General features: G+C 41.7%; 43 protein-coding genes. 2 read left to right on the top strand and 41 right to left on the bottom strand.

Going from position 1 to position 48,191, the window contains the following annotated elements; translation table 11 throughout:
* Positions 1 to 92: 92 nt before the first annotated feature.
* The 38 genes from PHQ42_00565 to PHQ42_00380 all read right to left on the bottom strand — a co-directional run bounded on the left by PHQ42_00565 (position 93) and on the right by PHQ42_00380 (position 43,276).
* Positions 93 to 2,054, bottom strand: coding sequence for an HlyD family efflux transporter periplasmic adaptor subunit (locus PHQ42_00565; GenBank protein ID MDD5071220.1), 1,962 nt, complete (start codon positions 2,052 to 2,054; stop codon positions 93 to 95).
* 5 nt (positions 2,055 to 2,059) lie between these two features.
* Positions 2,060 to 2,464 carry a response regulator gene (locus PHQ42_00560; protein MDD5071219.1) on the bottom strand — a complete coding sequence of 135 codons (405 nt, stop codon included), beginning with the start codon at positions 2,462 to 2,464 and terminating at the stop codon, positions 2,060 to 2,062.
* Between the two features lie 84 nt (positions 2,465 to 2,548).
* Complete coding sequence (locus tag PHQ42_00555) at positions 2,549 to 3,253, bottom strand: hypothetical protein (GenBank protein MDD5071218.1); 705 nt, start codon at positions 3,251 to 3,253, stop codon at positions 2,549 to 2,551.
* Complete coding sequence (locus PHQ42_00550) at positions 3,254 to 4,453, bottom strand: ABC transporter permease (protein ID MDD5071217.1); 1,200 nt, start codon at positions 4,451 to 4,453, stop codon at positions 3,254 to 3,256.
* A gap of 1 nt (position 4,454) precedes the next feature.
* Positions 4,455 to 5,804, bottom strand: coding sequence for an ABC transporter ATP-binding protein (locus PHQ42_00545; GenBank protein ID MDD5071216.1), 1,350 nt, complete (start codon positions 5,802 to 5,804; stop codon positions 4,455 to 4,457).
* Between the two features lie 44 nt (positions 5,805 to 5,848).
* Complete coding sequence (locus tag PHQ42_00540; protein ID MDD5071215.1) at positions 5,849 to 10,081, bottom strand: fibronectin type III domain-containing protein; 4,233 nt, start codon at positions 10,079 to 10,081, stop codon at positions 5,849 to 5,851.
* Positions 10,082 to 10,281: 200 nt separating this feature from the next.
* Positions 10,282 to 11,751 carry a hypothetical protein gene (locus PHQ42_00535; GenBank protein MDD5071214.1) on the bottom strand — a complete coding sequence of 490 codons (1,470 nt, stop codon included), beginning with the start codon at positions 11,749 to 11,751 and terminating at the stop codon, positions 10,282 to 10,284.
* A 140-nt stretch (positions 11,752 to 11,891) separates the two neighbouring features.
* The gene (locus PHQ42_00530; GenBank protein MDD5071213.1) at positions 11,892 to 12,566 is read right to left on the bottom strand and encodes a hypothetical protein; all 675 of its coding nucleotides are present in this window, start codon (positions 12,564 to 12,566) and stop codon (positions 11,892 to 11,894) included.
* A gap of 58 nt (positions 12,567 to 12,624) precedes the next feature.
* Positions 12,625 to 13,599, bottom strand: a complete 975-nt coding sequence (rfbB, locus tag PHQ42_00525) for a dTDP-glucose 4,6-dehydratase (protein MDD5071212.1) — start codon at positions 13,597 to 13,599, stop codon at positions 12,625 to 12,627.
* A 144-nt stretch (positions 13,600 to 13,743) separates the two neighbouring features.
* Entirely contained in the window at positions 13,744 to 14,154 is a 411-nt protein-coding gene (locus PHQ42_00520) for an HIT family protein (protein ID MDD5071211.1), read from the bottom strand.
* A 76-nt stretch (positions 14,155 to 14,230) separates the two neighbouring features.
* Positions 14,231 to 15,967 carry an ATP-binding protein gene (locus tag PHQ42_00515; GenBank protein MDD5071210.1) on the bottom strand — a complete coding sequence of 579 codons (1,737 nt, stop codon included), beginning with the start codon at positions 15,965 to 15,967 and terminating at the stop codon, positions 14,231 to 14,233.
* Between the two features lie 62 nt (positions 15,968 to 16,029).
* Positions 16,030 to 16,482 carry a dTDP-4-dehydrorhamnose 3,5-epimerase family protein gene (locus PHQ42_00510; protein MDD5071209.1) on the bottom strand — a complete coding sequence of 151 codons (453 nt, stop codon included), beginning with the start codon at positions 16,480 to 16,482 and terminating at the stop codon, positions 16,030 to 16,032.
* Between the two features lie 11 nt (positions 16,483 to 16,493).
* Positions 16,494 to 17,480 carry a PfkB family carbohydrate kinase gene (locus tag PHQ42_00505; protein ID MDD5071208.1) on the bottom strand — a complete coding sequence of 329 codons (987 nt, stop codon included), beginning with the start codon at positions 17,478 to 17,480 and terminating at the stop codon, positions 16,494 to 16,496.
* A 162-nt stretch (positions 17,481 to 17,642) separates the two neighbouring features.
* Positions 17,643 to 18,182 carry a rod shape-determining protein MreD gene (mreD, locus tag PHQ42_00500; protein MDD5071207.1) on the bottom strand — a complete coding sequence of 180 codons (540 nt, stop codon included), beginning with the start codon at positions 18,180 to 18,182 and terminating at the stop codon, positions 17,643 to 17,645.
* 8 nt (positions 18,183 to 18,190) lie between these two features.
* The gene (gene mreC / locus PHQ42_00495; protein MDD5071206.1) at positions 18,191 to 19,039 is read right to left on the bottom strand and encodes a rod shape-determining protein MreC; all 849 of its coding nucleotides are present in this window, start codon (positions 19,037 to 19,039) and stop codon (positions 18,191 to 18,193) included.
* A 75-nt stretch (positions 19,040 to 19,114) separates the two neighbouring features.
* Complete coding sequence (locus tag PHQ42_00490) at positions 19,115 to 19,372, bottom strand: hypothetical protein (protein MDD5071205.1); 258 nt, start codon at positions 19,370 to 19,372, stop codon at positions 19,115 to 19,117.
* Positions 19,373 to 19,547: 175 nt separating this feature from the next.
* A complete protein-coding gene (locus PHQ42_00485) occupies positions 19,548 to 20,591 on the bottom strand; it encodes a rod shape-determining protein (GenBank protein MDD5071204.1) in 1,044 nt (347 codons plus the stop codon).
* Positions 20,592 to 20,676: 85 nt separating this feature from the next.
* Positions 20,677 to 21,930 carry a His/Gly/Thr/Pro-type tRNA ligase C-terminal domain-containing protein gene (locus PHQ42_00480; protein ID MDD5071203.1) on the bottom strand — a complete coding sequence of 418 codons (1,254 nt, stop codon included), beginning with the start codon at positions 21,928 to 21,930 and terminating at the stop codon, positions 20,677 to 20,679.
* Between the two features lie 316 nt (positions 21,931 to 22,246).
* A complete protein-coding gene (locus PHQ42_00475; protein MDD5071202.1) occupies positions 22,247 to 22,426 on the bottom strand; it encodes a hypothetical protein in 180 nt (59 codons plus the stop codon).
* A gap of 69 nt (positions 22,427 to 22,495) precedes the next feature.
* Positions 22,496 to 23,077: a Holliday junction branch migration protein RuvA gene (gene ruvA, locus PHQ42_00470; protein MDD5071201.1), complete on the bottom strand. Its 582-nt coding sequence runs from the start codon at positions 23,075 to 23,077 to the stop codon at positions 22,496 to 22,498.
* Positions 23,078 to 23,144: 67 nt separating this feature from the next.
* On the bottom strand, positions 23,145 to 24,089 hold the full coding sequence (locus tag PHQ42_00465) for an NGG1p interacting factor NIF3 (GenBank protein ID MDD5071200.1): 945 nt from the start codon (positions 24,087 to 24,089) through the stop codon (positions 23,145 to 23,147).
* Positions 24,090 to 24,246: 157 nt separating this feature from the next.
* The gene (locus PHQ42_00460; protein MDD5071199.1) at positions 24,247 to 25,065 is read right to left on the bottom strand and encodes a TPM domain-containing protein; all 819 of its coding nucleotides are present in this window, start codon (positions 25,063 to 25,065) and stop codon (positions 24,247 to 24,249) included.
* Between the two features lie 192 nt (positions 25,066 to 25,257).
* Positions 25,258 to 25,812: a LemA family protein gene (locus tag PHQ42_00455; GenBank protein MDD5071198.1), complete on the bottom strand. Its 555-nt coding sequence runs from the start codon at positions 25,810 to 25,812 to the stop codon at positions 25,258 to 25,260.
* A 116-nt stretch (positions 25,813 to 25,928) separates the two neighbouring features.
* Positions 25,929 to 27,005: a tRNA 4-thiouridine(8) synthase ThiI gene (locus PHQ42_00450; GenBank protein MDD5071197.1), complete on the bottom strand. Its 1,077-nt coding sequence runs from the start codon at positions 27,003 to 27,005 to the stop codon at positions 25,929 to 25,931.
* Positions 27,006 to 27,008: 3 nt separating this feature from the next.
* Positions 27,009 to 28,094, bottom strand: a complete 1,086-nt coding sequence (locus PHQ42_00445; protein ID MDD5071196.1) for a hypothetical protein — start codon at positions 28,092 to 28,094, stop codon at positions 27,009 to 27,011.
* Positions 28,069 to 28,326 carry a DUF3850 domain-containing protein gene (locus PHQ42_00440; protein MDD5071195.1) on the bottom strand — a complete coding sequence of 86 codons (258 nt, stop codon included), beginning with the start codon at positions 28,324 to 28,326 and terminating at the stop codon, positions 28,069 to 28,071. The genes PHQ42_00445 and PHQ42_00440 overlap by 26 nt, the downstream gene beginning before the upstream one ends.
* Before the next feature lie 47 nt (positions 28,327 to 28,373).
* The gene (gene ileS, locus PHQ42_00435) at positions 28,374 to 31,367 is read right to left on the bottom strand and encodes an isoleucine--tRNA ligase (GenBank protein MDD5071194.1); all 2,994 of its coding nucleotides are present in this window, start codon (positions 31,365 to 31,367) and stop codon (positions 28,374 to 28,376) included.
* A 450-nt stretch (positions 31,368 to 31,817) separates the two neighbouring features.
* Positions 31,818 to 32,390 (bottom strand): Maf family protein, encoded by a 573-nt coding sequence (locus PHQ42_00430; protein MDD5071193.1) that lies wholly within the window; start codon positions 32,388 to 32,390, stop codon positions 31,818 to 31,820.
* A gap of 46 nt (positions 32,391 to 32,436) precedes the next feature.
* Positions 32,437 to 32,769, bottom strand: coding sequence for a tRNA-binding protein (locus PHQ42_00425; GenBank protein ID MDD5071192.1), 333 nt, complete (start codon positions 32,767 to 32,769; stop codon positions 32,437 to 32,439).
* The gene (locus tag PHQ42_00420; protein MDD5071191.1) at positions 32,766 to 33,293 is read right to left on the bottom strand and encodes an AAA family ATPase; all 528 of its coding nucleotides are present in this window, start codon (positions 33,291 to 33,293) and stop codon (positions 32,766 to 32,768) included. Before PHQ42_00420 ends, PHQ42_00425 begins: the two co-directional genes overlap by 4 nt.
* A 131-nt stretch (positions 33,294 to 33,424) precedes the next feature.
* Positions 33,425 to 36,358, bottom strand: a complete 2,934-nt coding sequence (gene secA, locus PHQ42_00415) for a preprotein translocase subunit SecA (protein ID MDD5071190.1) — start codon at positions 36,356 to 36,358, stop codon at positions 33,425 to 33,427.
* Positions 36,359 to 36,543: 185 nt separating this feature from the next.
* On the bottom strand, positions 36,544 to 37,752 hold the full coding sequence (locus PHQ42_00410) for a ParB/RepB/Spo0J family partition protein (GenBank protein MDD5071189.1): 1,209 nt from the start codon (positions 37,750 to 37,752) through the stop codon (positions 36,544 to 36,546).
* Positions 37,753 to 37,952: 200 nt separating this feature from the next.
* Positions 37,953 to 38,273, bottom strand: a complete 321-nt coding sequence (gene raiA / locus PHQ42_00405) for a ribosome-associated translation inhibitor RaiA (GenBank protein MDD5071188.1) — start codon at positions 38,271 to 38,273, stop codon at positions 37,953 to 37,955.
* A gap of 130 nt (positions 38,274 to 38,403) precedes the next feature.
* Positions 38,404 to 39,567: an RIP metalloprotease RseP gene (rseP, locus tag PHQ42_00400; protein MDD5071187.1), complete on the bottom strand. Its 1,164-nt coding sequence runs from the start codon at positions 39,565 to 39,567 to the stop codon at positions 38,404 to 38,406.
* Positions 39,568 to 39,661: 94 nt separating this feature from the next.
* Complete coding sequence (gene frr, locus PHQ42_00395) at positions 39,662 to 40,216, bottom strand: ribosome recycling factor (GenBank protein ID MDD5071186.1); 555 nt, start codon at positions 40,214 to 40,216, stop codon at positions 39,662 to 39,664.
* 36 nt (positions 40,217 to 40,252) lie between these two features.
* A complete protein-coding gene (locus PHQ42_00390) occupies positions 40,253 to 40,885 on the bottom strand; it encodes a type II secretion system protein (protein MDD5071185.1) in 633 nt (210 codons plus the stop codon).
* A 100-nt stretch (positions 40,886 to 40,985) separates the two neighbouring features.
* On the bottom strand, positions 40,986 to 42,059 hold the full coding sequence (locus PHQ42_00385; protein MDD5071184.1) for a hypothetical protein: 1,074 nt from the start codon (positions 42,057 to 42,059) through the stop codon (positions 40,986 to 40,988).
* Between the two features lie 119 nt (positions 42,060 to 42,178).
* Positions 42,179 to 43,276 carry a hypothetical protein gene (locus PHQ42_00380; protein ID MDD5071183.1) on the bottom strand — a complete coding sequence of 366 codons (1,098 nt, stop codon included), beginning with the start codon at positions 43,274 to 43,276 and terminating at the stop codon, positions 42,179 to 42,181.
* 111 nt (positions 43,277 to 43,387) lie between these two features.
* Here PHQ42_00380 and PHQ42_00375 point away from each other — a divergent pair, with 111 nt between their 5' ends.
* Complete coding sequence (locus PHQ42_00375; GenBank protein ID MDD5071182.1) at positions 43,388 to 44,752, top strand: sugar transferase; 1,365 nt, start codon at positions 43,388 to 43,390, stop codon at positions 44,750 to 44,752.
* An 80-nt stretch (positions 44,753 to 44,832) separates the two neighbouring features.
* Here PHQ42_00375 and PHQ42_00370 read toward each other — a convergent pair whose 3' ends face one another.
* Genes PHQ42_00370 through PHQ42_00360 form a run of 3 tightly spaced genes read right to left on the bottom strand, consistent with a single transcriptional unit; the run spans position 44,833 to position 47,228 of the window.
* Complete coding sequence (locus tag PHQ42_00370) at positions 44,833 to 45,870, bottom strand: N-acetylneuraminate synthase family protein (GenBank protein MDD5071181.1); 1,038 nt, start codon at positions 45,868 to 45,870, stop codon at positions 44,833 to 44,835.
* A 5-nt stretch (positions 45,871 to 45,875) separates the two neighbouring features.
* On the bottom strand, positions 45,876 to 46,391 hold the full coding sequence (locus tag PHQ42_00365; GenBank protein MDD5071180.1) for an HAD hydrolase family protein: 516 nt from the start codon (positions 46,389 to 46,391) through the stop codon (positions 45,876 to 45,878).
* Positions 46,392 to 46,412: 21 nt separating this feature from the next.
* A complete protein-coding gene (locus PHQ42_00360; protein MDD5071179.1) occupies positions 46,413 to 47,228 on the bottom strand; it encodes an SDR family oxidoreductase in 816 nt (271 codons plus the stop codon).
* Between the two features lie 365 nt (positions 47,229 to 47,593).
* Between PHQ42_00360 and PHQ42_00355 the strand changes: the two genes are divergently transcribed.
* On the top strand, positions 47,594 to 48,191 hold a 598-nt coding region (locus PHQ42_00355), incomplete at its 3' end, for a hypothetical protein (GenBank protein MDD5071178.1).

Below are 48,191 nucleotides of genomic sequence, written 5' to 3'. Positions count from 1 at the left end.
TCATCTGTCCAGTATTCTTTTTTTAGATCTTTTGCCTGAATCAATGGAACTGACATTTTTTTATATTCCTTGTTAAAAATTACCGTTAAATTTTATTTTACGTTTTTTATAAAAGTTATAACCTGATCGCCCTCTTTAACTCCGGACAAAACTTCAACCATGCCTCCGTCGCCCCGCAGACCGATTTTTACCGGCTCCTCAACGACTGTTTTGTCAACCAAAATCCTTACGTATCTTTCACCGTTATTTTTTTCTATTACCGCCCGGGACGGCATGATTAAAACGTTTTCCCGGGACGCGGTGGTAATAATAACATTGGCGGTCATGCCGGGCTTTATATAGGCTAATTTTTCTTTGTCTTTCCCCGCAAACTCCGCTTCAAAATCCTCGCCCTCCATATTTAAGCCGTTTTGCCCGAAAACAAATTGAATTTTAAGTTTGTAATAAATTATATCCTGGATAACGGTTTCCGCCGGCTCTATGGAATAAACTTTCCCGAAGATTTTCACTTCATCCCCAAAAGCGTCTAAAGTAATCTCGGCCGAATTGTCCTTTTTTACTTTGGCAATATCAGCCTCGGAAATATCAACTTCAATTTCAAAGTTGTTTTCACCCAAAATAGCTATGGCCGGTTTGGCCGCCGCTGCCTGTTCTCCGACTTTATAATCAATTTTCACTACTGTGCCGTCAATCGGCGCTTTTATTAAACTGTCTTCAATCTGTTTTTTTGCCAACGCCAAAACGGCTTCGGCTTGCTTGACCTGGGCTTGATATAAGGATATATCCTGGGTCCGAGCCGGAGATTTAATGTTTTCCAGTTGGGCTTTGGCCACCAGCCAGGCCTCCTGGCTGGTATCGGCTTTTGACTGGGCGGCCGCCACCTTTTGTTCTCCGGCCAGCCGAACCGAGGCTAAGGTATTTTTGGCCGATTTTATAGCGTTGGCCAAATCCGTTTTGGCTTTAGCCAGATTATCCTCGGCTTCCGCCACCCCTGTCTGGTAAGCTAAAATTGCGTCTTCTAAATTATGTTGGGCGGTCTGGACAGCGGAAATTGCCGTGCTGATAGCCGTAATCTGGGCGCTGATGGAAGTCTTGTAAGCGTCAAGGTCGGTCTGGGTGAAAGCCGAAGACACAACGCTGTTTTCCAGAGCTTTATAACAATAATCCAGAGCCTCAAAAATTTTATTTAAAGCGGTAAGAGAGTTTAAGCTTACGGCAATCGCCTCTGAATTTGTTCCGCCCGCCTTAGCCGTTGACAGGCTACTGTTAGCTGCTGCCAGCAATCCCGAAGCGTCCGCATAGGCGCTTTTGGTGCTGGATAAATAACTGGCATTTTTAGCTTTAAGCGGCTCTTCGGCATCACTGTCATTTAAAATCGTATTAATGCTGTCAAGAGCGGTATTGGCTATTACCAATTTATTGTCAACGGTTGTCAGGGCTACGCTTCTTTTATTGTTGATTGACTGCTGGTAAGTGCTCTTGGCATTGGCTAAATCAGTTTCTGCCAAAGACAAGGCCTGCTCATAGGAAGTAATGTCTTCGGCCTTATCAGACTCCAAATCGGCCAAATTTTTTTCCGCCTGGGAAATATCCTCCGCCACGGTTTTTTTCACTTTATCCAGCTCGTCCAAACTGGCCAAATAAGTCGCCTTAGCTTGGTTAACCTGGGCCTGGGAAACGGCGATTTCCACGGAAGTGGCGCCGGACAGCAATTTATTCAAATTGGCGTTAGCCACTTCCAAATTGGCCAGGGCCTCCTGTTCTTTTATGGAAAAAGAGCTGTAATCCAATTCTGCCAGAACTTGATCTTGTTTTACCTTGTCGCCTATTTGGACCAATATTTTCCCGATTTTCCCGCTTTGCAAAAAACTCAACTCAATTCTCTGGGAAGCCTTGACCGCGCCCACTTCGCTTACTGTTTGGACCAATTTCCCCCTTTCAACCGCCACGGTTGTATATTCAATTTCTTTTTTTCTGCCCGCAATAAAAAATACGGACAAAGCCGCAATTATCAATAAAAATATTATTATTGCTTTTTTCCAAAATTTTTTCATAATAATTAAGGCTCTTGCTTAATTTTTTCTACATTGGCAATAATTTTTTTAACTTTATCAACAAATTCATCAATATTGAAATCGCTTTTTATAAAATAATATTTTGCTCCCAATTTCAGACTCAAATTCTGGCTATACTGATCGCTTAGGTTGGTAAAGATGAATATCGGCAAACAAGAGGTTTCTTCGTCCGCTTTTATGGCTTTTATTATGTCGAAACCGTCAATAGCCGGCAAAATCAAGTCCAAAATAATAAAATCTGGCTTGATTTTCTTTATTTCCGCAAACAAACCCCCGATTTCCATGTTGCCGCTATTAGCTTCAACCTGAAAGCCCTCCAAGCTGAATTTTGCCTGCAAACTGGACAAAATATTAACATCATCCTCAATTATAAATATTTTTTTAGCCATATTGGTATTATAACATAGAATAAAATAAAAGAAAAACAGGCCCTCCTCCCTGCTTTTTTATAGGGGGTTTCCGGAAAAAAATATTTAACTGGATAAAATTTTTTCCAAGTATTTTTTCGCTTCCAATTGCCTTTTGAAGGAATTTTCCAGCTCAAGCGCGCAAAATCTGGCCAAATATTTTTTATATTTTTTAACATAATCCAATTCAGATAAATTTTTTAGCCAATGGCTGTTATAATATTTTACCTTTTTTCCGTTCTCAATTTCAAAAAATGGTTTTTTGCCCATGGCCGATATGTGGCAGAAGCCAATTTTATATTTTTTCAAAATTTTTGGGAACTTTTTATGATTCTCCAATTTCTGAATATGGTTATAATCATGCCAATGGCTTACGTCCAGACAAAAGCCGGCAAAAACATCCAATAAACAAAAATCGTCATCTGAAAAATCAATATGGTTTTCCAAATAAATTTTTTTCAAATACCCCTTGCTTTCGGCTAAAAAATTTTTGTTCACCTTGTCAAAATGAGTATTGAAAAATTTTGTTTTATATTTTTTCATTAAATAAGAAAACTCCCATTTTTTAAAATCATGCCTGGCATGAACAACGGGGATTCTCTTTAAGCCAGTTTTTTCCAACAATTTATAAAGTTCTTTTCGTTCTTTAATTTCCAGGCAGGTCGGAAAAAGCGCAATTTCTTTTAAACACAATTCATCAATTTCTTTAACTTTGGCCCGCCAGTCCGATTTATAAGTTGTTGTTAATCCTAAGAGTATTTTTGGTTTCATTTATTTATAGCGCAAAGCCGTTAAGGGATTTAGCTTGCCGGCTTTATTGGAAGGATAGACTCCGGTTATGAACCCGATCAAAGTTGAAAAAACTATAATCACCGCGATAAACCAGGGCGGGTTATAAAACAAATCCAGGGACTGCCCGCCAAAAATCCTGGCTAAAATATTAATTCCTATGTTGGCGGCTTTACTGGCCAAATAACCCACTATAATCCCTCCCACGCCCCCCAAAAAACCCATTATGGCCGACTCCATTAAGAACAATAGCCTAATATCTCTCCCCGTGACTCCGATTGCCCGCATAATGCCGATTTCATTGATCCTTTCCAGCAAAGTAATCGTCATAGTGTTAAACATGCCGATAGCCGAAACAACCAGGGCAACCAACCCGAACAAGGCTAAAATAATCTGAATAATTCTAAATATCTTATTGGCTTGGTCAATTGTGTCCGACAAAGAAGAAACCAAAAATCCTTTATCAATAATTTCATCCCTTACTCCGGCTATATGTTCGTTAGCCGAAACCTTGACTTTTAGTTCATTATACTGGCTGATTCCCAAATCGCTTATTGTCCGCCTGGGTATAAAAATATAATTAGCGCTTTCGTTTTCAATAACCCCGACAATTTTATATTCTTCCTCCCTCTTCGCCACCTCAACCTCTTCAAAGCCTTCCTCCGACAACTTCGGCACAAATAGAACCAGGGAAATATTCTCGCCGATAACCTGCTCCGAATCCAAATTGAACAATCGCGCTCCAGCCGTGGAAATAACCGCTTCATATCTGTTGTCGGATTCAAACATCTCTCCCTTATCCGCCCTAAGGCCGCTCAAACGAAAAAATGACGGGTCAACCGCTTCAACCAGGCCGTCGCCGGTGAGATCATTGGCCGCTAGCTGGCCGGTCAGATGGATGGAAACGCTCACTTCTTCCACCTCTTTAATCCGAGAAATTTCTTCAACGTCTTTGTCGGTCAAGGTGATTAATCTCTCCGCCCCCGGGCTTACATCTAGGCTCAACAAGGAATCAGCGGTAGTGATTCTGCTTAAAATAGTTTTTTGCAAACCATAGCCCAGGGAAACCAAAAACAAAACCGTGCCGATGCCGACGCTTACGCCCAAAACGGTTAAAAAAGTCCTTAAAGGCCTGTTTTTAAACATTCTGATTGATAATGAAATTAAGTCCAAAATCCCCATATTATTTATATTTTCCTAAAATCAATAATTCTAATCTTCTAGCGATTTTTTTCGTAACCCTCTTGTCTATCCCCGCTCCGCCCTCTTTCAAGGGCAAATCTATTTTTTTGAAAAATCCTTCCTTGTCTATTTTGCTGGTTACTCTCATTTTTATCGCGCCGTCCATTATTTTCAGAGAAAGCGGATCAGACACTTTAAGGCGAAAACTATCCAAGAGATAGCCTCTTATTTGTTCTATGTCCGCATTCTGCCAGGATCTTTTGCCGGAAGAAATTTCCCTGTCCATCTTTTCCAAAATGCTTATTTCCTTCATTATATCTTTCACTTGATCGGAAACGCGCCGAGCCGACCTTTTGTCCATGCCCAATCCCCCTTTTTCAATTTCTTCGTCAAGGTATTTGAAAAATGAATCTTCTATGCTTCGCATTCCGGCAATCAGCAAATTTTCAACTTTTTTCTCAATCGCCCCGACTTCTTCTCCGCTCATTTCCAGCAAAACCTCGGAAACGATCTGCTTGGCTTTAAACGGTATTAATAAGCTTCCCGCCGCTCCGGAAATGCCGGAGAAGGTCCTGGCCAGCATCTCCAATTCTTTGGAAATAGGAGCTTCGGCTTCTTTATCTTCCGGCCTGGCGGCAATTTTTTTCCTTTCTTCGTTAACCCTTGTGTCCACAATCGCCCCATCTTTTACATAAAATACCCGATGGGCAATATTTAAAAAGGCGGGATTATGGGTCACCAAAATAACGGTTTTTTTGCTTCTTTCGTTAAGGTCGGCCAAGAGGGACATGACGTCTTGGGCCGCTTTTGAATCCAGATTTCCAAGAGGCTCGTCAGCCAGCAATATTTCCGGATTATTTACCAGAGCCCGGCTTATGGCCACCCTCTGCTGCTGCCCGCCGGAAAGCTCGTTAGGAAATTTATCCGCCTGTTCTTTTACCCCAAAATGGCCTAAAAGCTCTAAGGCCTTTTTCTCCCTTTCTTTTTTATCCGCGCCGACAGCCATCTGCGGTAAAATAACATTTTCCAAAACATTTAAGGAATCAACCAAATAATAAGCTTGGAAAATCATCCCCGTCCTTTTTTGATGAAATTCTTCCGTTTCTCTGCAATTAAGTTTTGCGATGTTTTTGCCGCCGACATAAATATCCCCGGTGATGTTTGTTTCCAGGCCGGCGATTGAATAAAGCAAAGTTGACTTCCCGCAGCCGGACGGCCCAAAAAAAATAACAAACTCGCCCGGGTAAATTTCCAAATTAATCTTCTTCAAAGCTCTTACTTCGTTCGGCTTGCCCGAAAAATAAGTAACATTTAAATCTTTTATTTTTATCAGCGCGTTTGTTTGTCCCATATATTATTGAATAACGGCGGCTTTTTTATTTTTTGATATTTGGCTTACTTTTTCATTTTTCCAACCCAGCCGAAAACGTCTTCCACATTTTTCATAATAACTTGGAAAACCGATTCGCTCTGACGGGGAGTAAGAATAGTGTAAATTTTAGACATGGAAACGTTGCCGCCCGAATCAATGCTCTCCACCCGGAAAGAATAAATTTTGCCCGGTTCAAATTTAGTAATAACCGCCACGTGCTTCTTGGAATAGTTAGCGTCCAGATTGGTGGCCTCCGCCATTGCTTCTTCCGGGGAAGCGATGCCGGCCTGATAATAAACTCTGGTGGTGGACGGCTCATTGGTAAGCCAGGAAATAATGGTCTGGATTTTTATGTCTTTGCCTGGGGAAATGGCCGAACTGGTCTGGACCTGGTAAATAATCGGAGGCAGGTCGTCTTCGGAGGTGGAAAAAGAATCTATGGTTTTGCTGGTGGCGTTTTTGTCTATATCAACGCTCAAAAGCTCCACCCGATAAATAACCCCGGGTTCAAAATCGTCAACGTTCACTTCGTGAATGGTGGTAATGGCTTTGTCATATTTAGTGCGAGCTTCTTCCCGGACCAGCGTATTATTCCGGTAAGGGGTATATCTGACCGTGGAATCCGCCTCCACATTAGTCACCCATTTAAACGCGGCTTCGGTGGTGGAAATGTTTTGGATAGCGTAATTGCCGATTTCCAGAACTTCTTTGGCGGTGCGGAAGGTGAAATTTCCGGATCTGGCTTCCGGCCCGATCGGACCCTGGCTTCTTAACTGGTAATGGTAAATGGTATCCGGCCGCAAATCGTAAATTGCCACTATATGATCCCTGATTCTTTCCGTTGAATTGCCGATTACCTGCAAATAGGGATCGGCGGAAGCGGCTTTGTATTCGCCCTCCGGCGCAATCGCCACCAGCGAATTGGCTTCCTTGTCTGTTTGCCAAATGACGGTGGCGGTCTTGGCTGTAGTTAACACGCGGGGTTCTCCGGACAAAACAGGGGCCGGAATCGTTCTGGCTAATTCCTCTATGGAGCTTTGCTGGAGCATCAAAGTTGATTCCAGAGATCCGATTGAGACTTTTGAAACTGTCTGCTTAATAACATCCATCGCCTTATTAACCGCCTGCGAAGCCAATTCTAACAAACTCTCGGCTTTCCCGGTTTCTTCCTGCTCCGAGAGCTCCCCGGTCAATTTCTCCACATCTTGAAAGCTTACCTCTCCCGTTTGCTGGCTTAATTCATCGGCCAAAGACAAAGTAATAAAAGTGGCGCCGGTTCCTCGAGCCAAGTTGCCGGCTGAATCAGCCGAAGTAACCCGGTAATAATAAGTGGTTTGCGGAGAAAGCCAATTGAGTTTAACCCTATGCGACATTGCGCTGCCGCGTTGCCCTTGGGTATAGCCATAGCCATAAGATCCCCCGTACTCCACGAAGCTATCGGAATTTTCGTCGGTTTTCCAGGTAACTATGGCTGAATCGGAAGTTATGTCTGAAACACTGACATCGCTGATGGCCGGAGCGGTAGTATCGCCGCCGGAACTGGGCACAGTGACATAAACAATGCCTCCGCCCGGGCTGGTGGTTTCCACGCTGTCTTCTCCGGCCTGTCTGGCTATCTCTTCTCTCGCCGCTACCGCGCTCTCTTCTGATAATGTTTCCAGGGTGGTGAAGTTGTATTCAGCGCTGGAGGTGGCGTTATCGTTAGCGTCGGTTGACGTCACTTTATAATAATAAACCGTATCGGCGGTTAAATCGGACAGAACCACAGCATGGCTGGTATTTAAACTGGAGGAAGTCTCGGAGAGGGTATAATTGCCGGAAACCGTACCGTAATCAACCTGCGAATCGGAAGCTTCATTGGTTGTCCAGCTGATAACCGCCGAAGTGTCCGCCACCGGGCTGGCGGTCGGACCGGCGGTAATGTTCGGCGCGGTTGAATCAAGGGAAGTCGTGAATGAATAATATTGAACTATTCCGCTGACAATATTTTTATCTTGAGCCACTCCGGATTTAACGTAATAATAATATTTTGTTCCTTCAGTCAATTCAGAAATAGTAACTGAATGAGAAGTTACTTCCGCGGTTGTTCCCGTTTCCGTGGAGCCGGACATGTCCGAGTTAGCTGAATACACGACATAAGAATTACTGCTAATATCCGTTATCCAGTCAATCCTGGCCGTATTATTGCCTGTTTCAACGGCTGAAACATTGGAAATAACCGGTCCGGAAAGGGTTGTAAATGAATATCCGTCCACTCCCAAAGTGCTGGAAGCCATATTACCGTATACATCGGTTGACTTAACTTTATAATAATAAGTTGCGCCCGAAGAAAGGCCGGATAAAGTAACGCTATGCTCTCCGACGCCAGCCGCGGTATCCAACATTGAAGTCACGCCAACATAGGGAGCTCCGGAAAAATCGCCGCCGGAAGAAGTGATATATTCCACCCGGGAATCAGCCAACTCGTCCGTATCCCAAGTAATCGTGGCTGACTGGGTAGTGACGCCGGAAGAGGCAACGCTGGAAATAACCGGCGGAGTCGTTTCTACGCCGCCGCCGCCTTCAGTCCCGTCCTGAACTCCGTTAGCCGTCCCGGTAACCACAGAAGAATATCCGGAAGTATTACTATTAGCATCAATGGTCACAATTTTATAATAATGAACACTATCCTCTACTAATTCAAAATCGGCGTAATAATTTTCGGTTCTATCAGTAATAGCGCTTTCTAGGGTATAAGTAGAACCGTCTGTGGAATGGTAAACCTGATATGAACTAAAACTATGAGTAGGTTCGGAAACGACTCCCCAGGCGATAAATAAGCCGTAAGTTGGGGTATCCAGGGCCAAATTGGAAATATCCTGCACCATGGAATTGAGGGGCGTAGGGGGAGTAGTCGCATTAACCGCGCTTACATTGCCATAAGCGTCTTTGAACTCCGCATAAACCGTATCCGGATCCGTAGCCAGAGATATAGTGGATTCCGCGCTGTAATTTTCCCAGCTGGCGCCGGAAAAACCGCTATCAAGGGAAATTCTCATCTGCATACTTGAATCATCCGTGGCGGATAACGCCAGAGTTGCCGGAGTAGATGTGGCATAAATATTCAAACTGGCAGAAGCCGGCGCGGTTGTATCCAAAATCCCGGAGCTGGAAGTTGAGCTAGCCGTAGCATTCGCCAACTCATTATCATTTATTATGACCTTAATTTGAAACTCGGCGCTATAAACATCGGAAATAGTGGTAGAAGCAACCCAGGTAGCCGTATAGGTAAGAAAGCTATCTTCCAAAACTTTATTATCAATATCCCCGTCGCCATCAGTATCGGTCACCTCTCCGTTTTCCGGCGCGTCGCCAAAGTCTATGGAAGTGGTGGCGATTGAGGTCCAAGACGAGCCGGCGTTCAGGGAGTATTGGAAAGTGGGGGTAACATAATTTTTGGTAACTGTTCCCGAAGTGGCGTCAGTATCCTTGATCTCATAACTAATATCAACTACGCCGTCACTTCCCTGAACGGCTGTAACATTTTGGATGCTAGGCGGGGCATTAACCACATAACTTATAGTAACATCGGATAAAGTGGGATTGTTAATGCCGTCGTCGGATATAAAGAAAACTTTGTATTGGAACCACTGGTCGTCGCTAGTGTCCGCATGAGTAGAATTGATTGTTTCTCCGCCCGCCGGGTCAGTATAATAATCGTCGGCGCCGGTCGGCCCCAGCCAAGCGCCCCAGTCGCTGCCGTTAGGCGAGGTCCTTAATTGAAATTTAATGTCCGAACTCCCGGGCAAAGTTTCTGTCCAAGCAATGCCGGCTAAAACATTGGCTGCATCGCCGGAATCATAAGCCGAAGAAATCAAATTGCCCAAAACATTTGTGTAACCCCAGGTAACATCATTCAAAAACGGCCAGGAAGCGTCATCATCGGAGGTTAAAATAGCTTGATACTGCAAATAACGTTTAGTGCCGATATCATTTGTTGGCACGCCATTAGAAACGGTTATCCAGCTCGTCCAGGTTTCGTCCGGAACTGCCACATTGCCGGCCCTTGCCTGCATAACAATAGAAGTGTTGGCCGGCTTAGTTTCGCTCCAAGAAAGCATATTGGTCGGAATTTCCGAACCGGCGTCATAAACCGCGGAAGTGGTGGTGCCGGTCGTAGCCGCTTTGGCTTGATTGGCAAAATAAAAAAAGCCAAAAACAACCGCTATTATAACCGGAAAAATAATAGTTATTTTTGGCTTAAAAAAATTTAGCATGGGATATTGTATCTATATAATATATTATCTCTCATCAAAATAATATATTATCTCTCATCAAAACTTTTACCTAACAGCAATTTCTCGGATAGAGCCTGCCTGCCGGTAGGCAGGGACTGCTACTTAAAATTCCGGCGATACAGCAGACCCTAACGGAGACTGCTGCCGGGCAAAAAAAGATAATGCCGTAATTATATTTTCTAATATAAACATCTATATGAATACCCAAAAGCGTTTGGATTCCCACCGCCACAATCATAGCCAGGGAAAATATAATCTCCGCATGTATATCCGCTCCAAAGAGCATAATATAGATTATTATATAAACTCGGTTTGCATATAACGGCTACTCCAACACCTTGCGCATTGCCTTCGGGGCAAAGAGGGCCTGCTTGGGATAAATACATTGTCCGACAATTACCGCTTCCGTCGCAATATTGACAAGTACTGTTGCAGCCGCTTGGTTGGGTGTCTATTGCCCTATTAACACATGATCCGTCAACGCATGTCCTGCAGGTAACGCATGTCCCGTCACTATCTTCGGTGACGGCCACACACTCTCCGTCAACACAGTCATAACAATTATCGGAACAACCTTCGGTTGTATCATCCGCAGATCTGTTGGTGCAGGTGCCTACACTTCCCTCTAAATTGCATGCTTTACACACGCCTTCGCATACTCCATCGCAACAAACACCGTCTACGCAAAAACCCGAATCACATTCTAGAGCCGAAGAACAGGTTATACCATTGGGTTTAGCTATGCCCACACTGCCATCAAGATAATAAGTACTGCTCGTAGCATGCGTTTGCCAATCCTCGTCCGAAGTCTGGGACCAAATTTCTGAAGTGGTGAGGGATAGGGATAATTCTCCGGGAGTGCTGGTGGAAACATTGTCTTTGGAAAAATATTTAGTCCAGCCGGTTTGATCAGAATGAGTAGCCGAATCAGAACTTACGCCTCCGGACCAGTCGGTCTGGATAAAGCCGTAGGAAGCGGCTCGGGTTTTAAAGACTTCGGGGAAGAGAAAAGAAGATATCAGGCCGGTGATAACAGTCGTGATAATTATAATAGTCAGGGCGGTTAAAGAGAAAACCGTGGCTTTTTTCTGTTTGAATTTGGAGAATTCAAAGAGTTCTTTTTCCAGGTCGGCCAGGGAAGCGGAGTCAAGTTTTTCTCCGGCCTTTAATCTGGCGATATTTCTTTTTATTATCCTGTATTTTTCTTCCATTTTTTCGTCTTCGGTCCTGCTAAGAATCTCGTCAAGCCTGGAAAACGCCTCTTCTTTCACGGCGCTAAAGCCTTCCTCCGAATTTTCAAAAAGCAATATCAGATAAAAAAGAATTTTTAAATAAAATCTTATAAAAAATTGTTTCCCCGTTTTTTTGTTTTTCTTGCTTAAATATTTAAATTTGGCGCGGTAATACTCCCTTTTTAAAATAATACTTACCAAGGGAATTGAGACGTTTTTTTTGTAAGAAACAAACACGGCCAAGCCGATAACTACCGCCAAGCACACCGCCAAGCTAAAAAAAGCCGGCAGAAAAAACCAGCCGATAACCGACAAAGACAGGCCGACCAAGGCCAAAACGGCAAAAACAAAGAAAATATTATCGGACAAATAACTGAAAAATTTCATTATTTTTCCTTTTTCTTCGTAGGGAGCCATAAATACATAAAAATTAAAAATTATTAGGAAAATTATTATAATTTTTTTCCACATTTCTATAATATTATAACATAATCATCCATAAAAAGTAAATAAAAAAACCGCCTAATTTTAAAGTGGCTTTTTATCTTCTTCAATTATTATAAAGCCCTTTCCCAGCACCTCACTTCCGGGAAAAAACTGATGGTGGAAATCCATTTTTCAAACAAGGGCTCGTCTTTTACGCCAAGCCATATTCCCTCTTCCCGATAAGCGGATATTTCATAAATATTTTTATTAACCAACGTATAAGCGAAAGTTTTGCCTTTCAAATTGTAAGCGTCATTCCCGTCAATAAAAAATTTATGGTAATCGCCGATATCGGCGGAAACTGATTTGCCCGATTCCTTAATCCAGGCAACAATAGCGCTTGTCCCTTCCTCGGAATAAGTCCTAATCCTAAAAATCGTTTCTCCAACCGCAAACTCCAGCAAATCCTCATTCTTCGGCTGATTCTCCTCGTGGCTGGGAAATTTAATAATTTCATCTATATTTCGGGTAAGATTTTCCAAGGGGTACCTAAAACGCCAGCCCACGCGATTGTTGATAAATTCGCCCCAGCCGGCTATTTCTTCCGGCGTAGTGGTGGCGCCCCTTAATGTCCCATAATCCGCCGGCGCCATTCGGATATCAAGTGTTTTGGTTTTGGCCAAATCATTAATTTCTTTCTTTATCCGGCCAAAAAACTCTTCCCCTTTATCAGCAAAAAAATAGAACCCGCCGATAATGACCGCGATTAACGCCGCAATCAAAAAAATAACCCTTATATTTCTCATATTTGCTTTTGTTTTAAATAAAAAAACACATCATGCTATACGCGATATGCGATATGTGTTACAAATTGCGCGATTTCAATTTTTTCCACCACTTTTCATTATTTTTATACCAAGCGATCGTTTCCTTTAGGCCGTCCTCAAAATTAATTTTCGGCTCCCAGCCCAATTCAGTTTTGGCTTTGGAAAAATCAACTCCGTATCGTAAATCATGCCCGGGGCGATCAGTTACATATTCTATCATATTTTCATCTCTGCCCATGGCCTTTAAAATTTTTTTTGTTAATTCTAAATTACTTAATTCATTGTTGCCGCCCAAACAATAAGTCTCGCCGATTCTGCCTTTTTTTATAATTACGTCCACGCCGGCATTGTGATCGTTAACGTGAATCCAATCTCGAACATTTTTTCCTTCGCCATAAACCGGCACTTTTTTATTTTCCGTCAAATTAGTAATAAATAAGGGAATAAATTTTTCCGGAAATTGGCAAGGGCCATAATTATTGGAACAATTGGAAATTGTAATAGGAAGCTTGTGGGTGTGCCAATAAGCCCGGACCAGGTGGTCGGAAGCGGCTTTGGAAGCGCTATAAGGACTTCTTGGATCATAAGGCGTATTTTCGTTAAATTTATTGTCATTAAAACTCAAAGCGCCAAAGACTTCATCAGTAGAAATATGATGGAAACGAATATTATTATTGTTTTTAGCCGCATCTAAAAGAATACGCGTACCTTCAACATTAGTTTTTATAAAATCTTCGCTAGATATTATAGAGCGATCAACATGCGACTCGGCCGCAAAATGCACAATAACATCTATATCTTTTACCAATTCGTTAACCAATTTAACATCGCAAATATTTCCCTTAATAAATTCATAATTAGGGTTATTCTCCACGTCTTTTAAATTTTCTAGATTGCCCGCGTATGTCAAAAGATCCAGATTGACAATTTTATCCTCCGGATATTTTTTAAACCAATAATGGATAAAGTTGGAACCGATGAAGCCGGCCCCGCCGGTTATTAATAATTTCATAAATTAGTTATAAAGTTATAAAGTCAAAAGTCCATAAAGTTAAACTGTGGAATCTTTGGGATTCTTGGGATTTTAAAAAAATTCTATCTTAATAATCCTAAGAATCCTATAAGGAGATATGCGTTATGCGTTATGCGTTATGCGTTATGCCTGCCTATCGGCAGACAGGCGTTTCACGATTTCCTCCGCTTCCCCTTCCGCATACTTCCCCTGGGGCCAAAGTTTTAAACCGTCTCCCGGCTTTCTCGGGATAATATGAAAATGCAAATGCGGAATAATTTGTCCGGCAACCGGATCGTTGTTTTCCATTACATTATAGCCTTCCGCTCCCAAACCATCTTTCATGGCTTTTCCCACTTTCTTAATGGCCGCCATCACTTCGGCTGATTCCCCTTCCGGAATTTCTTCTATATTGGCATAGTGTTTTTTCGGCACGATTAAAGTATGGCCGGGATTGACCGGCGCAATGTCCAAAAATGCTAACGTATCTTTATCTTCATAAACTTTATAGCAGGGAATTTCACCGGAAATAATTTTGCAAAAAATGCAATCCATAGATTGATAATTAGTAATTTCCGCCAAAGGCGGGTAGCCCCTGGCTGAAGTTAATTAAGGATTGGTAATCGAAAATTTAAAATTCCGTTAAGCCTCTTCCGTTATTTCCGTTTTTATTCGCATTTTTGCGCTTTCCGATTATTAGAGGATCCAAGGGCAATTCCACATAAAAAGTCGTGCCTTTGTCTGTTTCGCTGGCAAACCAAATTTTGCCTTCATGATAATCAACGATATTTTTCGCCACGAACAAGCCCAGGCCGTTGCCTTCCGGCTGAAAACTTAGGGCATTGGCCCCGCGAAAAAATTTGGTAAAAACCTGTTTTTGCGATTCTTTGGATATGCCAATGCCGGTATCCTTCACCTCTATCAAAATTTTGCCGTCTTTGAAGCGGCAATCAACGCTTACTTCCCCGCCCTTATCCATATAGGTAACGGCATTCTCTACCAAACCGGCCAACACCAACTTCATTTTATAAGAATCAAGCTTAACTTCCGGCAAATTTTCTTCTATTTTCAGATTGAATTTAATGCCCTTTTCTCCGGCTAACTCCTGATAACGCTTGCTTGCCTCCCTTACCAATTCGCCCAAATCGGTTTTGTTAAACTGGTAATGGTATTTACCTTCCTCAATGGAAAAAATTTCCAATAAATCATCCACCATTTTTATCAATTTTTCATTGTAATCAACGCATTGCCCCAAAACTTTTTTCTGCTTCGCCTCTAACTTCCCGAAATTGCCGCGGATAAGCAAGTCAAAAGCCCATTTGATGGCGGAAAGCGGGGTTCTCAACTGGTGCCCGGCGATCATAACAAATTCCGATTTCATTTTGTCAACAAATTTTTCCCGGGAAATATCATGAATTATCTTCGCGGTTCCGATCAATTTGCTTTCTTCATCCGCAATGGTGATTGTATAAATTTTTAAAACATCCTCGCTTCGGCCGGCCGGTTTCATCTCTCCTCTCTTCCCATACTTATCTTTAAAAATCTCCAATAAATTAATTTTATTCTTGCTTATATTTTTTACTTTTTTACCCAAAATTTCTTTGGCCTTAAAATCAAGCAATTTTTCCGCTTTCGCGTTAACCGCCTCTATGATTCCTCCCTTGTTGACAAAAACCAGGCCATCGGACAAATTGGAAATAATCGCCCTGCCTTTATCCCGTTCGGCAATAATTTCCCTCTCCTTTTTTCTCAAAGAATTGGCAATCAGCCCGGCAAACATCCCCGTGATATAAAAACTCAAAATAATGGCAATCAGATTGGTGACAACTGCGGAATAATTAAAAGCCAAAGCGTATTCATAGGCCAAATTATAGCGGGAAAAGAAAGGAATAACTTCAAAGTACTGGGCAAGTATCAAGCCGCCGTAAAAAATACTGGCAAGGCTGGAGATAAATAAAACTCCGACGATTGAATAAAAAAAAGCCGAAGCGATAATGTTGTAAAAAAAATAAAGAAAAGAAATGCTGGTTAAGCCGCCGGCATAAAAAATTATTAATAAATAAAAAATATAATCAATGGTCAAATTGAAAAAACTGATGATTTTGACGCCGGCAAAAGAAATTTTTTCCGGGTTGCGGAAATATAAAAAATAAATTAAATTCAGGCCATAAGAACAAATCGCCATGGACGCCATAAGCACCAAAGGAAAATTAGTGTTGGGCGAATCTACAATTTTTTCGGAAAAACCGCTGGAAATTTTTGAGGCTACGCCAATCAAAACAATGCCGCTCGTATAAAGCCAGCGTCCTTTTACCAGAAGCCGGTTAACTTCAATCAGCCTTAATTTTTCTCTGACAAATTTATCCATAAAACGATATGAAATGCGCGCCCGCCTGCCCCGCCTACCGGACAGGCAGGCGGCGAGGCAGGTTATATAATTTTATAGGGCGAGTCTTGTCTATCCTCCCATCTAATCTCGTCAACTTCTTCTTTTTTCTCCTCGCCTTTGTATAATTTATCCGGTAAATTAATGCTCATCCCTTCTTCGGCGGAAACGCATTTATAGCCATGCGCCACTCCCGGGGGCACAATCACTAAAACAGGATTTGACGCCCCAACCTCCAATCTCATGCTTTCGCCCTTGGTCTTGGAATTCTCCCGCCTGTCCCAAAGATAAAGTTCAAAACTACCCGGCCCGACAAAAACGAACCGGTCGGATTGACGAACATGCTCATGCGGTCCGCGCGTTACACCCGGCTTAGTCAAGCTAATATAGCTCATCGCCGGCAAAAAACCATCTTCATCCTGCCGAAAAATTTCCGCCAGCCAGCCTCGTTCGTCCTCAAATTTTTTTAATTTTTTTATAATGACACCTTCTATCATATTCTTAATTCTTAAATCTTAATTCTTAAATCTTTTTTCTTGAGCAGCCCATTCTGCGCTCCCTGCTCGGCAATAACCGAAGCCGTATTTCTTATGCCCAAATGCATAGCCTTGGCAATATCGCCTTTATAAAGTTCTAACCCGGCCACGAATGAAGAATTGAAAGCATCGCCTACGCCGGTGGTGTCAACCCGCTTTTTTTCTTTTAAGATGTTTTGGTGGTAAAATTTTCTTCCGTCATAGGCGTCCGCGCCGTGTTTGCCGTTAGTTATGACCACAATTTCCGGACCCCAGGCTTTTATGATTTTTAATAATTCTTTTATATTATTTAAAAACTTATGGGGTTTGTTTTTATATCCGGGGTCGGACACAACCAATTCTATGGCCTCGTCTTTATTGACAAAAAAAACATCGGTTTTGGCTATAAATTTCTTCAATTTTTTTATGCCTCCATGAAGCTGGGCATGCCCCGGGTTCCAGGCGGTTTTCAATCCCTTGACCGAGAATGATTTAGCCAAAACTTCCTCCCATTTCCCCGACAAAGAAGTTATAAAAGCCCATTTGGAATTCCTCAAACTTCTTAATTCTAACTTCTTAATTCTTAATTCCGAGTTCGCTGCCCGGTCGGAAAAAACGATTTTCTCCGGGTTGATCAGGATAAAAGAAAAGCCGGTTTCAATGCCTTTTACTTTTTGCGCTAATCTCGTATCTACCTTATGCTTCTTCAAATTAGCCAAAACCCTCTGGCCCCTTTCATCATCGCCAACAGCGATTAAGCTCGCCACCCGAAATCCCAGCCCAGCGAAGTTAACCGCTCCGTTGGCCGCCCCGCCGCCGAAAGTGGAGTAAGATTTATCAATTTTCATTTTGGCGCCATATTCAAAGGCCAGCAATTTCTGCCTTAAAATATCCCTTTTGTTGTCCATTAAAATTCCTTCATGGGTGTAAAAAGTTATATCCTCGGTGGCTCCGCCAATAGTGATCATGTCGTATTTCATAGCAATTGTTTGATTTTTGCCTATTTATCAATGTGTTAATTAATAAAAATTGACAAAATTTTTTAATACTTATTATAAATTTATCACCAGATAGGATAAAGGCTTATAATATAATTTTAACACATTCCTGCGGGAGTATAAAGCGTTATTGCGATGATTGAATTATAAATGCCCGGAGGGCCTCTCTAAAAATACCGGCTTTAATCTTTTGCTGGCGAAACTAACAATATAAAAAAGTAAAAATACGGACAGTAAATTAAAAAATAATTGGTAAACCAAAGCAGACCAAAAATCTCCGGCCCTCAAAAAATTTATTTTTATCTCCGGAAAACTAAATAAATAAACCAAAAAATAAAAAAGAAGACTGTAAAAAAGAGTGGAAAAAAAAGTTAAAGCCATAAAAGAATAAAGAGAGCGGTCGGTAAAAAAATTAGCCAAAAGAAAATTGGCCAGCAGGACTGTGAAAAACAAGGAAATCAAATAAACGCCGAAAGGAGAAAAAGAATAAGCATCAAGCAAAAACCCGGCGCCGGCCGCCCAGCCCAAAGAAAGCCTAAAACCGCTAAGCATAAGGATGAAAATCAGAAAAATTAAAATTAAATTAAGGTTACTCATTCCCAAAGGCAGGGCGGCGACAAAAGATACCTGAATAACGGCTAAAACATATACCAAAATTAAATTAAGAAAAATCTTTAAATACATATTTTTCTTTAAAATTTCATTCCTTGCGGCCGCAAAATGGAAATTATTGTGAGTTCGTTTAGATTTACCAAGGGCTCAATCGTCGCTTTTTGCCAGATCTCGTTGCTGGTTCTATCCACTTGAACCACCCTGCCTATTATCAACCCGGCCGGAATATCCTCCTCTAAACCGGAAGTCACTACCGTATCGCCAACTTTTATCTTCTCAGCCTGGGGAATAAAATCCATTTTTATGGTGAGGCCCAATTCTCCCTCCGCAATGCCGATAGTTTTGTTTGCGCCGCCTTGCCCATTCTCCCCTTCCTGAATAGCCGCGGCCAGTTTACAATTGCCGCTGGTGATAAAGTAAATTTTTGCCGTATTGCCTTTTACCTCCGCTATTTTGCCAACAACAATTCCCTGGCTGTTTACCGCGGCTAAATTAACCGTTAAAGAATCCGCGGCTCCCTTATCAATAATTATGCTCTGTTCTCCCCCTATTGAATCAACAAACATGCCTCGGGAAACAACATTGGCCAAGACATAATTATACTCTTTTTTCGTGGAAAATTTTAAATACTGGCGCAATTTTTCATTTTCTTCTTCAATTGATTTAAGCCTGGAGTTTTCCGCCTTAATCTGATTCATTTCGGCTTGAATATCTTTCAAGACGGCCGATAATTCTTCCCTATCCGACCGTTCGCTCAATGCCAGCCGCAAGGAAAAGCTTGTAGAATAAATCCGGCTGGCAAACGGGCTTATTGACCTTATAATTATATCCTCCAAAGGAGATAAAATTTTGATAAAGTGCAAAAAAATAAGCAGCCCAATAACTGCCGCCAATATAAAAATATTATTTTTTGATTTCATTCTTAACATATGCTAAATAATATCAGCCAAAAGCTGACCAGCCTCTGGCTGGCGCGACAATCTTTGGCAGGAAATAATATAAAATTATCTTTTCCATTCTTCCACTTCGGGATGAAAATCAACCTGGTACTCGGGTATCCCCAAGGAAATGCCATATTGTTTCGCTTGGTCGTATTCTTTCTGACTATTCCTATCTATACGAAAAATTTTATTTCGAAAAATTATATAATGATAAATTTTATTTTTAAAATCTGCATACCAAGCATGTTTAGACTCCAGCGATCGGCTAAGTTTTTTTGCGATTTTTTCTACCTCGTTTTGTCCAATCTCAACCGTAAGCAAAGTCCATTTTTTCAGCCACGGAGTTTGATGCTTAATTGCAACTTCTTCAATTTTAGTTTCTATAATCTCAATCTTTTTAAGAATGTCTTTATTCTCAAGGCTTTCCTCAATAATTACGCCAAAAAAAATTATTTCCCATAATTTGTATATTTGTACAAAATTTGTAATTTGTAATCTATAATTCCTCGCTTGAAGGTAAAACTATCTTGTCTAACAATTCCCGGTCATTAAGAAGAATCCCTGTTCCCCTGACCACGCAGGTTAAAGGGTCGTCGGCCACCCTTACCGGAATTTTTGTATTTTGCGCGATTTCTTTATCAAGCCCCCGCAGCAAAGCCCCGCCGCCGGTTAAAAATATTCCGTGTTCATAAATATCGGAAACCAATTCCGGCGGGGTAGTTTCCAGGGTTATTTTTATATTGTCAATAATCTGTTTTATTGTCCGGCTCATCGCTTCCCTGACCTGGGCGTCGCTTATTGTTACCGCCTTTGGCAAACCATTTATCAAATCCCTGCCTCTTACTTCTATTTCCAAAGGACTTTTTAGGGAAACGGCTGAACCGATCTTGACTTTTACTTCCTCGGCCAACTGCTCCCCGACTAAAATATTAAATTCCTCCCTGATATATTCAATGATATTATTATCAAGCTCGTTTCCGGCCAGCCGCAAAGACTTCCAGGTTACCACTCCGCCCAAGGAAATAACGGCGATCTCGGTCGTGCCTCCCCCAATGTCAACCACCATCGTCGCGATTGATTCAACTACCGGCAGCCGGGCGCCAATGGCCGCCGCCATTGATTCTTCCACTAAAAAAACTTGGCGAGCGCCGGCTGATTTGGCCGCATCTTCCACGGCTTTTCTTTCCACTTCCGTAATGTCCAAAGGGATGCCTATTACCACCCTCGGGCGGGGGACCAAAACGAAACTCTCGCCATGGGCTTTATCAATGAAATATTTAAGCATCTTTTCCGTCACCTCGAAATCGGAAATCACCCCGTCTACTAGGGGTTTTATGGCCTGAATATGCGCCGGGGTTTTCCCGATCATTTTTTTCGCTTCTTCGCCAACCGCCAAAACCTCGTCCGTCCTCATATTAACGGCCACTACCGACGGTTCATTTATAACTATGCCTTTGTCATTGGAATAAACCAAGGTATTTTTTGTGCCCAAGTCAATACCCAAATCCTTGCTGAATTTTCCTAAAATTTTATTAAACATAATTTCGCGTAACTCATAACGCGTATCGCATAACGCTTATGCATTGTGCGATACGAGATATGAGATATGCGTTATACGTTACACGTTACGCGTTATGTGTTATGTATTTTGCAATTTCACTAATCTTTACTAACTCCACTTCCTCTTCACCACGTCTCTTCACTTCCACGCTATCTTTTTCTAAAGTTTTCTCGCTCACGACTAACCGATACGGGCAGCCAATTAAATCTGCGTCCGCAAATTTTTGTCCGGCGCTAACGTCCTCCCGGTCATCATACAGAACTTCAGCCCCGGCTTTTTCCAAATCTTCATACAATTTTTCCGCTTCCTTTTTAATTTTTGCTTCTTTGCTTCTCACTTCAATCAGATGAACCAGGAACGGGGCAATTTCTTCCGGCCAAATTATGCCTTTCTCGTCATGGCAGACTTCCACGATCGTCCCCATTAAACGGCTCGGGCCAATCCCATAACAACCCATAACCACATCTTGTTTTTTCCCTTTTTCATCCATATAAGAAAAACCGAAAGGCCTGGAAAAACGAGTGTCTAATTTAAAAATATTCCCCACTTCAACCGCTTTTTCTTCCCGGAAATCTTTTTTCCCGCATTTTGGGCAGACTTTTTGCTCTTCAATAATTTCTTTGTTTACGGCAACCTTGCATTTTTCGCAAAGATAAATAGTATCTTCTCCGGTTTTGGCCAAAGTTTGGAATTCGTGGGAATACTTGGAAAAAGTCCCGCCCGAAGCGTAAGTCAAATAAGTAAGCCTGCCTAATCCGCAACGGGCAAGTATTTTAAAATAGCTTTCAATCGCTATTTCATAAAATTTATCTAAATCTTTTTCGTCCGTATGAAAAGAATACAAATCTTTCATGGAAAATTCCCGGCCTCTTATTAAACCCGCTTTGGGCCGAAGTTCGTTCCTGAATTTGGTCTGAATCTGATAAACAGCCGCGGGCAGGTCTTTATAGGAAAAAACAAATTTCTTTGCCAAAGGCGTTACGACTTCTTCGTGCGTCGCTCCCAGGCCGTATTCTTTTTTGTCTCCTCCGGCTAATTTAAATAGAGCGTCAAAATTTTCCCAGCGGTTGGTTGTCGTCCAGCTTTCTTTCGGGATTAAGGCCGGCATTAAAATTTCCTGCCCGCCAATCGCATTCATCTCCTCCCGGATGATCCGAAAAATTTTTTCGTGCACGCGCAAACCCAAAGGCAAAAAAGAATAAACCCCGGCCGCCAGCTTGTCTATAAAGCCAGCCCGAATCAATTCTTTGGCGTTAAAACTAGTTTCATCTTTTGGCAATTCCTTTACGGTTTTAGTAAAAAGTTTTGATTGAAGCATATAATTGTATGTGTATAAAATTTTTATACAGGCCTATTTTAAAGCTATTTATATGTAATTATTTTATCTTAAAAACCTCTTCTTGTCAAAATAAGACCTAGGCTGTTTTTGTTTCTTTTTTAGAAACACAGTCTAGGTCTTTTAAGCTCCAACTCTCTTGCTTCACTTCGCATGATTATCTCCGTTTTACCCCTGTCCGTTATTGTTTTCAGCGTCCTTCTCGCCTTCCCCGCTTTCTAATGTCTCAATAATTAAAGTGAGAAGCTTCTTGCCCTGCTTCGGCAATACGCCAAGGGTGGGCGGAGAATCATGGCCGTTAAAGGGCCTCGATTTTTGAAGGGTCTCCGGCATTATTCTCATCCTCCTTTCCGTCATCCTCCTCTTGCGGAAGGATGCAACCGACGTTGGTTAAATTGCGAAAAATCGCTCCGATGCCGCAACCGCAAGCCGACAAAGAGAAAAAAACGGCCAAAAAAACTAAAATTAACTTTTTCATTTTTCTCTCCCCTTCTAAAAAGAACTGTCCGTTTATATAAAAATCTAAAACCTAAAAGCTAACAGCTTATTATCTTCCCATTTTTTTCAGCGCCTGCCTTATTCTTTCGCCGCTGTCTTTAATTTTCCCATCCACCTGCCTTAAAGCTTCCCGCGCCTGTTGCATAGAATATCCCAGGGCCATTAAAGCGTCTATCTCTTCTCCGCTTACCGCCGCTCCGTCACCCGCTTTTGTTTTGCCGGCATAAGACAAGTGGTCAATCTTTTCCCTTAATTCTAAAACAACTCTTTCCGCGGTTTTCCGGCCAATGCCGGAAACTTTGGTTAAAAGGGATGGATCCCCGCGGGAAATGGATTCCTTTATGTTAGCCACGCTGGCAGTAGCCAAAACCCCCAAAGCCGACTTGGGTCCAATTCCGGAAATGGATAGCAATAATTCAAAAAATTCTAGTTCTTCCGAAGTTTTGAATCCGTATAAATCCAAAGCGTCTTCCCGCACATACTGATGGGTATACAATTCTACCTCTTTGCCAATTTCCACCTTAAGCAAAGCGGCCGAGTTTAGAAAAACTTTATAGCCGACATTGCCAACCTCCACAATCGCAAAATTCTGCCCCTTGCCTAAAACTTTTCCTTTTAAATATGAAATCATTTTAAAAATTAATAATGAATAATGAAAAATTAATAATTAACTTTTTTTACTTCTTACTTCTCACTTCTTACTTTCTTTTTACTCTAATCAGTCCGGAAACCGGCACTACTTTTATGCCTTTCTTTTCCAGTTCGTCTAAAAATAAATTAAGGCCCAAGGAATCAGAAGCCATATGCCCGGCAATCACGACATTGATATGGACTTTCTCTGCTTCTTTTCTGTGTTCTTCACTCATATGCATGCCAATAACCGTGCCGATTCCGTATTGGGACATTTTTTCGTAAATATCTTTGGAGCCGGAAGTGCCGCCGGTAAATTCGGTCACTACCACCTTGCCGCACCTGTCTTCCGGATTGCCCACGAACAGCTTTGGCCCGGCTTTTCGGTTAACCGCCTCCTTAAACTCCGGAATTTCTTTTAAAATTTTTAAAATGTCTTCAACAAACTCCGGTTTTCTCTTTTTTAATAATTTTTCCAAATAGTTCGCGCCCAAATTATCGCAAGGCGTATGGACGCACATAAAATTAAGGCCCAAAACTTTGGCTATATCAACGCTGCGGTTATGATTAGCCGAAGATACGCCGCGTCCGACTTCGGAAATTCGGGGTTTTATAACTGATTCGGCAATATTAATCGGCACGCCGTATCCGGCCAAAACTTCAGCCTGCAAATCCATTACCCCGTGCAAATCCGCCAAAGCCGGCCCTTCCGGATGATGGGCAATTACCAAATCAATATCGCCCATTTTATCGGCGAGGAGCAGCTCTTCTCCCTCCATATCAATTCCGACCAGAATTTTTTTTATTTCTTTTTTCCCGCCGGAAAATAAAATTCGGGAATCGCTATAAGGATTGGTTAATTTTTCCTTATCAAACTCTTCCTTTTCTTCTTTGCTCATTTTTTCGTATTTAACCTTTAGTCTGGCTAAATTTTCTTTGACTCTTTTCTCGCCGCGAAGGTCAGCCTTGATGCCCATCTTCACCGCTAAATCGTAAATTTGTTGAATAGTCATATGCTTTAGACAACTAGACAGCTAGTAAATAGACAGCTAGAAGTTTGATTATTTTTTTCAAATCCTATAAATTATACACAAATATTCACCCTGTGTCAACTTAAGCTAAACATTCGCAATTCGTAGATTAGCATTTATTTGTAGATTCGCATAATATCTACCATCTTCCGCTGGCTCCGCCACCGCCGGAAAACCCGCCGCCGAAACCGCCGAATCCTCCCCCGCCAAATCCGCCTCTGCCGCCGCGTCCGCCGCCAATCCACCAGGGAATCGTGCCGCCGGCTTTATGTTTGGCATAATTTTTGGAAACAATAAAATCAAACAACAAGCCAAAAGGAATTAAAATCGCGATAGACGCTAGACCAAAAAACAAAAATCCTTTAATTAAACCGATAACAATCCCTATGATCCCGCCAATAACTCCGCCTACCCACCAGGATTTGCTCCGGCCCAGGATACTGGCCATCCATATCATGGCAAAAAGGCCCAGCCAAAAAATAGTTTCCCAATCAAAGCTTCCGGAAGATTCTCTCGCTTGGCTTTCCGGAATATATTCTCCCTGGGTCGCCGCGATTACTTTATCAATCGCCTGATCTATGCCTTCATAATATTTTTCCTCCCGAAAAGCCGGCTTCATTATACCGTCAATAATCCAAAAACTCTGGGCGTCGGTCAGAGCTCCCTCCAAACCATACCCCACTTCAATCCGCATCTGCCTGTCTTCTTTGGCCACTAAAACTAAAATGCCGTTGTCGTTTTTGGCTTTGCCGATTTTCCAGTCTTCAAAAAGCCGGACCGCGAAATTTTCAATCGTGTCTCCATCTAAACTTGGGATTATCACTACCGCGATTTCATTGCTGGTCTGGCTTTCAAAATTCACCAATTTAACTTCCAAACTTTGCTTTTCGCTCTCGCTCATCATTCCCGCGTAATCATTGACAAAACCGCTCGGCGTTCCCGGATTATAATAAGCCAAAGCCGGGATTGCCGCAAAGGATAACAATAGCAATAAGACAAATGTTGTTTTTTTAAATAATCTAAACATCTAAGATAAGAATTCCTAATTTCTAATTCACCTAATTTCTAATAAAATGCTTAATGCTCAAAATTCTAATTCAAAATTTGGCATTAGACATTTGAAATTTTATTAGAAATTAGAAATTGCAATTTAGAAATTTACAGCTGGCGCTGTTTCCGAGCCTTCAACTGACTCAAAATAAGTCTTTTGGCTAAACCCGAACATAGAGGCAAACCATCTCGCCGGCACTCTTTTAACCATGACGTTAAAATCGCGGGCCATATCATTGTACCTCTTGCGCTCCACGCTAATCCGGTTTTCCGTGCCTTCCAATTGCACCATCAAAGTCTGGACGTTCTCGGCTGATTTCAACTCCGGATAATTTTCCATAATAACCAGCAACCTGCCCAAGGCGCTTTCCACCTGGGTGGCGGCTTCAGCTTTCTCGCTCACGGAAGAAGCTCCGGAATAGCGAGTTCTGGCTTCAGCTAATTGCCCAAAAATTTCCTGTTCCTGCGCCATCATGCCTTTGACCGATTCCACCAAATTCGGAATTAAATCAAAACGGCGTTGATACTGGGTCTCCACCTGCGCCCAGGCATTATCAACGTTTTCCGATCCGGTAACCATCTTGTTATAGAGGCTCCAGCCATAGCCGGCCACAATAACTACGACGATTACCAGAATGATCAAAAATTTTTTCATAATTTTTTAATACTTACTTTAGTACTTACGAAAGTAAATACTATAAATATTATTAAATTATTAATTTAGCATAAGATTAAAACAGACTTAGACCGAACGTTATGCGATATGCCTGCCTATCGGCAGACAGGCGTTATGCGATATGCGACGTTCTTCCCTCTTGCCTTAGCCGCATACCACCCAGTCAGCAATCCCGCCATTTCCAAAATTTTTTTGTCATCCTTAACTTCCTCCAGCCTTAGCTCTCTAACATCCAATTCTTCCGGAATTTTTGATTTTGGCATTTGGATTTGATTTGTCATTAGGATTTTGGCATTTGGATTTCTTATAAGGGTGAACGGTCCTACCTCCTCTTCTAGCTCCATCATTACATCCTCCTTTTTTACCAACTTCTCCAGCGCCTCACAATCCTCCCTATCTCTCCCCACCACCACTAAAGCCGGAATAAAATTAGTGCTTTTTGTTTTAATTCGTCCCATTCGTGTATTTTCTTTCGTGTTAATTCGTTCCTTTCGTGCATTAACCCAGAACACTCGCCCGTGCTTTAATAATTCTATATCTTCCGGCCCGCATTCCGGCCAATTTTTTATCATCTCCCGCGCTCTTTGGCTAAAAGCCGGATCAGTTAATAAGCAGCCGCCAGCCGGAGATGGATAAGTAAGGCCATATTTTTTTGCCAATTCCATCTGTCTTTCTCTCCCCCGGCCGGTTATATCAAGTAATTTTTTTCTATCTACTAATCCTTTCTTTTCTATTTCCGTTTCCGGCAAAAGCAAAGCTGACAAAGGCCGCAGGACTTCTATTCCGGCCAGCTTCTCTACTCTTTTTAACGCTTCCTTATTTTGCGACATCGGTCTCTGTCCTAGAACTTCACCAGTGGCAATAAAATCATAACCTTCTTTTTTCGCTATTTCTCCGGCCCGCTTTATCATTAAAGCGTGGCAATCAATGCAGGGATTAAGGCATTTTCCATAACCCGAAGCCGGATTTTTTACCATTCCCAGATGTTCATCCTTAAATTCTATTTTTTTAAATTTTATGCCAAGTTGTTGCGCGGCTTTCTCCGCTTTTGTTGTTCCAAAAAAACAACTGGCAAAACTAATCCCCGTCACTTCAATCCCTTGTTCGGCTAAAATTTTTGCCGCCAGCATTGAATCCAGCCCGCCGGAAAGTAATACTAAAGCTTTTACCATATATTATTGTGAATCTAATTCTTTCTCCAACCCCGCCGTATAAATTTCCATATATCTTTTAAAAACCTCATTATTAGGTTCAATTGTTCTTAATCTATTTATTCTGTCTAATATCTGGTCTTTTGTTCTAATCGGCCTATTCTCTTCTTTATTATCTTTTACTGATATAAATTTCTTTCCTTTAAATCTTTCAATATCCAGATATATGCTCCGCATAGTCGTTACCATATAATTTTCCAACTCGCCCGTTACCATATTCTCCGCTAATTCCTGCTCGTCTTCTACTTCATTTTTTATAATACCTTCCCCATTCTTAAAATAATCCATTAACTTGCTTCTATAGGTTGCTAAATCAAATTTTCCACCCTCCCCTAATTCCCTTCTCATGTCCTCAAAAATTTTTAAAAATTCCCTATCTCTTTTTATTACCATTTTAACAGAACTCTCAGGCATTTCTCCCGGGATTTCCATTCTTTTTTCTCTTTCCACATTTATCCATTCTCCGGTCGGTAACATTCTTTTATTTAAATGGATGCCCGGTCTCCTGACTCCGTCTTCCGACTTATTGACAATCGGCTCTTTAGAAATCATATGCTGATAGCTTTGCCAAATACGGGTTCTAATTGTTTTATCAACATCGGCCGGTATTTGATCCGGGGTGGAAAAGAAATTCGGTTTTCCCTCGTTTGTGCTATGGGCCTTATACTCTTCAGTTGGCTCAATCACCAATAAACGGCTGTCTTCAATCGTTAATTCTTCGGGTTTAAAGTTTTTTCTTTCCTTTGGGCCAAGATGTTTTCCTCGACTTAACATGTGTTGCGGACCTTTTCTTATCTCACTTTCCAAGAATCTAAAACTAGACAGTGGTGATAAATATATGTTAGGAAAGTATTCTCTAAATTTAAACACTCCGCTGCTTTTTATTTCTTCTAAAGAGGGCGCAAAATTTCCATGATAAAAATAACGATACTTTGGCCTTTTTTCATTTTCAAAATAACTTTCTTTTTCCCTATCTTTGGCGTCAGCAGAAAAATCAATTTGTGGCTCTATTTTTTCTTTCATATCAAAAACCAATAACCTGATAGCCATATTTATCAACCTCTTCTTTCGGCCAAAAATTCGTCTCTTTTATTTTTAAGGTATATTTGACTTCTTTTTCCAGACTCCGGCCTGTATATTCTTTCTTTTCAGGATTCCACTCCCGCAAAACTAAAATATCGCCTTCACCAACATTAAAATCGGCCAGCCGCAACTCAAAATTTTTTCTGCCATCCAAAATCGCCCGAAAATATTCCGGCCAAATTTTTTTCTCAATTTTCATAAAAGTAATTCCCAAGAATCCTAAGGGTCTTAAGAATCCCAAGAATCCTATTTCTTTTCAACTTTCAAACCAACTTCTGTTTCATTAATTTTAACCACCTTGCCCTCCCCGCCTATTCGGATTTCATCAGCTAAAGTATCTTTCTTGATTTCTTCGCCGAATTTTTCAAACACCTCTCTTATTTCTTTGTTTTCCGTTTCATAATAAATTACGGCTCTGTCCTGAATTGTCATGCCCGTTTCTTTGCGCAGATTATTTATCGTCCGCACCAATTCCCGCTTTATTCCTTCCGCCACCAATTCCGGCGTCATTTCTGTATCCAGCTCAACCGCCAGTTCTCCTCCTTCAACAAATTCAACCTCCTTCACATTCAACTCATCTTTTATCAATTCTACATACTCAGCTTTTAGCTTTTCACTTTTAGCTTTTAGCTTTTGTAATGGTTGCCTCACCTTAATTACCGCCTTATCCCTTTCCGCTAATCCCAACTCCACGATTTTTCTCACCTGCTCCATCTCTTGTAAAACCTTTTCATCAATCCACTCTTTTCTAACCTCTGGCCATTCTTTAAGGTGAACTGACTCAACATCCGCGCCTAATTCCTGATAAATATGTTCGGCCGTAAAAGGCATAAACGGCGCCATAATCCGCGCCAGATGATATAAAGTTCGACGTAAAGTTTTTAAAGCTCGCATCTTATCTGCCTCGTCCTCGCCTTTAAATCTATCGCGAGAACGCCGCACATACCAGGTTGATAAGTCATTTATAAAAATCGGAATTTCCCTGATGGCTTGCAAATCATAATTATCCATCTTCTCCGTTATAATTTGCTTAGTCTGTTCCAGCCGGGCGGTTATCCATTTATCCAGAACATTAACCAAATCTTTCTTTTCTAAATTCTCCACCTTTAAATCAACGGCAAACATTTTGTAAAAAGACAAAACATTCAGCAAAATATTAAAAAATCTGGTTTGTTCAGCCATATCCTTTTCGGAAAAATTTATATTATCCGCTTTCATAACCGGTGAAGCGCAAAGATAATAACGTAAAGGATCGGCGCCGTATTTTTCCATAACTTCCATCGGATCAGGATAATTCTGCAATTTTTTAGCCATCTTTTTCCCGTCTTCAGCTAAAACTATGCCGTTAGCAATAACGTTTTTAAAAGCATGGCTATCTTTAATCCCGGTAGCAATAGCATGTAAATAATAAAACCAAGCTCTGGTCTGATCAATGCCTTCCGCGATAAATTCAGCTGGAAAATTCTTTTCAAATTTTTCTTTATTGGCAAAAGGATAATGCATCTGCGCGTAAGGCATAGACCCTGATTCAAACCAGCAATCCAACACGTCAGGCACGCGCGTCATTTTTCCACCGCAATCGCAGGCAAAAGTAATTTTATCAACAATATGTTTATGTAAATCATCAACTTTTTCACCGCCTAAGTCTTCAAGTTCTTTAACAGACCCGATGACTTTCCGCTTATCGCATTTATCGCATTCCCAAATCGGGATAACGCTTGCCCAGAACCTTTGCCGCGAAATTGACCAATCACGCGCCCCTTCAAGCCAGTTGCCAAATCGGCCGGCCTTAATATGCTTTGGCGTCCAGTTTATTTTTTTAGCTAACTCTAACATTCTCGGTTTTATTTTCGTAATATTTACAAACCAAGAAGACGTAGCGTAATTTAATAAAGGCGTATCGCAGCGCCAACAATGCGGATAGCTATGTTCATATTTTTCTTTAGCGAATAATAAACCCTTTTTTGCTAAATATTTTATTATTTCCACATCAGTGGCGGTTATATCATCAGCTGGCTTAACGTGCAAACCGGCAAAATCCTTAGCTTCGTCTTTGATAACTCCGTCCATGCCAACATGCTGAATAAACGGCAGGTTCTTATCCTTGCCTAAATTCATATCGTCTTCACCAAATGCCGGCGCAATATGGACAATTCCGGTTCCTTCTTCGGTTGTTACAAAGTCCGCGGCATAAACTTTCCAGCCATTTTCTAAATTTTCTAAATTTTTATCTTTAGTATAATAATCAAACAAAGGCTTATACTTCTCGCCAATCAATTCTTCGCTTTTAATTTTAGTTATCATTTTAAACTTTTTTCCACTTTTTTCTTGTATTTCAGGCAACATCTCATTTGCGAATATATAATATTCTCCTTCGCTCTCAACCATTCTATAATCAATATCTTCTCCTATGGCCAAAGCAACATTCCCAATCAAAGTCCAAGGAGTCGTGGTCCACGCCAGTAAATACACTTTCGCTTCATTTTCGCCCCCCTTCAAAAGGGGCCTGCCTGTCCGGTAGGCAGGGGTAAGGGGGGTTTTATTCGTGATTTCAAACTTGACTATGACCGATAAATCTTTCACCATTTTGTAACCCTCCGCCACTTCTGATTGGGAAAGAGTAGTTTCGCATCTGGGGCAGATATGCATTGACCGATAATCTTTATAAATCAATTCCTTATTCCATAATTCCTTAAATACCCACCAAATAGACTCCATATAATCCAAATCCATAGTCCTATAAGAATTTTTCATATCAACCCAGCGCCCCATGCGCCTAATCGCCTTTTCCCAGTCTTTAGCATATTCTAAAACCTTTGAACAACATTGCTCATTAAATTTATCAATTCCTTTTTCTTCAATATCTTTTTTGCTTTTAGTCCCCATTTCTTTCTCAACTATATTCTCAATGGGCAAGCCATGACAATCCCAGCCCCATTTTCTTTCTATCCTAAATCCTTTCATGGTCCAATATCGCGGCACAATATCTTTCATTAAACTAGCAACAATATGCCCGTAATGCGGAGTTCCGGTCGCAAAAGGCGGCCCGTCATAAAAAACATAATCCTTAATACCCCCTTTAGCAAAGGGGGGTAGGGGGGATTTACCCCCTTGGGGGCGAGGGGGATTTTTCACGGATTTTTCAAAAATTCTATTTTTCTCCCAAAAATTCAAAATCTCCTCTTCCATAGCCGGAAGAGAGCTGTTTTTTCCCGTATTTTTATTATTTTTTTCTACCATAAATTAAAAAATCATTTGCATGACTTATATCTATAAAATAACCTAAAAAATGATAAAAGTCAAAAAGAAAACCCGCGGCGTTGCGTCAACCACGGGTTAACTTTTTTTCTTTTTCCTTTTTATGGCCATAAACTTGCCCGCGAACCCTACTTTTGTTCGCAATCAAAGCATAAATGTTTTCTTTCTTTAATTCTTGTTTTACTCAAACCTGCGCCGCATCTCCGGCAGATATGAGAAGAGCCTGATGACTTTTTGCCTCCTCGGTTAACCTTGCGGAATTTTACGTCATGATTATGAGCCATAAATCATACCCTCCCTCTTATAAGGTTAATGTGCTGTTATTTTGAAAATAGCTTAATTTATTTTTTAAATTTAGTCAAATATTCTCCCCGGGATATCGTAAACTCTTTATGGGCTTGCGATATCCTTTTTTATTGTCCATGACACTTTTTATATTTCTTGAACCTCAAGAATAAGACGCTCGGTTAATGCCTTTGGCAGCCCAAGGCTGTTTCCTTCTTTGCCTTCGTATTTTTTAAGATAGGGCTGTAATAATTCATGCTCTGCCAAAAATCCGCCAGCCGAGTTTAAAATGTCTTCCATCTCTACAAGTTTATCAATAACTTCTTCAGGAATTTCTTTAAAGTAAGCTTTGGCTATATCAATCCCTTGCGCGCGTTTACCGCTTGCGGTATTTGTCACGACCACCGCGTTAATAATTTCTGCCGGATATTTTTTATAGGAAAGCAGGAACTCCCGCGCCTGGCGTTCATCTTTCGGCTTTTCCCGCAATTCGCCGTTATAGAGCACGACTTGGTCAGCCGTGATTAGAAGAACCGGCTCCTTGATTTTTTGCCTTATGGCCTCGGCTTTAGCGCGAGCTATTTTAATCGGCAAAACGTAATAATCATTACTGCGAATCGCTTTTTCATTAATATCAGCCGTTACAACTTCAAAATCATAACCCATTTTCTCCAGCATCGCCTTGCGCCATTTTAAACCAGAGCCTAAAATTATTTTCATACTTTTGTTTTTCTATAGCACATTTTATTCCCTAGTCTGTAAAATTTTAGAACATTTTCCCGCCCTTTGGCACCTTTTTCGTTGGAGATAATAATACTACGTCTCCATTTTCATCCGGCAATCCGAGAGTTAAAACTTCAGACACAAATGGGCCAATCTGTTTGGGCGAAAAATTCACTACTCCTATCACCTGTTTTCCTATGAGCTCCTCCTTAGTATAGCGCTTTGTAATCTGGACAGATGATTTTTTTACGCCAATTTCCGGACCAAAATCTATTGTCAGCTTGTAGGCTGGCTTTTTGGCTTCGGGAAAATCTTCTGCTTTTATAATTTCTCCAACTCTTATATCCACTTTCTCGAAGTCTTGATAGTTAATCATAAATTTTGACCCTTAAAATATTTCTCAAAAGTTTCGTCAGGCGTTTGTCCGGTCGTATCAAAAAAATTATCACTGCCCATCGTGTCTCTGATAGCTTCAAATTCGGCGCGAACCGCTGCTATCCGTTCAACGCCGGTTGTCCAGCATTCGCGCTCCTTATCTCTTTTTATAGTTTCTTCTTTGGTCGGGAATAAAACTTTAATTTCTAAATTATCCCCGAATTCTTTTTTAAACTTTTCAAGAAATTCTAAATAATGTCCAAATATAATATAATCAAGAACGACATCATTCTCGCCTTTATCAAATGCTTTCTTTACTTCAATAAAGATTTTATCGTGCGCTTGTTTTAATTTCTTAAAATTTTCCGGGACCCAGTGGCGCCCTTCGGGAAAAAATTCACTATCCAAATAATCGCCGTCAACTTTGATAAAACCGCGTCTCTTCACTAACAAATCAGCCATTGTGGTTTTGCCAGACCCTCCCGGCCCGGTTAGAATCAGTACTTTTTTATTATTGTTTGCCATAAACTTATCTAAAAGCAATCTTAATTCCGCCCAGGATATCGTAAACCCTTTATGGGTTTGCATTATTCTTTTCTTTCTGAAAATTTTCCCAAAAATCCTAAGAGTCTTAAGAATCCTAAGAATCCCACAAACTACTTCCCACAGCACTTCTTGTACTTCTTCCCTGACCCGCACGGGCAAGGGTCGTTGCGGCCGATTTTTTCTCCTTGGGCATTTTTCTGTTTTGGCTTAACCATATCTATGGTGCCGGAATTACTGCCCTTGTCCGCCTGCTTAAATCCGGAAAAGGAAGAAGTTTTCTCATCCATGGTTTTGGCCGGAGCGCTAAACTGTTTCGCCCTATCCGCTAAACTCGGGGCCTTAACCTGGCTCATGTCGCCAACTTTAAAAATGGAATAAACCACTTCTTTCTGAATTAAACCGTTTAACTCGTTAAAAAGATGATAGGCTTCTTTTTTGTATTCAACCAAGGGATCGCGCTGGCCATAACCCCGCAGGCCGATGCCCCGGCGCATGTAATCCATCGCATCCAGATGCTCAATCCATAAAGTGTCAATAGAACGGATTAAAATCGCTTTTTCAATCTCGGAAAAATTAAACCCGGCGTTGATGCCCTTAAACTGCTCTTTCATTTTTTCATAATTTTCTCCTGCCAGCTTCGCTAAATGCTCAATAATAACCGTGCGGGCTTTGGCCTTATTTAATTTTCCCTCGTCTTCGGCAAAGGCGGATAAATCGTCTTTTAATCCTTTTTCTACCGGAAAAATAGTGGAGACCACCTCATAAATTTCCGCCAAATTCCAATCCTTAACATTTTCCGAAGCCGTATGAAAACTTACCACCTGCTCAATTTCGTTCTCCGCCATATCCAATATTATGCCAGCTAAAGTTCTGCTCTCATCTTTACCCGTCTCCCCCCCTCCTGCCTGTCCTGAATTTTGTTGAGGGACCGAAGAGCTTTCTTCACTTTCTTTTTTATCATTTTGGTTATTGGAATTTGAATCTTGTCCAGCCACTTTATTATAGATCTTATTGTGGGCGGGATCCCGCCCAGGCGGTGATTTGATTATTGATTCTTGGTTATTGGAATTTTGAGCTAGTTCCAATATCTCCCTCCTCTTCCTGTAAATTGATTCACGGTGTTTGTTTATCACATCATCATATTCCACCAAGTGCTTGCGGATATCAAAATTATTGCCTTCAACCTTTGTCTGGGCGGATTCAATTGACTTGGAAACCATCCGGTTTTCAATCGGCATATCTTCCGGCACGCGCAAAGTCTTCATTAAGCCTTTCATCCGGTCCCCGCCGAAAATTCTCATTAAATCATCTTCAGTGGAAACAAAAAACTGGGAAGATCCCGGATCGCCCTGCCGACCGGACCGGCCGCGCAATTGGTTGTCAATCCGCCGCGCTTCGTGCCTTTCCGTGCCGACAACATGCAAACCGCCGGCTTCTATCACTTTTCTTTGCTCTTCTTTGTCCGAAGGGTTGCCTCCCAAAATTATATCAACGCCCCGACCGGCCATATTGGTAGCAATAGTAATCGCTCCCAATTTCCCTGCCTGGGAAATAATTTGGGCTTCTTTTTCGTGATTTTTGGCGTTTAAAACCTGCGGAACAAGGCCTTCCCGCTTCATCATCTCCGCCAAAAATTCGTTTTTTTCAATAGAAATCGTGCCGATTAAAACCGGCTGGCCTTTTTTGTTCCTTTCTTTCACGTCTTGAATCACGGCTTTGAATTTTCCTTCTTCGGTGCGATAAATCAAATCATTCAAATCCTTCCTTATCATCGGCTTGTTGGTCGGAATAACAGCGGTTTCTAATTTATAAATTTTGGCAAATTCCTCGGCCTCGGTCACGGCCGTGCCGGTCATACCAGCTAATTTTTTATACATCCTGAAATAATTTTGGAAAGTAATAGTAGCCAATGTCTGCGACTCCCTCTGGATTTCCACGCCTTCCTTGGCTTCAATGGCCTGATGCAAACCTTCGCTGTAGCGCCGGCCATGCATCAGGCGGCCGGTAAACTCGTCAACGATTATAATTTGGCCTTCTTTGACCACATAATCGCGGTCCTTTTTGAAAAGCACCCGCGCTTTTAGGGCCTGCTCAATATGATGAACATCGCGAACACCGCCGGAAACGTAAATATTCTCCACTCCCAGCCATTTTTCCATTTTGGCAATAGCGGCCTCGGTCAAAGTCGCGGCTCTCATTTTTTCATCTATATTATAGTCCTCTTTCTCCTGCAGGCGCTCCACCAGTTGGGCGAATTTATAATATTTGTCGGTTGATTCTTCGGCCGGCGCCGAAATTATCAAAGGCGTCCGGGCTTCATCAATCAAAATAGAATCAACTTCGTCAACAATCGTATAATAAAGCTCCCTTTGCGCCATTCTCTCCAAAGACGAAGCCATGTTGTCCCTTAGATAATCAAAACCGAATTCGTTATTTGTCCCATATGTTATGTCGCATTGGTAAGCCTCTTTTCTTTCAACTTTCCGAAAATGTTTTAACCTTTCATCGTATTGGGAATCATCCGTAAATTCCGGGTCATAAACAAAAGCGGTATCATGAATAATCACGCCAGTGGTAAGACCTAAAAAATAATAAACCGGCGCCATCCAGCCCGCGCCCACCCGGGACAAATAATCGTTGACTGTAATTAAATGCGCTCCCCGGCCAGCCAAAGCGTTTAAATACAAAGGCAGGGTCGCCACTAAAGTTTTGCCTTCGCCGGTCCTCATTTCCGCGATCTGGCCGCGATGAAGAACTATGCCGCCCATTAACTGAACATCATAATGTCTTTGCCCCAAAACTCTCTTGGCCGCCTCTCTTACCGCCGCAAACGCTTCTGGCAATATTCTGTCTAATTCTTTCGTTAATTCATCGTCAGGCTTCCCCTCTATAGCTTTAACGAAGGACTTAGTTATTTCCTTTAATTCTTCATCGCTCATTTTTTCAAACTTTGGCTCTAAAGCATTTATCTCTTTAACAATCGGCTCTAAGGATTTTATTGCTTTTGCGTTTGGGTCTCCAAAAATTTTATTTAAAATACTCATATATTAATCTCGCGCCTTATATTATTCATTAAACTAAAATTTTATTAAATTAAAAACCTCATGGAAGAGGGCTAAAAAAGATGCGGAATAAACAAAGTTATTATATAATCTTTTTCTAAAAAAATCAATAAAAAGAAAAAACCCGCTTTGTTTAATGCCCGGCGGGTTTTATGCTATAATTTTTGTTATTCCTCCATTTCTTCTTCTTGGCTGTCGGGCTTATCAGCCTCCCAAAGCTTTTGAACACTATCTTTTACCTCATTTCTGATGCTACCCTCGTTATGGATAGTGTCCCGTAATTTTTGGAGTTTCGCGATAGTTTTGTCCAAATACTCAAGGATTCTCTTTTTGTCTTTGCTTTCCCGGTTATAAAACAACCCGATGATTTGCAGAGGGCCCCACCCCAAAATGATATTTAGGCCGTCAAGAGCGTGATTGACAAAATTTCTTAAAATTCTGTAATCATCTTTCGGGCTGTGCTCTCTTTTTCTGGTGACAGAACTTAATCCTTTTTCCTCCATTTCTCTTCGCACAAACTGCCTGGCGAAATTAGCTGACATTTTTCCGTCTACAACTTCACCGGCTAACCTGACCTGATCTTCCGGTTCATCGGCCTTGGAAACCTCAACCGCGACCACAACCGGCAGGTCTCCATTTCCAACCAGTTTCTGAACCCTGGGGTCAAGGCGGGAAAGAGACAGATATTGGTAAACCCAAGGCGCTGATTTGCAGCATCCGTCAGCAACTTTTTTTATCACCTCTTCACGGGATAATCTATCTCCTCTCTTTTTAGCTATTCCCTCTATAATGGTTATTGCCCTGGAAACTGCCCTGGCTGTATCAATATACGTATGTCCTTCCCGGCCGAAATTACAAATAGTGGAAACAAGAAATTTGTCAATTTTCAAATTTTTTACGATAATGGCATAAATTTTCTTTATGCCCATTTTTTGGCAAGCGCGCCACCTTCTCTCCCCGTCAATTATCCGGAAGCGCTCCCCTTCCTTTAGAACTATAACGGGAAGCATCTGGCCATGCTCCAGGATGCTTTTTCCCAACTCCCCAAGGTCATCTTCATAAAAAGTCTGCCTTGGCTGATCGGGGTCGGGAAACAGGTCGCTTACCGAAAGACCGGGAACATTGCCCTCCAAGATTGGAGAAATAACTTCCTTTAAACCATTTTCTGCCGGTTTCCCCGAACCCCTTCCGTTTCCCCGGTCTTTCTCCGGTTCGGACAAAGAATCGCCCCCGTCAAAATTCCAAGGCGGATGGCAATTATACTTATCGCAAATCGTCAACCTATTTAAGGGATCGGCCCGGCAAGCCAGACAAACTCCCCTTAAAACTTCCATATCCTTCACGGCGCAAGGGTGAGTCAATGTTTCGGCGGTCATATGCCTTTGATGACCTTGGGTTATAAAAAAAACATCATAGTCCGAAGGGTTGGTAGGCGGATTTTTAACCCTAAAGGGTCGCCCAAATTTTTCCATTTCATCCCCCTTGTTGCTTTTTTATTTATTTCTTATTGTTAAAGTTCAAAAAAAATTTTAAAAAAAGAGGGGCCCTCCCCCTTTTTCTTTCTTTATCTTAACTCTTATTTTCTTTTTTTGTCAATTCGCTTTTCTTTGTATTTTTTGATTATGATTTCCAGATGATCTTTAACTTTATCAATGGATTTAAATAAGTCTTTTTCGGTTTTTTCCACCCGCAACAAACTGCCCGGCACTTCCAGATTAACTTCGGTTTTATATATTTTACCGCTATTTTGCCCGCCAACCGACATGCCGACTTCCACATCGCAATTCAAAATTTGAACGCCTCCCAAATATTTTTCCAGCATCGCCATTTTTTTCTCCGCATAGCTTTTTATTTCCGGAGTTAATTTAATCTTCGTCGCTTTAATTCTAATGTTCATAACTACAAATTACGAATTTTATACGCCTGCCTGCCCTGCCTACCGGGCAGGCAGGCGGCAGGCAGAAATTTACGAATAAAAATTCTTTTTATTAATTATTATTTTGTAATAGATTTATAGTTTGTAGAAGCTAACCAATAATTTTCTCCCAAAGCGCCCAGAAACTGTCCCCAAACCTGGCCACGTCCCGAAAAGTCACGACTAAAACCAATATCATTAAAAGGGCGAAGCCGATATTGTGGATAGCCGTTTCCAGTTCCCGCTTAACCGGAGAACCCTTGATTTTTTCTATGATTAAAAACAAAACTCGGCCGCCGTCTAAAGCGGGAAAGGGCAAAAAATTGATAATTGCCAAGTTAATGGAAAGAAGGGCGGTAAATTGCAAAATATAAATAAGCCCCATATGCGCTACCTGGCCGGTTAAAGCCGCGATCCCAACCGGTCCGGCTATATCAACCGCTACCCCTCGCCCTATGACCAAATTTTTTATTAATTCGTAAAAAGCCAAAATTATCGCCCAGGTCAAAAGCGCGGTTTCCTTTATTCCTTCCTCAATTGCCAAATACCAAGAATATTTTACCAGGCCGGTAGTAACAATGGCTATGCCTATGCCTCCCCGGCCAGTTTCTTCTCTTATTTCCGGGATTGCCTTAAGGGTCATTTCTTCCTGACCCCTCTTTATTTCATAAACTAATTCCTTCCCGGTCTGTCCGTCAACAAAATTTTGCAGTTCTCCCTCAAAAGTGAATTTTTTGCCATTAATAGCGATTATGGCGTCCCCGGCTAAGAATCCTGCCTTGGCCGCTTGGGAATCCGGCAAAACCTCCGCAATCTGAATTTTTTTGTCGGAAACCCGGGCGCGGACATCTATGTTGTCCAAAACCCGGGGAAAACCAACCATTAAGCCGAGAGAAATTAAAACCGCGGCCAGAATTATATTCATACTCACGCCAGCGGAAAGAATCGTCGCTCTTTGCCAAATTTTTCGGCTGGCAAAACTGTCCGGCTCGTTTTCTCCTTCCCCGTTTTCGCCCTTAATTTTTACAAACCCGCCTAAAGGAATCCAGTTAACGGAATAAATCGTATCAACCGCATCAGAAATCTCTTCGTTGCCCCTGGCCTGTTTCCATTTTCCTTCCTTGCTTTTATAGATTCCCCTGATTCGAGGCGGAAAACCAAAACCGAATTCTTCGGCCCGAACTCCGAATTTCCGCGCCACCCAAAAATGGCCCAATTCGTGGGCAAAAATCAAAAGTGAAAATACTACTAAAAAAGTGATTATGGTTATAAACATAAAAAATGGGATTCTTGAGAATCTTAAGACTTTTGGGATTCTTGCGATTAATTCCTAAGGATCCCAAGAATCTTCATAATCCCAATAATCCTGTTTAAATTGTTAAAATCTCCTCCTCTTTCTTATCCCTTATATTTTTTAATTCCTCGTTTTTCTTCCCCACTTCTTCGTCAAGCTCTTTAATAAATCTGAATTTTTCATCTTCGCCGATTTCTTTTTCCTCCTCTCCTCTGGTTATTGCCTCTTTCGCCTCGTCCCGAGCCTGCCTAATGGTAATACGGGCTTTCTCCATTTTTTCATTCAATTTTTTTACCAATTCCCGCCGGTTTTCTTCGGTCATAGAAGGAACCGTTATTCTTATTTTATCCCCTTCATTAACAACGCCCACGCCCAAATTAGCGGCCACTACGGCTTTTTCAATATCTTTTATTATGTTTTTGTCCCAAGGAGAAATCACTAGGCTTTTGGCGTCGCTAACATTTATGCTGGCCAAGCCGCTGAGCGGAGTTTTGGCGCCATACGCTTCTGCCATAATCCCCTCTAAAATCGCCGGATTGGCCCGTCCGGTGCGCAAACTGGCAATATCTTTTTTAAAAAAATCAATTGCGCTATTAAATTCCGCCTGCTTATCTAGTACATACTTGTTCATATTGTTTATTATTATAATAATTAAATTAATATCCACTTATGGCCATATGCCGCCATATAGAGCATAACCGTTGTTGGGCCAATCTCTATTGGGGTCGCATTGCGCCCAATCGGGGTAATGCCCCCTTTGGGTGGCTAAATCTTCGGGAGTGGGTTTTTCTAATAAAGTAATAAGGGCATACCCCCTGGCTTTCCCCTCCGGATTGACGGTCGCATCGCTTCTGTAAAGATAACAATTGTCATAACAGTTTCCGTTCGGCGTCAACGGGTCGTTTGGCATGGATTTCATCAGGCCGGTTTCAACCGTAAGCGACCAGGCAATGTCAAACTCATCTAAATCCTTAAGACAATAGGTGTCATTTCCCACGGCTGAAGGGGGATAATAATTTTTTTGGTCATAGTACAATTCAAGCGCTTTCTGGATTTGTTTCAAATCGGCTTTTCTTCTTGTGTCCCCGGCTTTCATTCTGGTGATATTCACGGCGTAAGCCGCCGTTGACAACAAAAAACCGATAATGGATATAATCACCAATAATTCAATTAAAGTAAACCCTCGCTTGCCGCGTGAACCCGCGCCAGAATTCAGCATAGGGGAAAGTCCTTTTTTTTCCAAACATCCAATAACGTTCCCGCTAAAATTTTTTGTTCTTTCCTTCGGGCCATATCGCATAATCTTCCGTATGTTCCGGGGGCTATCCAAGGTTAAAGGTTTTTAGTCTTCATTAAATTTTACCAAATCAAATCCCGAATAGCCAATTGCCAAAAACTTATTAATTTCCAATTTTCCTCACGCCCATATAAATAATGTTTGGATTAACCGGATCAATCAGCAGCTTCCAGCCGGCTCGGGTAGTAGGCAGTTTTTTTGTCGCCCAATTTGTCCCACCGTCAAGAGACCGATAAAAAGTTGTGTTGGTAACATAGAAAATTTCTTTGGAACTCTTCGGGTTGATGGCGATGGAATTAATAGTCGCCTTTTTCTCCGGCGTGATTAGTTCAATTTTTTCCCACTTTTCCCCGTTATCAGCCGATCTTAACAAGCCGTAATTCGTTGCCAAAAATATCAACCCTTTATCGGCGGTAGCAACGGCAAAATCCCTAAAGCTAAGGCTGTCTTTGAAATCTTTCATTTTTTCAGCCAAGGCCGTCCAATTATTGCCGCTGTCGGTTGAACGGAAAATTCCCTTCTTGGCCGTGGCGGCAAATACCAAACGGCTGTCAGCCGGGCTGATAACAATCTTTTGCACGCTATTGTCAAAACGGCCGATGGTTTTCCAGCTTTCGCCGCGGTCTGAACTTTTTATTACTTCTCCCCGCGAAGTGCCAATATAAACATTAGCGCTGTCGTAATGATCCGCGGCGATAGCATTAACTCTCGTATTGACATCATTGTCATAATATATTTGAGACCAAGTCCGGCTGCAATCGGTTGATTTATAAACTTTATTTTCTAGGCTGGCGTAGATTACGCACTTTGAGTTCGGGTCAATAGCAATGGCGTCAATTGTCGCTTTGGCTAAACTGCCGGCCAAAAACCAACCCTGCGCCCCATTATAAGTATAGAGAAGCCCATTGTCTATGCTGCCAAAGTAAACCGCTCCCGAATCACTAGGATCCATGGCCAAAGAAAAGGCGTTCAAATTGCCAAAGCTGCTCGGTTTGCCGCTGGTGGTCGGAATCAAAACTCTCTGCTGCCAATTGTTGCCCTGATTTGCGCTCACATAAACGCCGCCGTCAGTTCCGCCCCCTTCTCCGGTTTTAAAATTAATGGAACAGCCGGAAATAGTCAAAACTAATATTACCATTAAAAAAAGAGTGATTAAACTATTTTTTTTATTCGCCATATATTTATCAAAAATTATTAGTTATTAGTTATAGGTTATCAATTATTTTGTATAACTTATAACCCATAACTAATAACTCACTTTAAAATCATCAAAATCTTATTGATAAAAAATCAATGTTAGATATTGATCGCGATATTCTCTAACACCAGCTTCGGATTGACGTTGGCCCTTAGGTATTTTTTGCCCGCCTCCAAATTTTTGATTATATTTATTAAAACCGCTGTTCCGGCGCCAAACTTTCCCCTCTGTCCGGCTAATTCTTCGGCTATTACGTGGTGCTGGATTAAATCCTTGTGCCCCAAATCAAGAAGCAATAAATCGCGGACCACTCCCTGCCAAATTTCCAATATCTTTAAGGCTTTTTTGTTGCTTTCCTGCCCGGAGGGGCCGCCCTCCATTATTTTTTCTATGCCCTGAAACCGTTCGTTTAAATCCTTGCCGGCAAAATCTAAAAAAATCTTGGCTTTATCCTCATAATCTTTATAGAAATCCCTGTCTTTTAAAAATTTAACCGCCAAAGCCGGCCGACCCAAAGAAATTTTTGAAAAATTTTTCGCCGAACTCCTGGAAATCTTAAGCTCTTCCACCAAATAATTATGGATGATGTCGGTTTGGACCGGATAAAAATTCAAAACCTGGCTGCGGGAAACAATCGTGGCCGGGATTGATTCCAGACCGGAAGCAATCAATATGATAACCACTTTTTCCTTCGGTTCCTCTAAGGTTTTTAATAAAGCATTGGAGGCTTCCAGGCTTAAACTATCCGCCTCTTTTATAATCCCCACTTTATAAGATCCCAAAAATGAACTTAAATTCAGATCCTTTATAAATTCCCTGGCCTGCTCTATGGAAATATTTTTTTTGTCTTTTTCCCTTTCTATCAGATGAAAGTCGCCGTGAATTATGCCGCGGTTATTTTCTTTGTCTTCGTCTGGCCCGGCATCGCTTCTTTTTACGCCGGCTAGGGCTCGGCAGGAAACGCATTCGCCGCAAGGAAAAACAATCTCGCCCTTTTTCAACTTGGCCCTGTTCTGGCAAAGCAAGCTCTTGGCGAAATAGCTGGCGACTGTGGCTTTGCCCAAGTCCTGCGGCCCCAAAAAAATATAAGCATTAGCCATATTTTCATTAGCAATACTCCCCGATAAAAAGCTGATAATATGGCTATTGCCCACTAGCGGCCAATCCGTTTTTTCCTGTTTTTTAATTGCTGGCATGATTAAATTATAACATTCTGTTTTATAATTCGCAACAGCTAGCCTCTGGCTTGATTTCCCGCTAAAAATCTGCTAAATTATGAATACTAACACCTAAAACCCATAATTCAAATGGACAATAAATTTAAAAAATTCATCCTTTTGGCCGGCGATATCGGGGTCCTCTATCTTTCTCTCTACCTGACGCTTTTAATCCGTTATTGGGACAAGCCGACAAACGATCTCTGGCAAAGCCATGTCGGGCCTTTTTCCATAATTTTTTTGGTTTGGATTATGATTTTTTATATTTCCAATTTATACGATTTGAATCTGGCCGCCAATAACGCGAGTTTCTTCCGCCTGACCGGCAAAAATCTTCTGATAACAAGCTTGCTGTCCGTCGCTTTCTTTTATTTGACGCCACAAATAAGCATCGCCCCGAAAAGAAATCTCTTAATTTACGTAATTATCTTTGCTATTTTATTCTTTCTTTGGCGGCAATTTTTCAATTGGTCTTTAAAGTCATATCTGCCGAAAAAAAATATCGCTTTCGTCGGTTTAAACAACCAGGTGCTGGAATTAATGAAAGAATTGGGAGAAAAACCGCATCTCGGCTACAATGTCGCTTTTGTGGTTGATGATAAAAATAAAGAGGAAAAAAATATCGGCGAAACCCCTGTTTTTAATGATGTCTCCCGCCTGCATTCGCTCATCGGCTCTGAAAAAATTACCGACATTATCCTTACCGCCGATCCCCATCAGTCAGAAGAATTGCGGACCGCGCTTTTCGGTTGCCTGCCTTTAAGGATTAGCTACACCGGCCTGCCCAATTTTTATGAAAATATTACCGGCCGCATCCCCGTTGAATCAATCAACCAGATGTGGTTTTTGGAAAACTTAAGCGAAGGCAAAAAATCTTTATTTGGTTTTGCAAAACGGCTTTATGATTTTATTCTGGCTTTATTGATTTTAGTCGGGACTATGATTTTCTGGCCGATTATCGGGGCGATTATAAAACTGGAAAGCCCGGGCCCGGTATTTTTTAAGCAGACAAGAATCGGCAAAAATAACAAACCCTTTATGATAATCAAATTCCGCTCAATGACGGTTATAAATAATAATTTTTCCCCAACCGCCAAGAATGACAATCGCATTACAAAATTCGGCTCTTGGCTGCGTAAAACCAGGATTGATGAAATTCCCCAGGTGATAAATATCCTGCGCGGGGAAATGAGTTTTGTCGGTCCGCGCCCGGAAAGGCCGGAGTTGATAAAAGAATTGGCAGAAAAAATTCCTTTTTATAACGAAAGAATGCTAGTGAAACCCGGCATCACCGGCTGGGATCAGATCTCCGGCGAATATCACTCACCGAGTCGGGAAGACACCTTAAAAAAACTCCAATACGATTTATTTTATATAAAAAACAGATCAATTTATCTTGACCTGTCTATTATTTTAAAAACGATAGCGACAATAGTAAGCAGAAAGGGAGTTTAAATTTTCTTAAAAATTTAATTTTCAAATAAAAAAGCCCCTAGTCAAAGACTGGGGGCTTCTGTTTTCTTGTGAAAGGACTCTTATAGGTCATTAACCCGCCGCAGTTTTTCCATAACACTGACTTCCGACGGCAAAACCTTTTTTGTCCCATCTCCCTCTATGATTGGGACTCGGTTTAAATTCTCCGGACCGACCAAAGAATCAAAGCTAGCTGGTTCTTCCTCAAACTGACGGATTTTTTCAACCAACTTCCTGAATTGGTCGGGGTCCAAGCTGACCTTGTGATCGCTTCCCGGCAGATTCCTGTCCAAAGTAATATGCCTTTCCACGACACAAGCGCCGTGTTTTACGGCGACTAAACTCGCCAAGTCATCCCCTTCATGCCCGCTGTAACCGATGAGTATCTTGGGGAACTCTAACCGCAGAGTGTCAACCAGCCTAATATTGGCCTGATCGTCCAAAGTGGGATAGACAGAGACGCAATGGAGCAGAACTATTTCCGCCTTTTCGTTTTCCTCCCTTAAGACGGCAATCGCTTTCTCAACCTGTTCCATCGTGCTTCCGCCGGTTGAAAGAAAAACAGGCTTTCCTTTACGGCAAACTCGCCGCAAAAGATCCGAATTTGTCATACAGGGAGAAGCGATTTTCAGCCACTGGACGTCATAGCCGTTGATGAAATGAGCGGACAGCCCGTCCCAAGCAGAGGCTGACCAAAGTATGCCCAAGTCTCTGCATAGACGATCAATCATATCAAATTCTTTCAAGCCCAACTCCAAGGCGTACTTCAGGTCTCCATTGGTTGTGTTGGATGGATTTTCGGCCAGCCTGACTAAAGAAGAAGGAGGAAAAACTTCATATTGCACGCCTTCTATCTTTGTCCTGGCGCGAGCATTCTGAATTATGCTCGGATCCACCGCTCTGGGAGCGTCCAATTGCCCCTGGTAAACAACCGGAACCGTTCTTTTTTGAAACTTCACGGCGTCGCAACCGATTTCCTTGCATACCCTTACCAACTCCAGGGCCATTGGCAAGCTGCCGTTATGGTTGATGCCAATCTCTGCGATTATAAAGGTTGGCTGGCCGGGTCCGATAAGTCTATTGTCGACTTTAATGAACATAGTTTTCACCCCTTTCTGGATTCAAGAATTAAATCACACACTTCCCGAACAGCGTGCTCCCCCCCTCTGCGGCTAGTTACAAAATCCGCTTTTTCTTTCAGGCTGTCATCGCCATCCGCAACCGTAATGCTAAGGCCGGCGAATTCCAAAGGTTCTAAATCGTTAACATCATCTCCCATATAGGCGACCCGTTCGGGAACTAAACCGCGTTTTTTCATTTCCCTTGCTAAAATTTCTCTTTTACCCTCGCCATCCTTTATGGCTTGAACGCACTCAATTCCCATTTTCTTGCAACGAGTGGCAACAATAGAATTTGCTTCCTTTGACAAAACAACGACCTCAACCTCGGCCTCTCTTATTAACTCAATGCCGAGGCTGTCTTTGCGGCTGCAACGAACAAATTCATATCCATCCTCGCCGAAATAAACAAAGCCGTCGGTTAAAGTGCCGTCAAAATCCAGGGTCAACAATTTTACTTTGGCCAGTTTTCTTAACAGTTCCTCTCTCGTTAATGATCCCATCGGAAAACTCCCTTCTTTATTTTAAGTTACGGTTAGTCCGCCATCAATGATTATATTCTGGCCGGTTATATAACTAGCTGAATCAGATGATAAAAAAATCAATGCCCCCACTAAGTCATTCGGGTGTCCCATTCTTTTTAAAAGTATTTTTTTATGCAGCCTTTGTAAAACCGGATCATTATTAGTAATAGCATTATAAGACTGACTTTCCGTATTGGGGATAGCGCCGGGAGAAATCGCATTAACGCGCACTTCTGGGCTTAAAAATGAAGACGCATAACGGGTAAATTGCAATAAACCGGCCTTGGCCATACTATAGCCGGGGGGATTAAATTTATCTGTGCCTTCGTATAAATCCGGCGAAGGCGCAATTACGCCATACATTGAACAGATATTGGTAATTGAACCCTGGCCCTGTTTTTTCATAGCAAAGCCGAACTTTTGCGTCGCCTGAACCGCCCAATAAATTCCAGATTCAAAGGAAGCTTGTAACTGTTCAAAAGTGGCTTTATCTAACTTTCCGCTTTCATTATTAAACCCGGTTTTTAAACTAAAATCAAAAGCGTTATTAACTAAAATATCTATCCTGTTTTTATCTAAAATTTCTTGATAAACATCTTCCGCCTTCTTTCTGTCATATAAATCAACCGCAATTTTTTTATATCGGCCGCGATTTTCATCACTCAAAAAATTCAACTTTTCCTCGGTTATATCAACTAAAAAAACCTTGGCTCCGGCAATTAGCAAGGCTTCGGCAAAATACCTCCCGAAAAATCCGCCAGCGCCGGTTAAAACCGCTGTCTTTCCCGCGAGAGAAAAAAGATTATTTTGTTCCACCCGTTAGAAATTTTGTTATTTTTTTTCTCCATAACGATATAATTAATATTTTAAATATTTTTTACCCTGTTAACCCCGTTTAGGAATTTATTTCTAACGGGGTTCATAGTTTTTTATTGTTTAAAATTACGGGGTTCAGCATAACTGATTTTTCACCTTACTATATTTTATAAAAAAAGTCAACAGCCTACTTGACATTTACACGTTTTTCAGCTATTATCATATTACTATTTATCGCCCTTTAAAAAGAAAAAAAGACAAAACTTAATAGACTTAATAGAAGAAAGGAGTTTCCCGAAATGTTTATTCATCCGGCTGAAGTTATTAAGGGTATTAGTCCTGATAACCTGCGGGGCGCAAAAGTAATGTTTATTAACATGCCTTTGCGCGAAACCGCCCTGCCGAATACTCCGCCCTATGGCCCGGCTTTACTGGCCTCTATCCTGCGCAAGTACGAGGCAGATGTTGTTATTGTAGATTTAAATGGTTATCGGGTCAAGGATGAACTGGCAGAAAGAAGAGGACTGGCTAATGGCCGACATTTGACCGAAGAAGAAGTCATTTCTCTTCTCCGAAAGTATTTAAGTAAGTACGGGGAGCAGGATTTAATTGCTCTTTCCGGGCTTATCACTACCCTCGATTGGCAGAAAAGACTGGCCAAAATAGCCAGAAATCTGCAACCCAAGGCGTTTTTGGTCAGCGGCGGCGGCTTAGCAACGGAATTCGGAAAAATTCTGTTTGACTGGATACCGGAGTTGGACGGGATTGCCGCCGGTGAGGGCGACGAGGTGATTGTTAAAATCGCCTTTGATGCCAAAATTATCAAAAATCGCGGCTGGCAATCAGCCTTAAACGCCGGCCAACTCTCCCCATATTACCTTGGCGAAATTAATGGCCGACATCGTTTCTGCTACCTGGGAGCGCGCCCAGATAATCTTGATGCCTTGCCTTTCCCAGCCTGGG

This window comes from Patescibacteria group bacterium, assembly GCA_028711655.1.
Taxonomy (GTDB): Bacteria; Patescibacteriota; Patescibacteriia; order Patescibacteriales; family JAQTRU01; genus JAQTRU01.
Note: the sequence above shows the minus strand (reverse complement) of the source record. Positions and strands in the feature narration are given on the sequence as shown.

What these genes read in the sequence shown, in the direction of transcription:
- PHQ42_00505 (MDD5071208.1), bottom strand. Translation starts at nt 17,480, where the DNA reads ATGAAATACGACATGATCACTATTGGCGGAGCCACCGAGGATATAACT.
- PHQ42_00365 (MDD5071180.1), bottom strand. Translation starts at nt 46,391, where the DNA reads ATGGGATCATTAACGAGAGAGGAACTGTTAAGAAAACTGGCCAAAGTA.
- PHQ42_00485 (MDD5071204.1), bottom strand. Translation starts at nt 20,591, where the DNA reads ATGTTTAATAAAATTTTAGGAAAATTCAGCAAGGATTTGGGTATTGAC.
- PHQ42_00535 (MDD5071214.1), bottom strand. Translation starts at nt 11,751, where the DNA reads ATGGCTCCCTACGAAGAAAAAGGAAAAATAATGAAATTTTTCAGTTAT.
- PHQ42_00375 (MDD5071182.1), top strand. Translation starts at nt 43,388, where the DNA reads ATGGACAATAAATTTAAAAAATTCATCCTTTTGGCCGGCGATATCGGG.
- PHQ42_00450 (MDD5071197.1), bottom strand. Translation starts at nt 27,005, where the DNA reads ATGGTAAAAGCTTTAGTATTACTTTCCGGCGGGCTGGATTCAATGCTG.
- secA (MDD5071190.1), bottom strand. Translation starts at nt 36,358, where the DNA reads ATGAGTATTTTAAATAAAATTTTTGGAGACCCAAACGCAAAAGCAATA.
- PHQ42_00425 (MDD5071192.1), bottom strand. Translation starts at nt 32,769, where the DNA reads ATGATTAACTATCAAGACTTCGAGAAAGTGGATATAAGAGTTGGAGAA.
- PHQ42_00410 (MDD5071189.1), bottom strand. Translation starts at nt 37,752, where the DNA reads ATGACCGCCGAAACATTGACTCACCCTTGCGCCGTGAAGGATATGGAA.
- rseP (MDD5071187.1), bottom strand. Translation starts at nt 39,567, where the DNA reads ATGTTTATAACCATAATCACTTTTTTAGTAGTATTTTCACTTTTGATT.
- mreD (MDD5071207.1), bottom strand. Translation starts at nt 18,182, where the DNA reads ATGTATTTAAAGATTTTTCTTAATTTAATTTTGGTATATGTTTTAGCC.
- PHQ42_00430 (MDD5071193.1), bottom strand. Translation starts at nt 32,390, where the DNA reads ATGAAAATAATTTTAGGCTCTGGTTTAAAATGGCGCAAGGCGATGCTG.
- rfbB (MDD5071212.1), bottom strand. Translation starts at nt 13,599, where the DNA reads ATGAAATTATTAATAACCGGCGGGGCCGGCTTCATCGGTTCCAACTTT.
- PHQ42_00380 (MDD5071183.1), bottom strand. Translation starts at nt 43,276, where the DNA reads ATGCCAGCAATTAAAAAACAGGAAAAAACGGATTGGCCGCTAGTGGGC.
- frr (MDD5071186.1), bottom strand. Translation starts at nt 40,216, where the DNA reads ATGAACAAGTATGTACTAGATAAGCAGGCGGAATTTAATAGCGCAATT.
- ileS (MDD5071194.1), bottom strand. Translation starts at nt 31,367, where the DNA reads ATGGTAGAAAAAAATAATAAAAATACGGGAAAAAACAGCTCTCTTCCG.
- PHQ42_00475 (MDD5071202.1), bottom strand. Translation starts at nt 22,426, where the DNA reads ATGAAAAAGTTAATTTTAGTTTTTTTGGCCGTTTTTTTCTCTTTGTCG.
- PHQ42_00520 (MDD5071211.1), bottom strand. Translation starts at nt 14,154, where the DNA reads ATGGATTGCATTTTTTGCAAAATTATTTCCGGTGAAATTCCCTGCTAT.
- PHQ42_00370 (MDD5071181.1), bottom strand. Translation starts at nt 45,870, where the DNA reads ATGTTCATTAAAGTCGACAATAGACTTATCGGACCCGGCCAGCCAACC.
- PHQ42_00445 (MDD5071196.1), bottom strand. Translation starts at nt 28,094, where the DNA reads ATGGCTATCAGGTTATTGGTTTTTGATATGAAAGAAAAAATAGAGCCA.
- PHQ42_00510 (MDD5071209.1), bottom strand. Translation starts at nt 16,482, where the DNA reads ATGATAGAAGGTGTCATTATAAAAAAATTAAAAAAATTTGAGGACGAA.
- ruvA (MDD5071201.1), bottom strand. Translation starts at nt 23,077, where the DNA reads ATGATTTCATATTTAAAAGGAAAAGTTTTAGGCAAGGGGCAGAATTTT.
- PHQ42_00555 (MDD5071218.1), bottom strand. Translation starts at nt 3,253, where the DNA reads ATGAAACCAAAAATACTCTTAGGATTAACAACAACTTATAAATCGGAC.
- PHQ42_00465 (MDD5071200.1), bottom strand. Translation starts at nt 24,089, where the DNA reads ATGACTATTCAACAAATTTACGATTTAGCGGTGAAGATGGGCATCAAG.
- PHQ42_00545 (MDD5071216.1), bottom strand. Translation starts at nt 5,804, where the DNA reads ATGGGACAAACAAACGCGCTGATAAAAATAAAAGATTTAAATGTTACT.
- PHQ42_00540 (MDD5071215.1), bottom strand. Translation starts at nt 10,081, where the DNA reads ATGCTAAATTTTTTTAAGCCAAAAATAACTATTATTTTTCCGGTTATA.
- PHQ42_00440 (MDD5071195.1), bottom strand. Translation starts at nt 28,326, where the DNA reads ATGAAAATTGAGAAAAAAATTTGGCCGGAATATTTTCGGGCGATTTTG.
- PHQ42_00420 (MDD5071191.1), bottom strand. Translation starts at nt 33,293, where the DNA reads ATGGCAAACAATAATAAAAAAGTACTGATTCTAACCGGGCCGGGAGGG.
- PHQ42_00560 (MDD5071219.1), bottom strand. Translation starts at nt 2,464, where the DNA reads ATGGCTAAAAAAATATTTATAATTGAGGATGATGTTAATATTTTGTCC.
- PHQ42_00550 (MDD5071217.1), bottom strand. Translation starts at nt 4,453, where the DNA reads ATGGGGATTTTGGACTTAATTTCATTATCAATCAGAATGTTTAAAAAC.
- PHQ42_00385 (MDD5071184.1), bottom strand. Translation starts at nt 42,059, where the DNA reads ATGGCGAATAAAAAAAATAGTTTAATCACTCTTTTTTTAATGGTAATA.
- PHQ42_00390 (MDD5071185.1), bottom strand. Translation starts at nt 40,885, where the DNA reads ATGCGATATGGCCCGAAGGAAAGAACAAAAAATTTTAGCGGGAACGTT.
- PHQ42_00455 (MDD5071198.1), bottom strand. Translation starts at nt 25,812, where the DNA reads ATGAAAAAATTTTTGATCATTCTGGTAATCGTCGTAGTTATTGTGGCC.
- PHQ42_00515 (MDD5071210.1), bottom strand. Translation starts at nt 15,967, where the DNA reads ATGGATAAATTTGTCAGAGAAAAATTAAGGCTGATTGAAGTTAACCGG.
- PHQ42_00565 (MDD5071220.1), bottom strand. Translation starts at nt 2,054, where the DNA reads ATGAAAAAATTTTGGAAAAAAGCAATAATAATATTTTTATTGATAATT.
- PHQ42_00530 (MDD5071213.1), bottom strand. Translation starts at nt 12,566, where the DNA reads ATGAGAAATATAAGGGTTATTTTTTTGATTGCGGCGTTAATCGCGGTC.
- mreC (MDD5071206.1), bottom strand. Translation starts at nt 19,039, where the DNA reads ATGTTAAGAATGAAATCAAAAAATAATATTTTTATATTGGCGGCAGTT.
- raiA (MDD5071188.1), bottom strand. Translation starts at nt 38,273, where the DNA reads ATGAACATTAGAATTAAAGCGACGAAGATTAAATTAACTCCGGAAATA.
- PHQ42_00480 (MDD5071203.1), bottom strand. Translation starts at nt 21,930, where the DNA reads ATGCTTCAATCAAAACTTTTTACTAAAACCGTAAAGGAATTGCCAAAA.